This is a genomic window from Gilliamella sp. wkB18, from assembly GCF_001690875.1.
GTDB lineage: Bacteria > Pseudomonadota > Gammaproteobacteria > Enterobacterales > Orbaceae > Gilliamella > Gilliamella apicola_A.
The window spans coordinates 1-57,671 of the sequence record NZ_LZHM01000049.1 but is presented as its reverse complement, the minus strand read 5'-3'; the positions used below and the strand labels follow the sequence as shown (position 1 = coordinate 57,671).

Sequence of the window (57,671 nt, the reverse complement as noted above, 5' to 3'; positions counted from 1 at the left end):
TTAAATAGCGAACAAATAAATGACAGAGAAAAAAATCCAATCTATAAGGGGAATGAATGATTTACTCCCTACAAATAGCGCAAGTTGGCAACAGATTGAAAAAATTGTCAAAGGTGTGCTTAATAGCTATGGCTATAATGAAATCAGAACCCCAATTGTTGAAGACACTGCGTTATTTAAACGAGCTGTTGGCGAAGTCACCGATATTGTTGAAAAAGAGATGTATACTTTCGATGACCGTAATGATGAAAGCATCACTTTACGCCCTGAAATCACTGCTGGTTGCGTTCGTGCGGGTATTGAACATGGCCTTTTTTATAATCAAGAACAACGTCTTTGGTATTTAGGTCCTGCTTTTCGTTACGAAAAGCCGCAAAAAGGACGTTACCGTCAATTCCATCAATTTGGTGTCGAAATATTTGGGCTTGAAGGACCAAATATTGATGCTGAACTTATTTTATTAACAGCTCGTTTTTGGAAAGCGCTTGGTATTGAAGCGCATACTTCTCTTGAAATCAATTCAATTGGTTCGCTTGAAGCTAGAGCAAATTATCGAAATGCTTTAGTTACCTTTCTTGAACAACATAAAAATAAATTAGATGAAGATTGTTTACGTAGAATGTATACTAATCCATTACGTGTTCTTGATTCTAAAAATTCTACTGTTCAAGAGCTGTTAAACCAAGCTCCTAAATTGTTTGACTATTTAGATGAAGAATCTAAATTTCATTTTGAAGGCTTATGTCGTTTATTGGATAATGCAGGAATTAAATATAAAATTAATCAACGATTAGTTCGAGGATTAGATTATTATAATCGTACGGTTTTTGAGTGGGTAACAAGCAGTTTAGGTGCTCAAGGAACAGTTTGCGGTGGTGGTCGTTATGATGGTCTGGTTAGTCAGCTTGGTGGGCAGGCAACACCTGCAGTTGGTTTTGCTATGGGTGTTGAACGTTTGGTATTGTTAGTACAAGCAGTCAATCCAGCGTTCAATTGTGATAATTCAATTGATATTTACATGATTTCATCGGGTGATGAAAAAACCATATCTGTGACGCAATATATTGCAGAACAACTACGAGATGGTTTACCTGATAAGCGAATTGTAACAAATTATGGCACGAGTAACTTCAAGAAACAATTTGCTAAAGCAGATAAATTAGGTGCAAAAATAGCTGTTATTATTGGTGAAAACGAAATTATTAATCAATCAGTAACAATAAAAAATTTGCAAATTGGCGAACAAATAGAAGTTTCACAAAAAGAGATTGTTAAAGCTTGTTTAGCAATGATAAAGAGCTAATGGAAGTAGGAGAGAAAAGTGAATCAATATTTATCGAGTAAAGAACAATTTTGGACATTAAATCAGTTTTTTGCTAAAACATGGAAAATAATTGTTGCGATTATAGTAATAGGTTTGATGGTCTTTTATGGTTGGAATTACTGGCAAACAAACCAAGTTGAGAAATCTAGAAAATTATCAGAATATTATGAACAATTAATTGCTAAGTTGGATAAAGAAAAACCTGATTCTGTGAATGAATTAGTTAACTTTGCTAAAAGCAATAACACTATTTATAGTGTATTTTCTGATTTGTATGCAGCAAAATTCTATGTTGAGGTACTAAATGATTATGCCGGAGCACAGATCCTATTAACAGATGCTTTAACAAAAACTGATGTTGAGTCTATTCAAGCAATTATTAATATTCGAATTGCACGCTTGCAGTATCAGCAAGAGAAATACGAAGAAAGCTTAACCACATTAAATCATGTAACAGATGAAGCTTGGGGACCTGTTGTCAATGAAGTTCGTGGTGATGTTTATGTCAAAATGGCTCGTTATGCTGATGCTGTTGACGCTTATAATGTTGCTCTAAATTCACCAATAATGATAGGATTGGAAGCAAATATCAAAATGAAGCTGAATCAGGCAGAATATTTAAAAGCAAAACAGTTTGACGAACAAGGCGTAAACGATACAGCAGTTAAAGAAAAAGCAGAACAAGAGGTTCGGTTAAAGAATTCAGAGACAGAAGACAAAACAAATTAATTTATCCTGCTATAAGGGTCTATACAATGAAGTTATCAAAATATCTTTTTACTGGTGTTTTCATGTTTTCACTCGCTGGGTGCTCTTTATTCGGTGGAGAAGAAGAAGTGGTTCAGATTTCACCTTCACCAACAGTAAACAACCAATTTTATATTCAACAATTATGGCGTAATAGTACTTTAGGTAATACCCATATTTATTCGTTATTAGGACCTATTAATTATAATAATATTATTTATGTAGCTAGCCGTAGTGGGCAAGTTAAGGCTATTGATTCAACTACTGGCAATACTATATGGGATGTTGATATATCTGAAAGTACACTTTTTAGTAGTAAAACTGCATTATTATCTGGCGGTGTAAATGCGGATGATAAATATGTCTATGTGGGTAGTGAACGTGCCAGAGTTTATGCATTAGATCGTAGCAATGGTAAAGTTGTTTGGGAAAAAAACGTAAAGGGTGAAGTGCTTGCACGGCCCGTATCTTCTGAAAATAAATTGATTGTTTATACAGCAAATGGGACTGTGCAGGGTTTAAATCGCGATACTGGTGAAGAAATATGGGATATAAATCTTGAAGTGCCTGCTTTATCATTAAGAGGAAATTCAACGCCGACAATCGCACATGGTGCAGCAATTTTTGGTGATGATAATGGGCGAGTAAATGCTAACTTTATTAAGAATGGTCAATTGATTTGGCAGCAACGTATTTCTCAACCATCAGGTTCAACAGAAATTGCAAAAATAAATGATGTTGATGCTACCCCTGTAGTTGAAGGTAATTTGGTTTATTGTGTTGGTTATAATGGCTATGTTGTTGCTTTGGACTTAAGTAATGGACACATAGTATGGCGTAAACAATTAGGATCTACACATACGTTAGCGATAGATTCCGAAAGATTATTTTTAGTAGATCAAGATGATAACGTCCAAGCACTTTCGAAAAAAGATGGCACCATACTATGGACGCAATCGGGATTTTTACATCGCCAATTAACTGATCCTGTTATTTATGATAATTATATAGTTGTTGGTGATTTTCAGGGGTATCTTTACTTGTTAAATATCGAAAATGGTGAGTTAGCTGCTAAAACACACGTAAGTAGTAGTGGATTATTATCAACACCATTAGTTGTGGACAATAAAATAATTGTTCAAGTCAAAAATGGCGATATTTATACTTTCATAAAGAATTAAATTAATTAGAGAATAAGCATGGTACCTGTTGTAGCATTAGTTGGTCGTCCAAATGTTGGTAAATCAACTTTATTTAATCGGTTAACAAGAACACGCGATGCGTTAGTTGCAGATTTTCCTGGATTAACGAGGGATCGTAAATATGGAAGAGCTGAAATAAAGGGCCATGAATATATTGTAATTGATACTGGCGGTATTGATGGAAGTGAAGATGGGATTGAAAGCTTTATGGCAGAACAATCCTTACAAGCTATTGAGGAAGCTGATATTGTCCTTTTTTTAGTCGATGCCAGAGCTGGTGCAATGCCTGCTGATCAAGCTATTGCTAAACATTTACGTTGCCGCCAAAAAGCTACTTTTTTAGTGGCTAATAAAATTGATGGAATTGATGCAGATACGGCAATTTCTGATTTCTACGGTTTAGGTTTAGGTGAAATTCATCCCATAGCTGCAAGTCATGGTCGAGGTGTCAGTTCGTTAATTGAAACTGTATTAGATCCTATTTTCCAATTTGGTAATCATGAAGAAAATAGTAATTTTGATAATAATCAACAAGTAAATGATTTAACTGAATTATGTGATGATTTTGTTGATGAAACAGAATCATTAATCAATCAACCTATCAAAGTTGCTATTGTTGGTCGTCCAAATGTTGGTAAGTCAACACTAACTAATCGAATTTTAGGTGAAGATCGAGTCGTTGTATATGATATGCCAGGGACTACTCGAGACAGTATCTATATACCAATGAATCGAGATGATCGTGAGTATATCTTGATTGATACAGCTGGTGTACGTAAACGTGGTAAAGTTACTGAAGCAGTTGAAAAATTTTCAGTTATTAAAACATTACAAGCAATTGAAGATGCTAATGTAGTTATTTTAGTTATTGATGCCAGAGAGGGTATATCCGATCAAGACTTATCATTGCTTGGTTTTATTATTAATAGTGGGCGCTCACTTGTAATAGCCGTTAACAAATGGGATGGTTTATCACAAGATATCAAAGAGCAAGTTAAAACGACATTAGATGATAGATTAGATTTTATTGATTTTGCCCGTGTGCATTTTATTTCTGCATTACATGGAAGTGGGGTGGGTAATTTATTTGATTCAATTCAAGAGGCTTATGATTGTGCCACTCGTCGAGTGAATACCGCACTGTTAACTAAAATTATGCAAATGGCACAAGAAGATCACCAACCTCCTTTGGTTCGTGGTCGGCGAGTAAAACTAAAATATGCACATGCTGGTGGCTATAATCCACCAATTGTAGTTATTCATGGTAATCAGGTGGAAGATTTACCCGATTCATATAAACGTTATTTAATGAATTATTTTAGACGTTCATTAAAAATCATGGGATCACCAATTCGAATTCAGTTTAAAGAAGGGTCTAACCCATTTGAAGGTAGAAAAAATACTTTAACTGCATCACAGCAACGTAAACGTCGTCGATTAATGAAGCATGTAAGAGGGCGAAATTAATTTATGTCAGGAAAATTAATGAATGATTCTGGGAAAGAAGGCCTTTGTCCAAAGTGTCATCATAAAATGAGTGTTGTTTCGCCACAGAATTTTAATTGTCCTTATTGCAAGCAACATTATCTTGAACAGTATATTTGCCCGACTTGTTTGCAAAAAGCTCAAATGATCAAAGGCTGTGGAGCGGTTAATTATATTTGTCCAACTGATGGTTTAATATCCAGCAGTAATGTGATATTTCATTATTTACCAGAATAGAAGCTTTATTTATATTAAAGCCATAAGAGGTTATTTTATGCGAATTATTTTATTAGGAGCACCAGGAGCAGGAAAGGGAACACAAGCACAATTTATTATGCAAAAATATGGTATTCCTCAAATTTCAACTGGTGATATGCTGCGAGCAGCAGTAAAAGTAGGTAGTCCACTTGGTTTACAAGCTAAGGAGTTAATGGATGCCGGTAAACTAGTTACCGATGAACTCGTTATTGCGTTAGTTAAAGAACGTATTACACAAAGCGATTGCGCTAATGGCTTTTTGCTAGATGGGTTTCCTCGCACGGTTCCACAAGCTGATGCAATGAAAACAGCTGGCATAAATGTTGACTATGTGCTTGAATTTGATGTACCAGACGCAGTGATTATTGATCGCATGAGTGGGCGCCGAATTCATGCTCCTTCAGGTCGTGTCTATCACATTCGCCATAATCCACCAAAGGTTGAAAATGTTGATGATGTGACAGGTGAACCACTTACTATTCGCAAAGATGATAACGAAGAAATAGTTCGTAAACGTCTTGTTGAATATCACGATCTAACTAAACCACTTATTAGTTATTATCAGCATGAAGCCAAAGAAAAGCATACAAAATATTTCCGTATTGATGGGACCATGCCTGTGGCTGACGTAACAAAAGAATTAGTTAAAATTTTAGGATAGTTTATTTTATTAAAAGAGCAAGGTCGTATTAGGTGCCTTGCTCTTTTTTATTTTAAATAGATTATTGTGTGACGATTTTAACTATCTGATGTACATTGAAAATAATATGATCAATATTAATGGGTAAATGTATTATTTTTTGTTGCACCAAATTTTTACTTCCTTTATCGTTAAATTACAGCTAAGTGGTTGAGATTAGATGGCTATCTAATAAACAAGCATACCTAATATTGAGTAAACCATTATCTATCTGTTTTACGACTAGATAGATATTAAAAGAATAAGCACCCCTTATATATTCTTTGCTAGTTTCAAATTAAAAAAGAACGGCACAGTATTATGTGCGATTAAAAGTGTGGGAAGTAGTTTGGTAGGTAAGTATGGAAATAGGATGAGTTGTTTGCACTGAATGTATAGTCTGTATGAATAACAATATTTTCTGGGTTCATTTTAGAGCCTTAAATGCCAAAATAAAGCTCTATTTTTCAAGAAAATTTTAACAAAATAAATTTTTATAAGACCATTCTTACAATATCAATCTCTCCTAATTCTTTATAGAGATTTTCAACTTGACCAATATGCGTTGCATTAATCGTAATTGATACAGAATGATAGTTGCCTTTGCTACTTGGTTTTACTGAAGGTGTATAATCACCAGGAGCATGACGTTGAATAACGGTGACCACTTTATCAACCAATTCTGGTTTTGCCTCTCCCATTACCTTATAAGTAAAAGAACAAGGAAAATCTAATAATTCATTTAATTTTGTCTTCTGTTGCATAATATTAATTTTCTCGTTTAATCGATATATTATATTGCTATGATTGAGTAGTTGATATATAGGCTCTTTGTTATTATTCAAGAGTAATTATGTATAAACTTTACTTCTTAAAGTAGATAATTTGAGCTATGAGGAGTAAAATTTATCAGAGTGGGATAAACACTATACTATTATTTTAAAAAGGGCAATATATCATGTTAGAACAGTCCAATAAAAAAGAACCTTTTGGTACATTGCTTGGTTATGCGCCAGGAGGTGTTGCAATTTATTCCTCTGATTATGAAAAATTAGATTCCATACAATATCCTGATGATGCTGCTTTTCGCAGTTATTCTGGTCATGAATATATGGGGTATAAATGGCAATGTGTTGAATTTGCACGACGATTTTTATTCTTAAATTATGGTATTGTTTTTACTGATGTTGGTATGGCTCATGAGATTTTTTCACTTCGCTTTTTAAGACAAGTGCTAAATGAAGCCATTTTGCCTTTACAGGCATTTGCAAATGGAAGCAAAAAAAAGCCGGAAGCAGGTGCTTTACTTATATGGGATGATGGCGGTGTTTTTGATCGGACTGGGCATGTTGCTATTATCACAGATGTATTTGAGGATAAAATTCGAATTGCCGAACAGAATGTTATACATACTCGTTTACCTATAGGCCAGTATTGGACGCGAGAACTAGTAATGATAGCCACAGATACTGGCTATGAGTTGCAAGATACATTTGATGATACTATCATTCTTGGTTGGATGATCCAAACCGAAAATACTGAATATAGTTTACCTCAACCCAATGTTTCTAAATCATTATTTGCTATTCATAGCGCTCATATTGAAAATCAAGGTCAATTTGATAGTGATTGGCTTGATGCAAAAGATTCATTAGAAAATGCTTATATACAAGCAGCAGGACATGCGATTAGTCACGATGATCATTATCGTTATTTCACTATTTCAGAAAGTGCTGAACAAGAACTAATTCGTGCAACCAACGAATTACATTTAATGTATCTGCATGCAACAGATAAAGTATTAAAAGATGATAACTTATTGCTTAACTTTAATATTCCTGAAATCTTATGGCCAAGGTTGCGTCTTTCATGGCAACAACGCCGATATCAAATGATATCAGGGAGATTGGATTTTTGTATGGACAAGCGTGGTTTAAAGGTTTATGAATATAATGCTGATTCCGCTTCTTGCCACACTGAGGCTGGTCCCATTTTACAGAAATGGGCGATTCAAGCAGGTCTAACAAAGGGGACAAACCCAAGTAGTGGCTTGTTAAATTCGTTGGCTAACAGTTGGAAGCATAGTGATGCGCAAGCTTTTATTCATATTATGCAGGATAATGATAGTGAAGAGAATTATCATGCTTTATTTATGCAAAAAGCATTAATCCAAGCTGGCTTTAATAGCAAAATTTTACGTGGACTTAATGGACTAAAATGGGATAGACAAGGTCGATTAGTTGATGATGAAGGTAGACAAGTGACCTGCGTTTGGAAAACTTGGGCATGGGAAACTGTATTAGAGCAACTTCGTCAAGAAAGTGAAGCTCAAATAGCTGGATTACCTATTCGAACATGGCATCCTGAAAATTCAGTCAGATTGATTGATGTACTTTTACGACCAGAAGTAACAGTTTTCGAACCGTTATGGACAGTTATTCCAAGTAATAAGGCTATTTTACCGGTATTATGGTCTTTATTTCCTAATCATCGTTATTTATTAGAATCTACATTTGAACTCAATGAAAACTTAATAAAAAAAGGCTATGCGATAAAACCTATTGCTGGACGTCGTGGTAGTGATATTCAATTGGTAAGTAGTAAAGAACAGATTCTTGATAAAACAGTTGGAAGATTTGCAAAACAAGAAAATATCTATCAAGAATTATGGTGTTTGCCAAAAGTTGATGACTGCTATCTTCAGATATGCACATTTACTGTCGGTGGGCATTATGGTGGGTCTTGTTTGCGTTCTGATCATTCTTTGGTCATCAAAGGTGAAAGTGATATGCAGCCATTGCGAGTTCTAACTGATGAAGAGTTTTTAAAAGAATAAATATAGTTGTAGTTATTTTATCAATAATAGCTAAAATCTAATAATAGAAAGGATTATATGGACTAATAGGTTAGTGTGTTTTTTTACAATTCAAAGGATATCATGTGGGTAAAAAATACAATTCTTAGTTTAAACAAGAAGCTATGAATTTATCCTCACTAGTAGACAAAGTTATCGATAAATGGTTGATTAATAATTTAGATATAAATAACAAAAATATTTGTAATTAAATGTGTCAGAAGATAAATAATTAAACGCAACTAAAATATAATCTCTGTCTTGATGAATAGTATGGTAGATAAACCAATTAAGGCATTTTGGGGTAGCTACATATTAAAAATTATCTTTAATTTACGTAATAAAAACCCAGACATTATGTCTGGGTTTTTATTTTTTGTTAAATTGATAGTTAGAAATCTAAATTAGCAGCTTTAAGCGCATTTTCTTCAATGAATAATCGTCGAGGTTCAACTTCATCCCCCATTAGTGTTGTAAATAGCTGATCTGCTTCTATAGCATCTTTGATAGTCACCTGTAACATACGTCTGCTGGTTGGATCCATGGTAGTTTCCCACAATTGTTCAGGGTTCATTTCGCCTAGACCTTTATAACGTTGAATAGTCAATCCTCGACGTGATTCCTTAATTAACCAATCTACTGCTTCTTCAAAAGATTGAACTAATTGTTTACGTTCGCCACGCTGGATAAATGCACTTTCTTCTAGTAAGTCTTTGAGCTGTGCACCAAGGTGGCATATTTTGCGGTATTCATTGCTGTGAATAAATGCTTGATCCAATGTATAATTAGTGTCAACACCATGCGTTTTGATTTTTATTACAGGTTGGTGCAACTGGGTATGTTCGTTGTAGCTAGTTGCATAGTTGTAACTGCTGCCATGTTGTTCTTTGTTTGTCAGCTTTTCGATAAGTGTTTTTGCCCAATTTTCGGCTAGTTGTTGATTTTGTAAAATACTTTCGTTTAATACATCATGATAAACCAATTCACAAAGCAATGCTTTAGGGTAGCGACGCTCCATTTTGGTGATAAGCTTTTCAACTTTTTGATATTCTGCAATCAATTGTTCTAATGCTTTACCAGCAAGTGCAGGGGCATGGTCGTTAACATGTAACGAGGCATCTTCAAGCGCTAAGGCAATTTGGAATTGCGTCATTGCATCATCATCTTTAATATATTGTTCCTGTTTGCCTTTTTTAACTTTATATAAAGGCGGTTGTGCAATATAAACATAGCCACGTTCGATGATTTCAGGCATTTGGCGATAAAAAAATGTTAATAATAAGGTGCGAATGTGCGAACCATCGACATCGGCATCGGTCATGATGATGATGCTGTGGTAACGCATTTTGTCTGGATTGTATTCATCACGACCAATTCCACAGCCAAGAGCGGTAATTAATGTTCCGACTTCTTGCGATGAGAGCATTTTGTCAAAACGAGCTTTTTCGACATTTAAAATTTTACCTTTAAGCGGTAAGATTGCTTGATTTTTGCGGTTGCGCCCTTGTTTTGCTGAGCCCCCTGCTGAGTCCCCTTCCACTAAGTACAGTTCAGAAAGCGCTGGATCTTTTTCTTGGCAATCAGCAAGTTTACCCGGCAAGCCACCTAAGTCTAATGCACCTTTGCGTCGTGTCATTTCACGTGCTTTGCGCGCAGCTTCACGCGCTCTTGCTGCGTCGATAATTTTGCCGACCACAATTTTTGCATCGGATGGATTCTCAAGCAGGTATTCGGCTAATTTTTCGCCCATAACCGATTCAACAGCTGATTTGACTTCTGATGAGACTAATTTGTCTTTGGTTTGTGACGAGAATTTAGGATCAGGCACTTTGACTGATACAACTGCAATTAAACCTTCTCGGGCATCGTCGCCAGTGGCGCTAATTTTAGCCTTTTTGCTGTATCCTTCCGCTTCCATGTAATTGTTTAATGTACGAGTCATGGCTCCACGAAAACCAGCTAGATGTGTTCCACCATCACGCTGAGGAATGTTATTAGTAAAGCAGTAGATATTTTCTTGATAACCATCATTCCACTGTAATGCTACTTCGACACCAATATCGTCTTTTTCGGTGCTAAAATAAAAAATTTTAGGATGAATCGGGTTTTTATTTTTATTAAGATATTCAACAAAAGCCTGAATTCCACCTTCGTAATGATAATGCTCGCTTTTTCCTGTGCGTTCGTCAAGTAATTTTATTGATACCCCTGAGTTTAGGAAAGAGAGTTCACGAAGTCGTTTAGCAAGTATTTCGTAAGTAAATTCAATATTAGTAAATGTTTCAGGACTTGGCCAGAAGCGAACGTATGTACCTGATTCTGTGGTTTCACCAATGATGTTAAGAGGTGCTTGTGGTACACCTAAGTTATAAACTTGTTGATGAATTTTACCATCGCGATAAATAATAAGTTCTAATTTATCGGATAAGGCATTAACAACTGAAACCCCAACGCCATGCAATCCTCCAGAAACTTTATATGAGTTGTCATCGAATTTACCCCCTGCATGTAATACGGTCATGATAACTTCAGCCGCTGAAATACCTTCTTCTTCATGAATACCGGTTGGAATTCCGCGACCATCGTCACGTACAGAAACCGAGTTATCAGGGTGAATGGTTACTTCAATATGCTGGCAATAACCCGCTAATGCTTCATCAATGGCATTATCGACCACTTCGAAAACCATATGATGAAGTCCTGTTCCATCATCAGTATCACCAATATACATACCTGGACGTTTACGGACAGCATCAAGCCCTTTGAGTACTTTTATGCTAGAAGAATCATAAGAATTAGACATGGATTTCTCGACTTAATTGATTGTTTATATCATTCTGTATATTTGCGAAATTATACCAGATTTTATGTGAAAAATCTTATCATTTTCATCGATCATATGGGTAATTTGATCTTGGCTAACTGCGGTAATAAACACTTGTGAATTTGCTAATTTTAATCGCTTTGCTAGCAAATCACGTTTATTGTGGTCTAGCTCTGAAGCAAAATCATCAATCAAGTAAATACAAGATTGTGAATTTTGTTTTGAATAATATTCACCTTGAGACAAACGTAAAGCACACATCATTAGCTTTAGTTGCCCCCTGGATAAGAGATCTTCAACAGGTATATTATCAATACGTAATTTTATATCTGCTTTATGTGGTCCTAGGGTGGTGTAATTAAGGAGCTTATCGCGATCGTATTGTTTTTGTAGTTGTTCGGAGTAATTAATTCCATGCTCCCAACCTTGATAATATTGGCAATTAAGTTGATATTCGGGCAAAAAATCACGGCAAGTTTGAATAATTTCAGGAAAAATATGTTGTAAATAATCGGCTCGAATTTGGCTGATTTTTTCGGCAAGTGGGACAATTTCTTTGTCCCAATGTAATAATTGTTTATAATTATGAGATTGTTTTAAAAGTGCATTACGTTGTTTAAATAGGCGTTTTAAATTGTTCCATAAATGAACAAACTCAGGATAATGATGAAAACATCCCCAATCGATAAATGTACGGCGATATTTGGGGCCACCACTCAATAAATCAAATCCCTCAGGTGTCACTAATTGTATTGGTAATAATTTGGCTAAATCGGCTAATCGAAAGCCTTTGTCTCCATCTATTTTTATTTTATTTTCATTATTTCGTGATTTTGAAAGGCCTATTGAATGGACTTGCTGATTAGTATTTTTGATCTCACTAAATAATACAAGCTCAGGTTGTTCATGCTGAATAATTCGATTTGATTGGGTGTGCCTAAATGCTCGTCCATGACCAAGCATATAGATGGCTTCAAGTAGGCTGGTTTTGCCACTGCCATTATCACCAACAATGAAGTTGAAATGCGGCGATAAAACAAGTTGCGCATAATCAATATTGCGAAAGTTGTGAACGTTAATGGTTGATAGAGTCATATACTGTCAATTATTCCGGCCGAAGCCGGAAAAGTTGAGTTAAATTTGATTATAAGCGCATAGGCATAACAACATAAGTTGCAGATTGGTCATTGATATCTTCAATTTGGACACTGGATGTTGCATCAGTTAATAATAGTTGTACGATATCGCATTTTAATGTATTTAATATGTCTAGTAGATAGGTCACATTAAAGCCAATTTCAAGTTCTGCAGATTCATATTTTACATCAATAACTTCTTCTGCCTCTTCTTGTTCTGGGTTATTGGCAGTAATTTTTATTTGGTTGTTATGTAGATGAAGTCTGATGCCACGAAATTTCTCATTGGATAAAATAGCCACGCGTAATAGCGCATTACGTAGCTCATCACAGGATACTTCAAGCGGCTTATCAGGATTGCGTGGTAATACTCTTTTGTAATCTGGAAATCTTCCGTCAATCAGTTTGGATGTAAAGGTAAAATCACCAAGGTTAACTCTAAAATTATTATTTCCAATTTGAATATTAACTGGATTCTCATTATCACCAACTAGTTTTGCAAGCTCAATTACTCCTTTTCTAGGTAAAATAACAGCACAAGAAGCAGTGATATTTTGACCAATTGGTTGAGCACAAACAGCCAATCGATGTCCATCTGTTGCCACAGATTTCAATAAACCATCCTCAATCTCAAATAACATACCATTTAAGTAATATCTAACATCTTGGTTAGCCATAGAAAATTGGACTGCATCGATAAGACGTTTGATCGTTTTTTGTGGAACAGAAAGATCGATGTCACTTTGCCAGTTTTCTAAGTTGGGGAAATCATTTGCGGGCAGTGTTGATAAAGAGAATTTGCTGCGCCCTGATTGAATCATTAATCGATTATCATCAAAAGTTATTGATATTTGGGCATTATTTGGAAGGTTTCGACAAATATCGAGAAACTTTCGTGCGGGCACTGTAGTTGCACCTGGTTCATTGGCCTCGGTTAAAGGCAAATGGGAAATCATTTCTATCTCGAGGTCAGTTCCTGTCATCGATAACGTGTTATCACTCACTTGTAGTAATAAATTTCCTAAAATAGGTAATGTTGGGCGGCTACTTAAAGGTGCACTAACAAGTTGCAGTGGTTTGATAAGTTTTTCGCGATCAATAATAAATTTCATAATGTTGATTCTTATTCAGGTTGATAATGTTCGAATTAAATTGGAATAATCCTCTTTAATATCATTGCTTTCTTCTTTCAATTCTGCGATCTTTCTACATGCATGTAATACAGTAGTATGATCTCTTCCACCAAAGCCATCACCTATTTCGGGAAGACTTTTATTGGTTAATTCTTTAGCTAATGCCATTGCGACTTGTCGTGGTCTTGCCACAGAACGGGAACGCCGTTTAGATAGCAAATCAGATATTTTGATTTTATAATACTCGGCAACAGTTTTTTGAATATTTTCAATCGTAATTAATTTTTCTTGTAAGGCAAGCAAATCTTTTAAAGCATCTTTAACAAAATCAATAGTAATTGATTTACCTGTAAAATTGGCATTAGCAATAACCCGATTAAGTGCACCTTCTAGTTCACGAACGTTGGAACGTAGACGTTTAGCAATAAAAAAAGCAACTTCTTCAGGTAATCTAATATTATTTTCTTCTGCTTTTTTCATTAAAATTGCGACCCGTGTTTCAAGTTCTGGTGGCTCAATAGCAATAGTTAGTCCCCAGCCGAAACGAGATTTTAGGCGATCTTCAACACCATCGATTTCTTTAGGGTAGCGATCGGATGTTAAAATGATTTGTTGGTTTCCTTCTAATAATGAATTAAATGTGTGAAAAAATTCTTCTTGAGATCGTTCTTTATTTGCAAAAAATTGAATATCATCAATAAGTAATGCATCTACAGAGCGGTAGTAAATTTTGAATTCTTCGATAGCATTATTCTGTAAAGCTTTTACCATGTCCTGAACAAAACGTTCTGAATGCATGTAAACAACTTTGGCATTAGTTTTTATTTCCATTATTTGATTGCCGACTGCATGTAATAGATGTGTTTTACCTAAGCCAGTGGAGCCGTATAAAAATAATGGGTTATAAGCTTTACCAGGATTTTCTGCTACTTGTTTGGCAGCAGCAACAGCTAGTTGGTTAGATTTACCTTCAACAAAACTATTAAAAGTATGTTTATTATTAATACCAGAATGATAGGTGTGATTATTATTGCTTTCTTTAGTTATTTTCCATGCAGGCATAATGTCTGCTTTAGCGTGATTATGTTTTGCCTTTTTGTTAGTAGACAAAGTTGATCCAACTTCAAGATATAATTTAAGTGAATCATCATTAAAAAGTTTATTTAATAATTGAGATATAGTAGTTAAATATTTATTTTTAACCCAATCTAAAACAAACCTGTTGGGAGCATAAATATAGAGTTTATTATCAACCAGTTCCGCTTGTAAAGGGCGAATCCACAAGTTAAATTCCGTTGTAGGAAGTTCTTCTTGTAATTGGGAAATACATTCTTGCCATATAGCGGTAGGCACAAGCAACTCCTTTAGTTTTTATTATTAACAGCGAGCTAGTTATTATATCCCTTTTTGTGGGTAATTTATAGAACCATAATATATAATTTATTTTCTAAAAGATTTAGCCAATAAAAAACCCGGATTACCCGGGCTTTTTATGTTTACAAGTAAACAAAATTAGTGAGTTGTTTCTCTAATTTCTTGAACTTGTTGAAGATTACGTGCTTTAACTTCAATTTGTACACGACGATCTGGTGCTAAACATGCTTTTAAGTCAGCACCACGAAGGGTATTACATTTTTCACCAGTAACAGGTTGAGATTTACCAACACCACGAGCACTGATAATATCAGATGGAACACCCTTAGATACTAAGTAACTCATCACAGAATGAGCTCGTTTTTCTGAAAGTTTTTGGTTATAGTTGTCTGAACCGATACGGTCAGTATGACCAATTACAACGATAGCCGTTTGAGTAGGATTTAGTTTAACAAGATCTGATAATAATTCGTCTAATGCTTGGCGACCTTTTTCTTTTAGGTCAGCTTTTGCATAAGCAAATAAAACGTCAGCATTTAAATCATACACTCTTTCTTGAGTTTGAATTACAACTGGTGCAGGAGCAGCAACTGGTGAACCTAAACGGTAAGTAATACCTAAGCTTAAAATACCTGCGTCTGGGGAGACATCAGTTTTAGTATGAATATGATTAACATATTGATATTCTAAACGAGTAGATAAATCATCATTTAAGCGGTAATCCATACCTAAAGCAAATACTGGTGAAACATCAGTTTTTGTTCCGCCACGACCAAAGTCTTCTTTAACATATCCGCCATTTTTCCATTTAGCAATAGTTACCATAGCACCTAATCGGCCATAAACATCTAAATCATCATTAATAAATGATAATGGGTAACTTAATTTACCAGTTAAAGACACGCCTTGAGCTGAAACTTTGCTATTACCCATGTCATGGTCTCTAGTATAACCAAAGCCATAATGATGAGCACTTCTTTTATATTTAGCTGAACCTAACCAGTCATAGCCTAATTCAAATGCTAAGTAAGGGTTAGCTTGGAAACCGATGAAACCACCACCAGCGATATTGCTATGATCAGATGTTTTTATAGAAGCAGATTCGTAAGCACGAACTTTATTTGCATCTAAATTATAAAAATCTGACCAACCTAATTTACCACCGACGTAAAAAGTATTTTCTTCATACGCTGCATTTGCTGCATTTGCCGTTAAGCTTGCAACTGCTACAGCTAGAGCTAATGTTGTTTTTTTCATTTTATTGCCTCAACTTAAATGTTGTTATAGACGTTGTTTATTTTCCTTTTTTTAAATTTCACTTTAAATTAAAGGAATGATTACTTATTGTTTTTGATTATGATACACATAATTTAGTGTGGATTATAGCATATATAATACGCAAATCTAGAACTAATGGCATTTAATGTAAAAAAAATTTACATAATATTTCCAATGATTTTATTAATAGCGATGTGAAAATCATTGATTGTATTAGATAAAGTGCTTGCCATAATAAAGAAATCGGCCTCAAGTCGCTTATCTGACTCATCCGTACTGATGTCTTCATTTTCATCTAAAATAATAGAATCAAATTTGATTCTTTTAAATGTTAGATCTGTATTGACGATAAAGCTAATACCTCTTTCATCAATAATTTTAATTTTAGTTATCCATTTCCCTGAATTAAAATGAACTAATATTTCATCGCTTGTAATTTCTTGATTTTTACAACTGATAATACCGTTCCCTTCAAGAGGATCTTTTAGCTCTGCCTGATCGCCTAAAATAAATGGAGGAAAACTTAATTTTTCTTTAACCCATGAGGTCATGACTTGTTCAAGTGGTTTGTCGATTGATAAGGGCGTTAATGCTAGCGAACCTAGTTCTTTACGTAAAATTGCTAGAATATCTTCAGATTGTTTAAAGCTGCTGCAATCAATAATAATGCGTTTATTGTGCGTATCAATCCATAACCAATAATAATTATATTTACTAAATGCTCTAGGCATTAAATCTATCATTACTTCATCTTTTAGTATCGTTTTTTCATTCTTTGATAATTTTCTATTTAACAACTGCTCTTGTTTTTCAATTTTTTCTAATAATGCCTGTTTGATTACTGGTGACGGTAATATTTTTGTCTCTTTTTTGATGCGTAATAATAGATGCCCTTGCATATCGATAATAAAATCATCGTAATTTTTATCATGATAAGGTGATACCCAACCTATTTTTGTTGTATCTAAATTACCGCATGGAGTAAATAGATGTGATTTTAGTGCTTTTTCAATTGAATCTTTATCCAGTAGTGTATCGTTATTAAGTTGGTAAATAATGGCGTTTCTAAACCAAAGCATACTATTTTTCCTAAAGTTTTAATCTATGAAGTCGTTTTTAATTATTAGTAATATTACACATAATAAGTTATGTTGTTTTATCTCAATTTTATTTATCTCACTCAAAATTTATAAGAAATCCCCATATAAATTGATGTAACAGTACTATTATCAACCATGGGGCTTTTTGAGACATCACCAGTTAATTTATCGACATGGATTCCACCAAAAGTAGCAAAATGATTGTTTAACATATATTGCACTGCTATTTCGACATAAGGAGTAAATGTATTATCTGGATTAAAGTACTTTAATCCTGAACTATAAGATTCTTTATGCGATATGCCATAGTAGTAATTATTATGTTTTTTATTTGCCCAATTTATGCCAATAGTTGGAACAATAATTAAACTCTCTTGTATAATTGGTAAACTGTAATCAGCATTGATTAAAATACTATTGCTTTCACCTAACATATCTTTGCCAACATTGCTAGAAAAACTTCCCCATTTTGTGTCAATTGAATATTCGATTTGAGCTAATAAGGTTGTATGACGTGACTTTAACTGTTTCAGTTGGTGGTTATTTGATTCATGGGGGGTAAATTCGTTAGATAGATAGCGAGTACCAATAGAAAAACTTTGATTGCCTTGTTTATAAGCATAGACGCCAGCAGACAGGTCATCGATAAAAAATAGACCATTATCATAATCAATATGAGGGATGGGGTAATAATTTGTACTGTAGCTTTTGTAGGGTGAATTCGATCTGCCGACACCAAAACCAATGGATGTGGGATTAGCTATTGCAATTTGGATAGATCCTAAAGCTAGGATTGATAAAATAAAAAGTTTATAAGCTGTTTTTTTCATTTTTTATGCCTATTTTATAAAAAGTGCTCTCCCGTTGCTAGTTATACAAATTTATTAGTGTGTATTTAACTGTTTTTATTGCCGTCACACAATTTATACATTAACTGTACATTGTAACAAACCAATTTCTTGAATAATAATGCCACATTTTATCATGTTTGAATATGGATTAGTGAGATAAATTATGAGTAAACCAACTTTAGAAATGATTAATAGTCGCCCTGATGATGCTACGCTATTGGCCGATGAAGCTAAATATTGTTCTTTTGGTGATACTGTGCATTATGTTGAGCCACCAAAAATCTTTGACGGTTGTGAAGGTAGCTATATGTATGACAAAGAAGGCAAAGCTTTCCTTGATTTACAAATGTGGTATTCCGCATGTAACTTTGGTTACGCTAATGAACGTTTAAACAATGTTCTCAAAAAGCAAATCGACACGTTACCACAATGTGCTAGCCAATATTTACATCCTACAAAAATTGAATTAGCCAAAACCATTGCTCAAGGTATGGAAAAGCGATTTGGTTACGAAGGTCGTGTACATTTCAATGTTGGTGGTTCTCAATGTATTGAAGACTCATTAAAATTAGTTCGTAATGCATCAGGTGGTAAATCATTAATGTTTGCTTTTCAAGGTGGATATCATGGACGAACTTTAGGGGCTTCATCAATCACATCAAGTTACCGTTATCGCCGTCGCTATGGTCATTTTGGTGATCGTGCGATGTTTGTTCCATTTCCATACCCATTCCGTCGTCCAAAAGGAATGACAGCAGAAGAGTATGGTGAGCATTTGGTTGCAGAATTTGCGCGCTTATTTGAAACCGAATATCATGGCGTTTGGGATCCAAAAGTTGGGCAAGCAGAATACGCTGCATTTTATGCTGAACCTTTACAAGCAACAGGTGGTTATATTGTTCCTCCTCGTAATTACTTTAAAGGTCTTAAGAAGGTTTTGGATCAGTATGGTATTTTATTAGTCGTCGACGAAATCCAAATGGGCTTTTATCGTACTGGTAAACTTTGGTCAATTGAACATTTTGATGTTAAGCCAGATGTTGTGGTTTTTGCTAAAGCATTAACTAATGGTCTTAACCCACTTGGTGGTTTATGGGCGCGTGAAGAATTAATTAACCCTGAAGTGTTCCCAGTTGGTTCAACACATTCAACATTTGCATCAAACCCACTAGGTACGGCAGTTGGTCTTGAAGTGTTGAAAATGACTTCTGAAACCGATTATGAAAAAATGGTTATGGATAGTGGTGCTTACTTCCTTGAAGGTTTAAAAACACTTGAGAAGAAACATAAAGAAATTGGTGAAGTTGATGGTTTAGGTTTGGCACTTCGTGCGGAAATTTGTACAGAAGATGGTTTTACAGCTAATAAAGCCTTAGTTGATAAAATGGTTGATATTGGCATGTCAGGTGATCTTGATTGGAAAGGCACCAAAATGGGCTTAGTACTTGACATCGGTGGTTACTATAAAAATGTGATTACTTTTGCACCATCATTACATATTTCTCGTCAAGAAATTGATCAGGGCATTGAACTTTTAGATCAATTAATTACGCGAGCGAAAAGAGAGCTTTAATTGCTTAATTCTCATCTTCCCGTCAATGTTTATTGGCGGGACTGCGTGTTACAGCCAATCATAGATTTAACGTTATGAAATACATCAACCAGTTAGAACCAAATGAATTAATAGAAAATTTTTTAAATCATCCTCCACAAGATTTTTCTGTATGGCTTAGTGAAGATGGTGTACCTATTTTTTCTGCTAAGTTTAATCTACTTACTACTGCGGATGATGATTTCAGGTATAAAGTTCAGAAACTTCCGTTTTATCATAAATGGCGGTGTTATTTACAGCCCAATACTTGTTTCGTCGGTGCTACTGTTTCGGAATATGCGTTATTAAATGATAATGTTGAAGCAAATCAATTAGCTGAAAATCTAAAAACGGCTTATGCTAAACGATATCCTTTTTTAATTGTTAAAGATATACCTATTGCATCACCTTTACTGTGTGAAAAAGATAATGACTATTCATTACGCCTTATTTCATCATTAAAAGCACAAGGCTTTATTGAAGTTGAAGGGCAAGCATTGGCTTGGGTACCGATTGATTTTAGTGATATAAGTGAAGTCTTTTCTCGTTTTTCTTATAGCCGGCGTAAAAATTTTAGACGAAAACTAAAATCACGTGAAAAATTAAATATTAATGTTTTGCATAGTGGTGATGATTGTTTTTTTAATGATACTGTTATAGATGAGTATTATCAATTGTACCTTAATGTTTATCAGCAAAGTGAAATACATTTTGACTTATTGACCAAACCGTTTTTCACCCAACTATTACAATGTAAAACCCAAAATGCGCATATAGTGACTTATTATCATGATGATAAATTGGTTGGGTATAATATTTGTTTTGTAGTTAATAATATGTTAGTTGATAAATATATTGGCATGGTTTATCCACAGGCAAGAGAACTTAATCTCTATTTTGTAAGTTGGTTTGTTAATCTTGAATATGCTTTGCAGCAAGGCTTTAGTCACTATATTGCAGGCTGGACTGATCCCGAAGTAAAAGCTTCGTTAGGTGCAAAATTTACCTTTACTAAACATCTTGTCTATATTCGCAATCCATTATTAAGGGGTGTATTGCGTAGATTCATTGGTTATTTTGAAAATGATAAGGAGAAAGTAGCATGACATGCCCTATTATTCTCGATTTTGATAGAAGTGTTGGTCAGATTTGTCATGCTAAAACGATTGATTTTACCCAGTGGCAAGACGCAATACGCTTTGGTTGTACTAAAAAGACGTTTAACCGATTTAACCATGTGTTACAGCAATTTTTACCAGAAAGCCATGGTACGGTACTCATGGGTAGTGGTGATTTTCATCATATTTCATTATTGCTTATTGAACGTTTAGCACAGCAATATTCTGCCGATAACCCGATTCAAGTCGTGATTTTTGATAATCACCCTGACAATATGCGCTATTTGTTCGGTATCCATTGTGGATCATGGGTAAGTTACGTGGCAAGTTTGCCTTTTGTGAGCCATGTACATGTACTTGGTATTACTTCTCATGATATTGGGATTACACATTGTTGGGAGAATCGATGGGCACCACTGCTTCATAAAAAGCTGACCTATTGGAGTTTAGATGTTAATGTTGCATGGGCTAAAAAAATGGGCTTAGGGCATGCTTTTAGGCATTTTATTACACCAGATGATCTTATTGCTAACTTCCTATCAGAACAATATCATAGCGCACAGCCTGTTTATATGTCGATTGATAAAGATGTATTGAGTGAAGAGGTAATTCACACCAACTGGGATCAAGGTAAATTACAAACTTATCATCTACTGGATACTATTTCTTCAATTAAATCTAGAATTATTGGCAGTGATATTACAGGTGAACTATCAATATGGCAGCCATCAAATTGGTTTAAGCGTTTTCTTAGCTCGCTTGATAAACAACCTACCATATCACCAAATGACCTTCACAATTGGCAGCAAGAGCAATATCAGCTTAATTTGACATTATTAAAGGCATTATCTGTATGAATTTTTGTAAAAAAGCTTCAGGAAAGTACGTGGTTAAGTATAAAAATCACCTACTTTCCTTGCTATATTGGAACTTAACGTTGAAGATCGTTTGGCTTTTGTTTAGATAATTTACTTTCTGCTAACGCTAAAAAGAAAATACCTGAAACAATTAATATTGCACCAATTAACTTGAATAATGTAATCGGTTCGTGAAATAGCCAGATTGAAACCACCATAACAGTTACAACTTCAAAGTGAGATGCCGCAAAAGCAGGGCCTACAGGAGCTTTTTTTAGTAAAGTCATCCAAGTAAAAAAAGTTAAAATATACCCCGCTATTGAGATATAAATCCATGGATTAGTAAATACACGAACTAGCCAATCAACGTTCATAGCCAATGGTGCTGCATGTATTGCAGTTAATTTAAAACTACACTGAGCAATGGTGTCAAAAAGCAGCAATACGGTAAATCCAATTATATAAAATCTGGCCATATTAAGACATCCCTACAAAAATAACGCCTGCGGTGATTAATAACATACCAATTAAGCGATAAATAGTGAGCAATTCTTTAAAAATCACTCGACCTACTAGCATGATAGTAATGATATTAAATGAAGCAAGTAATACGCCCTGCGAAAGGGGTACTAACGTTAAAAAGGCTAACCATAATAAAAATTCAGCTACATAAGCGATAATACCAACCCAAATCCACTTATTCTTAGCTAAATCCAACCAATAGTACCAACCATCGCGGTTATTGGGAGCAATGGCGGCAAATTTAAAAGCGACTTGCCCTAGTGTATCAAAACAGATATTACTAATCCAAAGTATAATAACTAATGGTGACATTATGCTTTTATTCCTTCTGCGATATTATCAAAGAATGATGCACACTCTTTGATTACTTCACGTCGTTGACTATCAATCGTAATTAAATGATAACTATCATTTAATACCACTAATTTTGTTGATCCTGATACCGATTTTTCAACTAATTTGGCATTGGTTTCTATATTTGCGATATCATCGTTGCCTGAATGCATAATTAAACAAGGTGAAGTAACTTTAGGTAATTGCTTACGCATGGCTTTTGCCAGTAACTGCATTTCGGCAAGTGCAGGAAATGGATTGCCTGCAAGCCCAGCAGAGGCTGCATCACCACTTAACATGCTTTCAGAAACGACAGCTCGAATACGTTCGTCTTTAAGTCCATAAGGTGGTTGTTCGATAAAAACTTTTTTTTGAAAAATACCTAATTTTTTAAAGTAAACGAGTAAGAAAAAAAGTTTTTTTGCCCAAAAAGGCATACTCCAACCATCGTAACAAAATGTGGGAGCTAAAACGCCAACACCTTTAATTTGTTCAGGTCTATCGGCAGCAAGTTTTAATGCAAGTAGTGCCCCCATTGATAATCCGGCAACAAAAATATTATCTACATGTTGTGCTAAATAATTTGCACCATCTTGTACGCTTTTATACCAATCTTGCCATGTTGTTTTGCACAGATCTTCTTCAGTACCACAATGCCCAGCTAATTGGATTGCATAAACAGTAAATCCAACTTTATTTAAACCATTAGCTAAAATCCGCATTTCATTAGGTGTACCAGTTAAACCATGAATCAATAGCACGCCGTTTTTATTACCTGGAAGAAAGTAAGATAAATCTTCAATTTTACTCATTAAAATTCCTTATTCTTTTACCATCATGACAGGAATAACCGCTTGTTGATCCTGTTTTAATGCCGTAGTTACATCTGCAAAATTAGTAATCTTACAATGTTCAATTCTATTTTTTTCACAATAGTTAACAAGTTTATCTTTAGCAAAAACAAAATCAACATTATGTGAAACACAATAATCTGACGTGCCATCACCCACATAAAGTATTTGTGGAAAATATTGCTGTTTTTTAACATGGTTACATTTGCAGTTACCACTCTGTTTTATACAATTTTTATTAGAATAAGGAAATTCAAGCCGCCAACTACGTTCATTGTCATGGAGTAATTTATTAGCAAAAATAGGTAAATGTTCAATGCCGTGACGTTTTAAAATGAACTGAATCGCATAATCTAATCCGTCACTTACCACATGAACAGGAATATTATTTTGTTCAGTATAATTGATAAATGACTTAAATGATGGGTCAATTTCAATCTTTGATAAAACTTGGTTAAGCTCTTCTAAACTCGCGTCCATTAGGGAAATTTGCTTGCTCATACATTCTTGAGAGCCAATTTTGCCATTAATCCATAATTCTTCAAGCTCATCACAACCATCTTGGCCGAAATGGTCGAGTAACGTATCAGTAACATCTTTTATACTAATTGTGCCATCAAAATCACATAAGACAATTGGCGTGTGGTACTGTGTATAAGACGGATTAAAAAGCGACCCTGTTATTGATGAAAAAGTATTCATGTTGGATATAAAAATAGTCTATATAAAGATATTGGTGCAAATTTTCTCATACAGTGCCAATAAACTTTGTTGGCTCTTTGTATATATTTTGTAACGGGGAATAAATTGTCTGTATAATGAGACACTCTAAGTACAAGCCGTGGTAATTAAGAACAGATAATGAGTGAACGTATATTAATCATCGAAGATGATCAGCGGTTAGCCAATTTAATTCAAGTCTATCTTATTCGACAAGGATACCTAGTTGAATGGCATAATAGTGGTGCTGGTGCTGAAGAAAAGATTCAACAACTTAATCCTGATTTGGTGATATTAGATGTCATGTTACCTGAAAAAACAGGCTTTGACATCTGTCGAGATATCCGTGCATGGTTTACCAACTATATCCTAATTATGACCGCGAGCGAAGATAATATTGATGAAATCGTCGGCCTTGAATTAGGAGCAGATGACTACTTAGCAAAGCCTGTTGAACCAAGACTACTGCTTGCGCGCATCAGAGCCTTATTACGGCGAAAGCAGATAGAAAGCGATAAAGACAACATAAAAGAACTTGTCATACCTCAAAATAATAAAACACTAATATTTGGTCAATTAGCCATAGATGGCGAAAATCGCAAAGTACTATTGCAAGAACACGAGATTGATTTAACCACTGCCGAATTTGATCTGCTTTGGATACTAGCCATTAATGCAGGAAGCATTTTGTCTCGAGATGATATTTTTTCACAAGTTCGTGGTATTGATTTTGATGGTAGTGATCGTTCCATTGATGCGCGAGTTTCAAGACTTCGCCGAAAATTACTTGATGATCCAGATAATCCATCACGAATCAAAACCGTTCGAGGTAAGGGCTATTTATTTATGCGAGAGGGAGAAAACCATTGAGACAGTTACTTGCTAAGCCGTTATTTTTTAATCGCCGAATTGTCTTTTACCTCGTTATTTTACTATCATTGCAATGCATTATTGCTTATGGCGCATTGCTAGTATTTGATTCGTTACCTTCGTCATTAACTGATATGCCCGATGATCATATTGTCTTTCGTGAATCACAACGGGGTACAGTCAACTTGATTCGTATGCGTATTGATGAAAACAAAGATCGTCCTTTACAAAATGTTGTCGACGAATTACAGCCCTATTTTGGCTATCCTATTACTATTCTACCGACTGGCACTCCACTACAAAATACGGTGAACAACGAGTTAAAAAAGTTAGGATTTTCATATGATAGCGATGAAGAGGTCATTTATATTGATCTAAAGGATGGTCATTTGCTACAACTGGGGCCAATGGTGATGCGAGATATTTTAAAATCCAATACGATGTCCTTGTCTGTTTTTTTAATTATCTGGGCTTTATTTAGTGCCATTATCTTTTTTATTTTAATTTATATGGCTTTTAGTGCTGTCTGGAAAGATTTAGTCAATATCAGACAAACGGCTGAACAGCTAGGTCAAGGTAATTTAAAAGCACGTACTGAAAACGTAAAAGGTTGGTTATTTAAGCCTCTTGCCAATGTACTAAATAACATGGGTATGCATATTGAACACTTAGTTAGCACCAACCAGACCATATCCCATGCAATGGCACATGAACTTCGTACACCATTAGCGCGAATGCGATTTGAACTCAGTATGCTTGAAGAGTCCAATGATGAGCAAGAAAAATTGCTTCTCCAAAAGGGCATGAATGATGATATCAATGAACTTGAAACTTTAATTAACGCCAGTTTAAATTACTTCAAAATGCAGCAAAGTAACATAGAGCTGAACTTTACTCATGTCTCACTAAAAGATTGGAGTGAAAAAGTTTGCCAATCCATAACATTATTTAAACCTAAAGGATTTGAGCTTGTTTGTAATAGTCAAGATGCACAGGCTTTTATTGATACCAATTTGGTTGAAACGATTGTTAAAAATTTATTACTTAATGCATTTAAATATGCGACGCATAAAGCAATCTTAAACATTACTAAACAAGATAATCGTGTTATTTTAGAGATTGATGATGATGGAGCTGGCATTCCTTTTAATGCGCGAGAAAAAATATTTATGCCATTTGCAAGACTTGATACCAGCCGAACTCGGTCAACCGGAGGTTATGGTTTAGGTCTAGCATATGTAAAACTTATGGCAGAATTTCATGATGGTAAAGCTTTTGTGGTTACAAGTCCATTAGGTGGAGCAAGATTTGTGGTTTCATTAAAATCGGGAGATGAATAACGACAGTATTGATTGGTAAATACGGTCAAAGAATTATTGGTAACAAATTTATTTTATTGATGTTTTTATTGATATTTTTTTATTAACACCCTAGTTATATTGTGAAAAAATAATATCGTTTAACTAAACGCCAATTTTGTTGATACAAATAGCCTGCTTCCCATTTCAGAAATAACAAAAATTTGTTATATTCATCAACCAACACAAAAGTAATGGCAAGCAAATATTCATAATTTGTTATTAATAAACATATCATCAGAGGTTTTTTATGAGCGGTTCACTACCGACAGAGACTGAAACTCGTCCAACTAACTTTATCCGTCAAATTATTGATACGGATCTTGCAGCTGGCAAATATAAAACAACGCATACCCGTTTTCCACCTGAACCAAACGGCTATTTACATATTGGTCATGCTAAATCAATTTGTTTAAACTTTGGCATTGCACAAGACTATCAGGGTAAATGTAATCTACGTTTTGATGATACCAACCCAGCTAAAGAAGAAGTTGAATATGTTGAATCGATCAAACAAGATGTTCGTTGGTTAGGATTTAAATGGGATGGTGACATTTGCTATTCATCTAATTATTTTGACCGATTATATGAATATGCCATTGAGCTTATCAAAAAAGGACTAGCTTATGTTGACGAGCTATCTGCTGATGAAATTCGCGAATATCGGGGCACATTAACTCAACCAGGTAAAAACAGTCCTTATCGTGATCGTCCTATTGACGAGAACTTAGCCATGTTTGAGCAAATGAAAGCAGGTAAATTTGCTGAAGGAAAAGCCTGCCTAAGAGCTAAAATTGACATGGCATCACCATTTATTGTTATGCGTGATCCTGTGATATACCGTATTAAGTTTGCCGAGCATCACCAAACAGGTAATAAATGGTGCATTTACCCAATGTATGACTTTACGCATTGTATTTCTGATGCGATAGAAAACATCACACATTCACTCTGTACGCTTGAATTCCAAGACAATCGTCGTTTATACGACTGGGTATTAGATAATATCACAATCGATGCTCGCCCACATCAGTATGAATTTTCAAGATTAAATTTAGAGTATGCCATTACCTCTAAACGTAAGTTAAACCTATTAGTATCAGAAAAAATTGTCGATGGTTGGGACGATCCACGCATGCCAACAATATCGGGACTGCGTCGCCGTGGCTACACTCCAGCTTCGATTCGAGAATTTTGTCGCCGAATTGGTGTCACCAAGCAAGAAAACACCGTTGAAATGAGCACGCTTGAGTTTTGCATTCGTGAAGACTTGAACGAAAATGCACCTCGTGCAATGGCGGTGCTTGATCCTGTTAAGATCGTGATTGAAAACTTTTCAGATAATATTGACGAAATAATTAGTATGCCAAACCATCCTAATCGTCCTGAATTAGGCACGCGTGAAGCGACCTTCACTCGTGAAATTTATATCGACCGAGCCGATTTTAGAGAAGAAGCCAACAAAAACTACAAGCGCCTAGTGCTTGGTAAAGAAGTGCGGTTGCGTAATGCCTATGTAATTCGTGCTGATCGCGTTGAAAAAGATACAGAAGGCAATATCAAAATAATTTATTGTAGCTATGATCCTACTACATTAAATAAAAATCCTGAAGATGGCCGTAAAGTCAAAGGTGTGATTCATTGGGTTTCGGCTAAGTTTGCAAAATCAGCTGAAATTCGCCTTTATGATCGTTTATTTAATACGCCAAATCCAGGTGCTGCTGAGGACTTTTTATCAACAATTAATCCTAATTCATTAATTATTAAACAAGGTTTTGTTGAGCCAAGTTTACAAAAAGCTCAAGCGGGGCAAACCTACCAATTTGAACGAGAAGGTTATTTTTGTTTAGATAGCAAATTTGCAACTGAAGGTAGGTTAGTGTTTAACCGAACTGTTGGTTTAAGGGATAGTTGGAGTGAATCTAAAACTTAATTAAAATAATTCGCCGAATAACAGTCGGCGAATTATTTTAAAACTTATTTTCACATAATGCGGTTGGTAGCTGTTTTAGCTGAACCCAAAAATAAAATAATAAAGGATTTATTTCGCACTATTAAAAATTATTCTTATGCAATTACAATCAAATTAAGCAGAAATCCACACACATTGTGTCAAAATACATTATGTGTTTTTATCTGCAATTTTTTTATTTGTCATATTATATAATTTCATATAAAAGCTTTTATTTATAGTTTGATGCTTAAATGTAAAGTTAGTAAAGCTTTTTAATATATTCAATAACTGTTTTTATGTAGGCACATGGTTTACTTTCTTTTATAATATTGTCTTATTTCTTCTCTATTTTTAGCTTAAAAAGAGTAATTTTCATGAAAATTTTAGCTGGCTGTTCTGCATTATCTCCATTTCGTATTAGTAAAATCTTATCTGCTTGTTGTAAAAAATCTATCCCTGTTATCAATATTGAAGCCCAATACCTGCATTTTGTTGATTTGGCAGGCGAATTGACGGCTGAACAACAGTTAACGTTAGATAAATTATTACAATACGGTCCAAAAACTGCACAAATCAATGTTAACCAAATAGCTAGCAAGCAACTCTTTTTAGTGACGCCAAGAGCGGGAACGATTTCGCCTTGGTCATCAAAAGCAACTGATATTGTGCATAATTGTGGTTTATCACAGATTCGCCGTATTGAGAGGGGGATTGCTTATTATGTGCAAGTAAGTTCAGAATTAACCGATTGGCAAAAAAACGATTTTATAGCATTAATTCATGATCGCATGATGGAAGCGGTCTTTAGCCATGTTGAGCAAGCCGAGCAGTTATTTCATGTTGAATCACCTGCGCCAGTGACAATCATTGATTTATTAGGTCAAGGTCCTAAGGCATTAGACGAGGCTAACCTTAAATTAGGTTTGGCGTTAGCATCTGATGAGATTGATTATTTAGTTGAGAACTTTAAAAAACTAAATCGTAATCCTACTGATATTGAACTTTATATGTTTGCACAAGCCAATTCTGAGCATTGTCGTCACAAGATTTTTAATGCCGATTGGGTTATTGATGGGGTAAAGCAGCCTAAATCACTGTTTAAGATGATCAAAAATACTTTTGAACACACTCCTGATTATGTTTCGTCCGCTTATAAAGATAATGCCGCAGTGATGGACGGTTCAATCGTTGGGCGCTTTTTTGCGGATAATGAGAATAAAACATACTGCTATCATCAAGAATATGCAGATATTTTAATGAAAGTTGAAACACATAATCATCCAACAGCTATATCACCTTGGCCGGGTGCGGCAACGGGGAGTGGTGGTGAAATTCGTGATGAAGGGGCAACTGGACGCGGTGCTAAACCTAAAGCGGGCTTAGTTGGGTTTTCAGTTTCTAATTTGCGTATTCCTAATTTTGAACAACCTTGGGAGCAAAATTTTGGTAAGCCAGATCGCATTGTGAGCGCTTTTGATATTATGATGGATGGTCCTTTAGGTGGTGCGGCGTTTAATAATGAATTTGGTCGTCCGGCTTTGTTAGGGTATTTCCGTACTTATGAAGAAAAGGTTAATAGCCATAATGGCGAGGAGCTTCGAGGTTATCATAAACCGATTATGTTAGCTGGTGGTATGGGTAATATTCGCCGTGAACATATCCAAAAAGGTGAGTTTCCAGCTGGCTCTAAACTGATTGTTTTAGGTGGCCCAGCGATGAATATTGGTTTAGGCGGTGGAGCGGCTTCGTCTATGGCGTCGGGTCAGTCTGATGCTGATTTGGATTTTGCTTCTGTTCAGCGTGATAATCCTGAAATGGAGCGCCGTTGTCAGGAAGTTATCGATCGCTGTTGGCAACTTGGTGAAGATAATCCTATCTTATTTATTCATGATGTTGGTGCTGGAGGTTTGTCTAATGCAATGCCTGAACTTGTTAGCGATGGTGGGTGTGGCGGTAAGTTTGAGCTTCGTAAAATACTTAGCGATGAACCAGGTATGTCACCACTAGAAGTTTGGTGTAATGAATCACAAGAACGATATGTGCTTGCGATTCATCCCGATAAATTGGCATTATTTGCTGAACTTTGTCAGCGTGAGCGTGCACCTTATGCGGTGATTGGTCAGGCAACCGCCAATAAGGCGGTTACCTTGCATGATGAGCATTTTAATAATCATCCCATCGATTTGCCATTAGATGTGCTACTTGGTAAAACGCCTAAAATGCAACGTGATGTTAAAACTCACCAAGCACATGGTGATAGTTTTTCAACTTCTGAAATTAATTTATATGATGCGGTCAAACGTATTCTACATTTGCCAACCGTTGCCGAAAAGACCTTTTTAATTACTATTGGCGATCGTTCAGTGACGGGTATGGTTGCTCGTGATCAAATGGTTGGGCCTTGGCAAGTACCTGTTGCTGATTGTGCTTTGACTACTGCAAGTTTGGATAGTTATTATGGTGAAGCTATGTCAATCGGTGAACGTGCGCCAGTTGCGTTACTTAATTTTGCCGCATCAGCAAGGCTTGCAGTTGGTGAGGCAATTACTAATATTGCCGCAACCAATATTGGTGATATCAAACGCATTAAGCTTTCAGCTAACTGGATGGCAGCGGCCGGGCATCCGGGCGAAGATGCTGGGCTTTATGAGGCCGTTAAAGCTATTGGTGAAGAGTTATGCCCAACTTTAGGGCTTGCTATTCCTGTTGGTAAAGATTCGATGTCCATGAAAACGACATGGCAACAAGATGGTGAGCAAAAAACCATGACTTCACCATTATCATTGGTAATTTCGGCATTTGCGCGTGTTGAAGATGTGCGTAAAACAGTGACACCACAATTGCGTACTGATCAGGATAATACATTATTGTTGGTTGATTTATCGAAAGGTCATCAAGCACTAGGAGCCACCGCACTTGCCCAAGTGTATCGTCATTTAGGCCAAAAAACAGCGGATGTTCATGATCCTAAAGAACTACTTGCTTTTTATAATGCGATTCAGGCTTTAGTAAACCAGAATGCTTTGCTTGCTTATCATGATCGTTCTGATGGTGGGCTGTTTGTGACATTGGCCGAAATGGCTTTTGCTGGATATTGTAGTGTTGATGTAGACATTACCTCGTTAGGTCATGATGTGATTGCTTCGTTATTTAATGAAGAATTAGGCGCGGTTATTCAAGTAGCTAGTAACCGTTTAGATGATGTGATGGCTTGCTTTAAGCAGTTTGGCTTATCCCATACGGTTCATGTGCTTGGTAATGCTAAAACTGGTCAACAAATTATTGTGCGTGATAACTCAGCTACGGTATACCGTGAATCACGCTTAACCTTGAGAACATGGTGGGCGCAAACGACATGGCAAATGCAACGCTTACGTGATAATCCTGAATGTGCAGATCAAGAACATCAAGCTAAACAAAATGAAGATGATCCAGGATTAAATGTGCACTTAACTTTTGATCTGCAAGCCGATATTGCAGCACCTTATATTGCTAAAGGAATAAGACCAAAAGTCGCTGTTTTACGTGAGCAAGGCGTTAATTCACACGTTGAAATGGCGGCAGCATTTGATAGAGCTGGCTTTGAAGCAATCGATGTACATATGACTGATTTACTTTCTGGTCGAATTACGCTTAGTCAATTTAGTACACTGGTTGCTTGTGGTGGCTTCTCTTATGGCGATGTTTTAGGAGCAGGTGAAGGTTGGGCCAAATCTATTTTATTTAATAAAAAAGTGCGTGATGAATTTGAACAATTCTTCCATCGCAAAGATACTTTATCGTTAGGGGTTTGTAACGGTTGTCAGATGATGTCGAACCTTAAAGATTTAATTCCGGGAGCGGATTTGTGGCCTCGTTTTGTTCGCAATTTGTCAGAACGTTTTGAAGCTCGCTTTAGTTTAGTGCAAATTCAATCAAGTCCTTCGTTACTATTTACTGATATGGCTGGTTCGCATATGCCAATTGCTGTTTCACACGGGGAAGGACGTGTTGAAGTGGGTGATGATGTTCATCTAAGCCGTTTAGAAGCATCAGGATTAATTGCCGTACGTTATATTGACCATTTTGGCAAAGTAACACAGCAATACCCTGCTAATCCAAATGGTTCGCCAAACGGTATTACTGCAGTGACATCTCAAGATGGGCGGGCAACTATTATGATGCCACATCCAGAACGGGTATTTAGAACAGTAACTAATTCATGGCATCCTGATAACTGGGGTGAAGATAGCCCTTGGATGAGAATATTTCGTAATGCTCGTAAGCAATTAGGTTAAATAAAACAAAGATCGCCGACAATGGTGTCGGCGAATATGTTTATTTGTTGAGTAGTTTAAGCAGTAACTGAGTGCTTTTGTCTTTCGATAAGTGGCTGCGCTAAAACGTGCTCCATTTTTCGTAATAGCTCGTCTGTTTCTTCCCAGTTAATACATGCGTCAGTCACAGATACGCCATATTTAAAGTTTTCTGGTGGTTGCTCGGAAGGCTGATTTCCTTCAAATAAGTTACTTTCAATCATTACACCAATAATCGAATTATTGCCTTTTTCTATTTGCTCGATAATGGAATTAGCAACAATAGGTTGATTTCGATAATCTTTATTTGAATTCGCATGGCTACAGTCAACCATTAAGTTAGGTAACAATCCTGCCTTTTTCATTTGTGTTTCGCACAATGCGACATCTTCAGCATCATAATTTGGTGTTTTACCGCCACGCAAAATAACATGGCCGTGAGGATTGCCTGTTGTTTGTAAAACCGTTACTTGTCCTTGTTGGTTAATTCCTACAAAACGATGAGGCATAGAGGCTGATTTCATGGCATTAATTGCAACATCTAAACTGCCATCTGTTCCATTTTTAAAACCAACAGGCATTGAAAGTCCCGAGGCCATTTCTCGATGCGTTTGTGATTCAGTAGTTCTTGCCCCAATTGCAGACCAACTAATTAAATCGCCAATGTATTGTGGTGTGTTGGGATCTAGCGCTTCGGTTGCAATAGGTAAACCAATTTTAGCAATATCAAGCAGTAATTTACGTGCTTTTTTTAGACCATGCTCAATATCAAATGAACTATCCATATGGGGGTCGTTTATCATACCTTTCCAACCAACTGTGGTTCTTGGTTTTTCAAAATAAACACGCATGACGATAAATAAGTGATCCTTAACTTCGTCTGATAGTTTTTTTAATTTATGCGCATATTCTATTGCCGCAACAGGATCATGAATAGAGCAAGGACCACAAACAATTAGTAAACGGTGATCTTGGCGTTCTAAAATATCTACAATGGCTTGTCTTGATGAGGCAATTTGTTTTTCAAGATCATGGGATAGCGGATAAAGCTTTTTTATCTCTTCAGGGGTAATTAGCATGTGTTCATCTCTAATTCGAATATTATTTAGTGTATCTTTTAACATTTCTGCTGTCCTTGTTAAAATCATTTAATTATTTTATATGTAAATTATGAATTACGTAGTTCTTTATTATGTAAACACAAAATTACATAATAGTAAATAAAATTTATACGATATCGTTATGATATCTTAAAATATTTATGAAATATAATTCAATATTATACAAATAAAGCTGTTTTATTTTATCAATATCTGTAAAATTGTATGTAAATATTTTTTTACACTAAAGTAATGGTTAACAGCAACGTTTGTCAAAAAATTTTAGGTATTTATGCGTTTAAGTATAAAAATAACAATTTTAAAACCAATATTAAGTGTTCACTATTGAATTTAATACGATACTTTTATCAATACCATCTATCACATCAACATGCCCAATTTTCGTTGGTACAACCAGTCGTAATTGTCCAGATAGTACTTTTTTGTCTCGTAACATGTGTGGAAGGTAAGATTCAACCGGCATTTGTGTTGGTCTGCTAACAGGTAGTTTAGCGCGTATTAGCAAGTTTTTAATTCGATCAAGATCTGATTGTGTTAATTTACCAAGTGATTTGGCAGTTTGAGCAGCCATTAACATTCCCACGCTGACAGCTTCACCATGTAGCCAGCTTCCATAACCTAGCTCTGCTTCTATAGCATGGCCATACGTGTGGCCAAGGTTTAAAATTGCACGCATGTCTTGTTCTGTTTCGTCGGCTGCAACCACTTTTGCTTTCAGTTCGCAACAGCGATAAATACAGTAACTAAGTGCATTACTGTCTAGGTTGAGTAAATCTTCAATATGCTGTTCTAACCAATTAAAAAATTCAGCATCTAAAATAATGCCATATTTTATAACTTCGGCAAGCCCTGCTGATAGCTCTCTTTGCGGTAAGGTTTTTAAGCAGTTGAGGTCAATAACCACCGCTTGTGGTTGGTAAAAGGCACCAATCATATTTTTACCTAGCGGGTGGTTAATGGCTGTTTTACCACCAACGGATGAATCAACTTGGGAAAGTAGCGTGGTTGGTACTTGAATAAATTTAATTCCACGTTGATAAGCCGATGCTGCAAACCCAACAACATCCCCAATGACACCCCCGCCAAGAGCAATAAGGGTTGAGCTACGAGTATGGTTATTAGTAAGTAGAGCCGTAAGAATTGTGTTCCATGTTTCCATGGTTTTATACTGTTCACCATCTGGAACAACGACAGAATCAGTCTTTACACCGTGCTTTTCAAGCATATTAATCACTGTCTGCAAATAAAGTGGGGCGATTGTTTCATTTGTTGCAATGAGTACACGTTGACCTGCTTGAAGTTTAAAATGTTCGAATTCGGTAAGGATATTTTCACCAATTGCGATTGGATAACTGCGTTTTGCTAACGCCACGTTTAATATTTTTTGCATATTAATTTCCAAACAGGTCCAAGTTGATTTATTGTTGCATGTTAGCGATAAAAGAGTAGCAGTGCAACTTAGAATCATTTAAACTTATCAACAATTTTGATTTATGATATTAAATTTTATATGTCTTTATCTATTGTTTTAGCACAAAAAAATTGGCGTGTGGGCGATATTGAAGGGAATGTTCAACAGATTATTGAATTGATAAATAGCCACTCATCCGATGATCTTATTATTTTTTCTGAACTTGCTTTGTGCGGTTATCCCCCTGAGGATTTAGTATTTCGATCTGATTTTAAAGATCGTTGTCAAAAGGCACTTGCTTTAATTGAGCAAGCCAGTAAACATTGTGCGGTTATTGTTGGGCATCCACATTGGCAAGATACGCAACTTTATAATGCATTGTCATTTTTTTGTGATGGAAAATTACTAGCTTGCTATCATAAACAGTTACTACCTAATTATAATGTATTTGATGAGAAGCGTTATTTTACTGCAGGTAGTCAAACGTGTGTTGTCAACTTTAAAGGTCAAAAGATTGGCTTGTTAATTTGTGAAGATCTTTGGCAAAATCAGCCAATTGATGATATTAAACATGCTCAAGTTGATTTTGTAGTTGCAATTAATGCTTCACCTTATGATTATGAAAAACAGCAACAGCGATATGATTTGGTTAAACATCATGCTAAACGCACAAGTTTACCAATTATTTATGTCAACCAAATTGGGGGACAAGATGAGCTGGTATTTGATGGTGGTTCTTTCATTTGTAATGAACACGGTGAAATTGTTTGTCAGCTAAAATCATTTGAAGAACAAGTTTCTTCTTTTGAATATGGTGTTAATCATCAGGCGATAATTGATAATAATGAAAATGATCAATTAGCTTCAGTTTATGATGCATTGGTACTTGCAACTCGCGATTATGTGACTAAAAATGGCTTTGAAGGTGCGGTTTTAGGTCTTTCTGGCGGGATTGATTCTGCACTAACACTGGCAATTGCTGTAGATGCTTTAGGTAAAGATAAAGTGCAAGCTGTGATGATGCCATTTCGTTATACAGCTGATATTAGTATTGCTGATGCTAAAGAAGAAGCAGAAATACTAGGGATTGAATTTGATATTGTTTCTATTGAACCGATGTTTGATGCGTTTATGTCATCGTTAAGTTCAATGTTTATTGGCTTGCCCAAAGATACTACTGAAGAAAATCTGCAAGCACGTTGTCGTGGTGTTATTTTAATGGCGATATCAAATAAGCGCCGAAGGTTGGTTCTTACAACCGGTAATAAGAGTGAGATGTCGGTCGGTTATGCAACACTTTATGGCGATATGGCAGGTGGTTTTGATGTGCTTAAAGATGTTCCTAAAACTATGGTATTTGCATTATCAAAATATCGAAATATGCGTTCTTATGTGATTCCTGAACGAGTAATAGCTCGCCCTCCTTCAGCAGAGCTAGCGCCGGATCAGAAAGATGAAGACAGCTTACCACCTTATGATATTTTAGATGGAATTTTGAAAGGTTATATTGAACTAGATCTCTCCATTGAACAACTTGTTGCTCAAGGTTATGATGAAGTGACAATAAGGCGGGTTATTAAATTGGTTGATATCAATGAGTATAAACGTCGTCAATCTGCTGTCGGTCCGAAAATAACAACTCGTAATTTTGGCAAAGGTAGGCGTTATCCTATTACTTCTGCTTTTGGATTTAAAAATTGGTGATCTCGAATTAATTAAGGTGAATTGATATGAAAAAAATTGAAGCAATTATTAAACCATTTAAACTTGATGATATTCGAGAGGCACTTGCCGAGCAAGGTATTAGCGGAATGACAGTTACTGAGGTTAAAGGATTTGGTCGTCAAAAAGGGCATACTGAACTTTATCGTGGTGCGGAATATATGGTTGATTTTTTGCCGAAGGTCAAAATTGAGCTTATTGTCTCGGATGATATTTTAGAAACGTGTATTGAGGCCATTATGAAAACGGCACAAACCGGTAAAATCGGTGATGGTAAGATTTTTGTTTATAATGTTGAGCAAGTGATCCGTATTCGTACTGGCGAAATGGATGAATCGGCGATTTAATTCAATTTGTTATTGAATATCTGGTCTTTCTCTTTTTAATAATTCGGAACTTACAACACCTTGAATTGAACATATGAGAAGGGTCATATTTGCCCCCTTTTCAAGTAGTAATAATTTTTCAGTTGTATTTGGTGCTGGGACTGTTTTTACACCAATAACAGTCCCATTGTTATCATGCCAAACTTGAACATCCTCATTGATATTGCGAATTTTGGGATTCGCAATATAAAGTTGGTTATCTTCCATATTTTTCCATTTTAAGAAATTTAATGTATTTTTAATTTGTTTTATATCGTTATCAATAATAAATCCCCAAAAATAATACTTTCCGATCCTACCTAAATCCATAGCACTATCATAGTACCCTTTTATTGTTAAATCTTTATATTTAAAAGGGGTAGAAAAGTATAAGAAATTTTTAGAGGCATCAACACGGTTTGTTACTTGTATATAAGCCAAATTCTCATCGACAGTTTGGATATTGGTAAATTGTTGTAGTTCATCTTTATTATTATAAATAGTACTAAAAAAATTAGGATTACAAAGAACAAACGTTTCTATTAATGGTTGTTTATCGGCTAATGCCGTAAACGGGAAAAATAGGAAAAATACGCTCATAAAATTCTTTATCATAATAATGGTATAAAACGCAATGAATATTATTTAATTAACTAATACAGATTGTATAATTATTAAGTCAGAATAACAATAATTAAGCTGTTTTTCTTTTTTTGTTTACTGATAAAACATAAATTTAAGCTATGTTTTTACATTAATCTGTATTAATAATAAAAAATATATTTTTCAACTATTAATGATGTTGGTTTGTTTATTTATTATGGAATATAGATCCCATAATCATTAATTGATTGTAAAAATAGTTGGAGTATTGAAAAAAATAATATAGTTTAAATTTAACAGTAAGTTAATTAATAATTTAATATCAATGGAAATAAAATATGCAAGAGTCATTTGCACATCAAATATTAACAAAATTTACTACTTTTAATGATATTTCTACTAAAACTTTTTTTGGTGGCTTCAGTATAAGTAGTGGTACAATAATGTTCGGCTGGATTGGTAAAAATGGTTTTTATTTAAGAGGCCATTCATCTTATCGTTCTCTTTTTATTGAAGCAGGAATGCAACCATTAAGTGTATCATCAGGTGTTTCAACTAAACTACTTGATTATTATAAAGTTAATGATGATTGGTTGAATGATGAGGAAAAATTGCATTCCATAGCCAAAATGGTAATTGAGCATACTAAACAAGAACTATACGAAAAAAATGAAATTAAAAAAAAGCGAATAAAAGAATTGCCAAACATGACATTATCATTAGAGCGATTATTATGTAGTGTTGGAATTAAAGATGTTGAAACATTGGAGAAAAAAGGATATTTAGAATCTTATTATATGATTAAAAGTAAAAAAGAGGAAATTTCAATTAATGTATTATTTAGCTTATATGGTTCATTACATAGACGTCATGTTGCTTCTTTATCAAAAACAATTAAAAATGAAATTAAGTTTGAATATCAACATTTTTTAGAGCAGATCGCTAATAGCTCCTAAGAGGAGCTATTAAGATTAGATGGAGTCATTATGTTAAATAATGGTTCCATTAACAATTATATCGTAACAGTCATTTCGAAATGATCTATTTTTAGATAACTATCTTCTGGTTAAGTGCACTATTGAGCTATTTTTTAATTAGAAGCTCGCCTACGAGGAGTGCGTCTAAAAGCTTTCGGTGCAGGTAAATCAACTAATAATGCCGACGGATCATATTGGCTAACTGGTATTGCATGATCAATTGCTTTTTCAATAGCAGGCAAATTTTGTGAGTAACGTTCGCAAGCTAGTGAAATAGAATAACCTTCTGCACCAGCTCGCCCAGTTCGTCCGATTCGATGCCGATAGTCATCGCAATCATCAGGAAGATCGTAATTAAAAACATGAGTAACATTAGGTATATGTAACCCTCGAGCTGCAACATCGGTGGCAACTAAAATATCAAGATCACCTTGAGTAAATTGTTCTAAAATGAATAAACGTTTTTTCTGAGCGATATCACCGGTTAATAACCCAACTCGATGACCATCAGCGACAAGGTGTCGCCAAATTTTTTCACAAGCTATTTTTGTGTTAGCAAAAACGATGCAGCGATCAGGCCATTCTTCTTCTATAAGTGTTTGTAATAAAGCTAATTTATCTTCATTGGATGGGAAGAATAATTCTTCTTTAATACGGTGGCCGATTTTTTGCTCAGGTTCAACCTCTACATACTGTGGATTATTCATATGTTCAAATGCAAGTTCACGCACATTATGTGTCAGCGTTGCAGAAAATAGCATGGTTAACCGTTTTTGTGGTATAGTCATATGTTTGAAAATCCAGCGAACATCACGAATAAATCCTAAATCAAACATACGGTCTGCTTCGTCTAATACTACAACTTGAATTGCTTTTAAGTTAATGTAATTTTGTTTCGTATAGTCAATTAACCGCCCTGTCGTTGCAATCAAAATATCCACACCTGCTGATAACATTTTTAATTGTTTGTCATAACCATCACCACCGAAAGCTAATCCTAATTTTAGCCCAGTTTCTTCAGATAATAGTTCTGCGTCATTGTAGATCTGTACAACGAGTTCACGTGTTGGGGCAATAATTATTGCTCTTGGTTGATTGGTTTTATGATCCGGTAAAGGTTCATGATTCAATAAGTAATTAAATGTTGATGCTAAAAAAGCTAGAGTTTTGCCTGTTCCTGTTTGTCCTTGCCCCGCAATATCAATGCCCTTTGAGGTTAAGGGCAAAGTTTTTTCTTGAATTGGCGTACAATATACAAAACCCTTTTTTTCAAGTGCTTTTATCACCAAAGGATCAAGAGAAAATTGATTAAAAGTTGTTTTGGTAAGGTATGATTGGATCATTGTTATCAAAAATAATTATCAGAATTGTCAAATTATAACATATTAAATGGAGTCATATCACCAATAATTATGCCCTATTATAATAATTACTAGCAGAGTACCCTAAAATAACCTAACATTAGCCAATAAAATATATTTGGAGATAATAAGCATGTGTAATAATATTGTTTCACTTTCTGAAACTAATTTTGATAGTGTTATCAATGATACAACAAGACCTGTACTAGTTGATTTTTGGGCTGAATGGTGTGGTCCTTGTAAAATGGTTGCGCCTATTTTAGAAGAAGTAGCGCAGGAATATTGCGATAAAATTGTCATCGCTAAATTAAATGTTCAAGAGAATCCAAATATAGCCCCCAAATTTGGTATTAGGGGAATTCCTACTTTATTAATTTTTAAAAATGGTAAGGTTGTTGCAACTCAAGTTGGTGCACTTTCTAAAACTCAACTTATAAGTTTTATTGACGCACAATTATAATAGGTTATTTTATTTAATCATTGTTATTAAGAAAAAGAGTAATTGAAAGAAATTACTCTTTCCCCATTTTATGTGATTTGTCCTTTATATTTAGCTTAATATTTACAAATTTTAAAAAAACAAACTTAATTTATTATAGACATATTATTGTTTTTAGTGTAAATTGCTAACCTCTTACGAAGACCCCTTTCAACAATTCATTGTTTTTCTTGATAAAGTGGTGAAAATTCTATACTCAGATATTTAGTTATCATTAAAAGCTTCATAATTAAGTGAATTCGTGTGTTGTAAGAAAGAGAATTTTCAATGAGTAAATGAAACAAATAGACAAAAATAATATTAATTGCAAACATATCTAATTTATCCTCAAGAATTTTTAAAATTATGAATTTAACTGAATTAAAAAACACATCTGTTTCCGAGCTTGTAATGCTTGGTGAAAAAACAATGGGACTAGAAAATCTAGCACGCCTTAGAAAACAAGACATTATTTTTGCAATCTTGAAGCAACATGCCAAAAGTGGTGAAGATATTTTCGGTGATGGTGTTCTTGAAATTTTGCAAGATGGATTTGGTTTTTTGCGTTCAGCTGATAGCTCGTATTTAGCTGGCCCAGATGATATTTATGTCTCACCTAGCCAAATTCGCCGGTTTAATTTAAGGACTGGAGATACTATAGCAGGTAAAATTCGCCCTCCGAAAGAAGGGGAACGTTATTTTGCTTTGTTAAAAGTGAATGAAGTTAATCACGATAAACCAGAAGACGCCCGTAATAAAATTCTTTTCGAAAACTTAACTCCACTTCATCCAAATTCTCGTTTACGAATGGAACGAGGTAACGGTTCTACCGAAGATATCACCGCAAGAGTTCTTGATTTAGCATCACCAATTGGTAAAGGTCAACGTGGTTTAATAGTTGCTCCACCTAAAGCGGGTAAAACGATGCTTTTGCAAAATATTGCACAAAGTTTAGCGGTCAATCATCCGGAATGTGAATTGGTTGTATTAATGATTGATGAGCGCCCAGAAGAAGTGACTGAAATGCAGCGTTTAGTTAAAGGTGAAGTTGTCGCTTCGACATTCGATGAGCCAGCAGCAAGACACGTTCAAGTTGCTGAAATGGTCATTGAACGGGCAAAACGTTTGGTTGAACATAAAAAAGATGTGATTATTTTATTGGATTCGATTACACGTTTGGCGCGTGCATACAATACGGTTGTTCCTTCATCTGGTAAAGTGTTGACCGGTGGTGTAGATGCGAATGCATTGCATCGTCCGAAACGTTTTTTTGGTGCGGCGCGTAATGTAGAAGAAGGCGGGAGTTTAACTATTATAGCGACTGCGTTGATTGATACTGGTTCTAAAATGGATGAAGTTATTTATGAAGAGTTTAAAGGTACTGGAAATATGGAAGTTCATTTATCTCGTAAAATTGCTGAACGTCGTGTGTTCCCTGCCATTGACTTTAACCGCTCAGGTACGCGAAAAGAAGATCTAATGACTTCACCTGATGAACTCCAAAAAATGTGGATTTTACGTAAGATTCTTAATCCAATGGGTGAGATTGATGCGATGGAATTTTTGATCGATAAACTTGCCATGACTAAAACTAATGATGATTTTTTTGAAATGATGAAACGTTCATGATTTATTCAGTTGATGGTAAATATCATTAAAGTCATGAAAAAGAGCCGTATTGTATTCTGATACGGCTTTTTTTATGGCAAAATATAGCGTAATTTATAAAACTTAATTAAGTTTTAGGTGTTGTTAAAACCTTATGGTTAAGGTTATAGAGGTTTAATAAAGGAGCCAAATCATGTCAAAACAACAAATCGGTGTTATTGGAATGGCAGTTATGGGGCGAAATCTTGCGCTCAATATTGAAAGTCGTGGATTTTCTGTTGCTATTTATAATCGCTCTAAAGATAAAACAGAACAAGTCATGACTGAACATTCTGATAAGAAATTGGTTCCTTATTATACAATTGAAGATTTTGTCAATTCTTTAGAAAAACCACGCCGTATCCTGATTATGGTGCAAGCAGGTAAAGGTACTGATGCAGTAATTGATGAGTTGCGCCCACTTTTAGATAAAGGTGATATTATTATCGATGGTGGGAATGCCTATTTTGAAGATACAATTCGTCGTAACAAAACATTGTTAGCAGAAGGATTTAACTTTATTGGTACTGGTGTTTCAGGTGGCGAAGAGGGAGCGCTAAAAGGTCCATCAATTATGCCTGGTGGGCAAAAAGAGGCTTATGAATTAGTTGCCCCAATATTAGAGAAGATTGCAGCTAAGGCTAATGGCGAGCCTTGTGTTGCTTATATAGGTCCAAATGGCGCTGGTCATTATGTAAAAATGGCTCATAACGGCATTGAGTATGGCGATATGCAACTGATAGCTGAAAGCTATTCGGTATTAAAACATGCTGTTGGTTTAACTAATGATGAACTTGCTGAGGTGTTTACAGATTGGAATAAAGGCGAGTTAGACAGTTATTTAATCGAAATTACCGCTGATATCTTTAAGCATAAAGACGAAAACGGTAATTATTTAATTGATGTGATTTTAGATGCGGCAGGCAATAAAGGTACAGGTAAATGGACCAGCCAAAGTGCTTTAGATTTGGGTGAGCCTTTATCTTTAATCACTGAGTCTGTATTTGCTCGTTATCTATCAGCAATTAAAGATCAACGAGTTGCGGCGGCAAAAGTGTTAAAAGGTCCTCAAAAAGCGCCTTATAGTGGTGATAAGCAGGAGCTTATAGAAAAAGTCCGTAAAGCACTTTATATGGGTAAAATTATCTCTTATGCACAAGGTTTTGCACAGCTAAAAGCCGCTTCTCATAAATATCAATGGAATTTAAATTATGGAGAAATAGCTAAAATATTTAGAGCAGGTTGTATTATTCGTGCACAGTTTCTTCAAAAAATTACCGACGCTTATGCTGATAATAATGAGATTGATAATCTGCTATTAGCACCATATTTTAATCAAACGGTCGAAGCCTACCAACAATCATTGCGTGATGTGGTATCTTTAGCGGTACAACAAGGTATTGCTGTTCCAACACTTTCAGCAGCGATTGCTTATTATGATAGTTATCGATCAGCGGTATTACCAGCTAATTTGATTCAAGCACAACGAGATTATTTTGGTGCTCATACCTATGAGCGTATTGATAAAGAAGGTGTGTTCCATACGGATTGGCTAAATATTGAATCATAATTTAGTTGATTAATAATCTTATTTAGATATACAAAAGCGCAAGTAAGCTTTGTGCTTTTGTTTATTTGTTTTTTTAGTGAATTTATTTCTTCTTTTCCTGTCTTATACATCATTATTTCATAAATGCTTGTCATTATTGACTTTGAATTTGTCAAGCCATTTTATTTATTAAAAAATCTAGAAAAACACTATATATGGTGTATAATCTAAAAATAGATACTATATATAGTGCTATCTGGGCGGTGTGAAAACTTGGTTTTATATCATAAAAGAGTAATAAGCACATGTATATTTTTATTGATATAAAGCCTATGCCAATTGCTAATTATTAATGAATATTGAGGAAATGTATGCCTGTAGTAATAAAACGAGATGGTTGTCAAACTGCATTTAATGAGGCTCGAATAAAAGATGCAATTGTCAAAGCAGCTGTGGCTGCGAATGTTCATGATCCAGATTATTGTGCAGCGGTTGCTCGTGTTATTACTAATCAAATGAGTGATCGTGAAAGTGTTGATATCAACGAAATTCAAAATGCAGTTGAAAATCAGTTAATGTCAGGTCCTTATAAAAAATTAGCAAGAATTTATATTGAGTATCGTCATGATCGTGATCGTGCTCGTGAAGAACGTAGCCGACTAAATCAAGATATTCGCGGACTAATTGAGCAAAGCAATGTTGCTATTTTAAATGAAAATGCTAATAAAGATAGTAAGGTGATCCCAACTCAGCGTGATTTACTAGCGGGTATTGTAGCAAGGCATTATGCTAAACAATATTTATTGCCTAAAGATATTTCACGCGCTCACGATTGCGGTGAGATCCATTATCATGACTTAGATTATGCACCGTTTTTTCCAATGTTTAACTGTATGTTGATTGATTTAGACGGAATGCTAACTAATGGTTTTAAAATGGGTAATGCTGAAATTGAGCCTCCAAAATCAATTGCAACAGCAACTGCGGTAACTGCACAAATTATTGCACAAGTGGCTAGTCATATTTATGGTGGCACGACCATTAATCGTATCGATGAGGTTTTAGCAAAGTTTGTTACTATTAGTTATAACAAACACAAACAAGTGGCTGAAGAGTGGAATATTCCGAATCCAGAAGCTTATGCGAAAAGTCGTACTCAAAAAGAGTGTTATGATGCATTTCAATCTCTTGAATATGAAGTAAACACTTTGCACACAGCTAATGGGCAAACCCCGTTCGTTACATTTGGTTTTGGTTTAGGGATTAGTTGGGAATCACGCTTAATTCAAGAGTCTATTTTAAAAGTTCGTATCAAAGGATTAGGTAAAAATCATAAAACAGCAGTTTTTCCAAAACTGGTTTTTGCTATTAAAGATGGTATTAACCATAAACAGGGTGATGATAATTATGATATTAAGAAACTTGCACTTGAGTGTGCAAGTAAACGTATGTACCCAGATATTTTAAATTACGATAAAGTTGTTGAGGTGACAGGTTCATTTAAAACGCCAATGGGTTGCCGGAGTTTTTTAGGAGTGTATGAAGAAGATGGTCAATTACTTCATGATGGGCGTAATAATTTAGGTGTCATTAGTCTAAACCTGCCTCGTATAGCTATTGAAGCTAAAGGTGATGAAGTACGGTTTTGGAAAATTTTAGATAAACGTCTAGAACTCTGTAAAAAAGCATTAATGACGCGTATTGCTAGACTTGATGGCGTAAAAGCACGAGTGGCACCTATTTTATATATGGAGGGTGCTTGTGGAGTTAGACTTAACGAAGATGATAGTGTTTCTGAAATTTTCAAAAATGGTCGAGCTTCAATTTCTTTAGGTTATATTGGTCTTCATGAAACATTAAATGCACTTTACGGAAATCAAATACACCCATTTGATAGTAATGAATTACGTGAAAAAGGGCTAGCTATTGTTAATCGTTTACGTAAAGCGGTAGATCAATGGAAAGAAGAGACAGGTTACGGTTTTAGCCTATATAGTACACCAAGTGAAAACTTATGTGATCGTTTCTGTCGACTTGATACGGCAGAGTTTGGCGTGATTTCTGGTGTTACAGACAAAGGATATTATACAAACAGTTTCCATCTTGATGTTGAGAAAAAGGTTAATCCGTACGAAAAAATCGAATTTGAAAAACCTTATCCTCAAGTTGCCAATGGTGGTTTCATTTGTTATGGGGAATATCCAAATATGATTAATAATATTAAAGCATTAGAGGATGTTTGGGATTATAGTTATAGTCGCGTGCCTTATTATGGTACTAACACACCAATTGATGAATGCTATGAATGTGGCTATACCGGTGAATTTTCTTGTACCAGTAAAGGCTTTGTTTGTCCAAGTTGCGGTAATCATGATTCATCAAAAGTCTCAGTTACCCGTCGTGTTTGCGGATATTTAGGTAGCCCTGATGCTCGCCCATTCAATGCAGGCAAACAAGAAGAAGTTAAACGTCGGGTTAAACATTTAGATAACGGTCAAATTGGCTAATAATTAATTAGTTATGAATTATCATCGTTATTATTCAGTTGATGTTGTAAATGGGGAAGGAACTCGATGTACACTCTTTGTTGCTGGCTGCGTTCATCAATGTCGCGGTTGCTATAATAAAAGTACTTGGGCTTTAGATTCTGGTTTTGTTTTTACACAAGCACTTGAAAATCAAATCATTAAAGATCTACAAGATACCGAAATAAAACGTCAAGGATTATCGCTTTCTGGTGGTGATCCTTTACATCCTCAAAACGTTGCAACTATATTAAAACTGGTTCAACGTGTTAAATCTGAGTGCGATAATAAAGATATCTGGCTTTGGACTGGGTATAAGCTTGATGAGTTAACATCTGAACAACAAGCGGTTATTCCTTATATTGATGTGTTAATTGATGGAAAATTTGTACAAGAACTTGCTGATCCTCGTCTATTATGGCGGGGAAGCAGCAATCAAATTATCCATCGTTTTAAGTAAAAATTATGAACTAATTACTGGGATTTATGTAAATTTAGAAGATAAGAAATAGCTTCTCGGTAGTTAATTTCAAGGTTTTCGCTACTTGATGAAGTGATATGTAAATCAGTAATTTTGCCATTATGAATCCCATACACCCAACCATGTAAATTAACTTTTTGACCTCGTTGCCATGCAGATTGAATAATTGTAGAATGTCCAAGATTGTATACTTGTTCAATTACATTAAGTTCACATAAAACATCCAAACGGATATCGGGAGGAAATTCTCCTAGAAGTGAGCTATTTCGAAACCAAAGATCACGAATATGCAGTAACCAGTTATTAATTAGCCCTAAATCAGGATTTTCAACCGCATCACGAATTCCCCCACAACCTAAATGACCACAAACAATGATATCTTCAATTTTAAGTACATCTACAGCATATTGAACAACAGATAGGCAGTTTAAATCAGTATGTATTACAAGATTACCAACATTACGATGTACAAATAATTCGCCAGGTTTTAGCTTAATGAGTTTTTCTGCTGAAACACGGCTATCTGAACAACCTATCCACAAAAATTTCGGATTTTGTTCAACGGCAAGTTGTTTGAAAAATTCGGGATCTTCTTGTGCTATTTTTTCTGACCACTCGTGGTTAAAACGAATTAAATCGTTTACATCAAACATAATTTATATTTCCTTTTATATTTCATTATTCTTATTGAAGTGAGTTTGCCATTTTGAAAATCATTATAATTTCACTCAATTCTTTTAATATGTTGCACTTTACTTTTCATAAGTAATTTTCGACATAATGGTGTAGTCAATATTTTTGCTTTAATAATTTTACTATAAAGTTTTAAACGTAGCTGAATGGTTTTTTGATAGTAACGTTTATTAGGATTTGGAGCACCATTATTTAAGATTTTACTTAAAATCTCAGCACTATCTAGAGCGTAGCTTATCCCTTCTAAGGAACTTGCACTAATAAAGCCAGCTGCTTCTCCAATCAAAAAAATATTTTCGCTGCCAGTATAGAAATCACGGAATCGATTTGGATAAATCACTAAACATTTTTCCGTTTTAAATGGCTCTCCAAAAATAAACCCTTGTTTTATTAATTTTTGTTTAAGATGCTCAAAATTTTGGGCTGCTTCTTTTTTAGGGAATGCACCTCCTAAAATAAAATAACCATCTTTAGAGATGCTCCAAGCATAGCAATTTGTTGATTCATTATCGAAAATACACGAATAAAATGGTTTTTTATGCTGATCAGTGAACCATTGTTGGATTGCGACATACTGTCTAATGGTATGATGGGGATAGCGCATTCTTCTAACAAGAGAATTGGCACCGTCAGCACCGACTACATATTGGGCTGTGGTGTTTTGTTCATTTTTATTTTCATCAAGATAAGTGATCTGATAACCATCAATAATACGCCTTACTTCTTTACAGAGTGTATTATGAAGAACGGTTACATTTGATGGTATTAGTGACTTTAGCCACAGATCAAATTTGTGCCGATCAAAACTTACATAACTCCGCTGATAATTGCGAACAAGTTTGGTTTGTAAGTCATAAGTTCTGACACTAAAAATTTGAGGATCAGTTAAAATATCAGCCGGTAAGTTTATATTTTGCCTAGCAAAGGCCTTTTGAGCATCATCTGCTAATAGCCCCCCACAAGGTTTATGAAATCCTTCATTACCTACTTTGTGTTTTGTATCTAATGCAATGACTTTGAAAGAAGAGCTAAGTAAACGAGCTAGTGTACTGCCAGCAGGGCCAAGACCAATGATTGCGATATCGTAATCCATGTTATTATATTGCTTATTTGATCGCTTTTAAAAATGAGCTATGTTATCAAATTATATTAAGTGTGGCTATTAGATATGTGAGCTTATTTTATTATGCCATTTATCAAATGGTAATGTGCGACTAATTAACACCAATCGAGATATTCTTTACGGTGCATTTTCCCAAGTGGAACCATAGTCAAATTCTACATACTTTATGTGTATCTTGAACAATCAAGCCTTGGTTGTTACCCTTAATAGCCAAAATACTTTTGTAGCGTAGCTATCGTTGCCATATTGTTTGACTAATTAAATCATCAATAAAATATATTATGGTATAATAGAGATAGGATTATTAAGTTAGTTGTTTCTATAATAAGGTGATCAATTTGCATTCACCCGCTATTCGTTTTGCATGTAACTTATGTAACACATTTGTCAGTTTGGTTTCGAATATTGTAGCAAATGCAGTCATTAGTTATCTCAACTATTTGGATTTCATTACTGATGTTTAATAAATTATTATCAATATTTATTTGTTCATATTCATTTTCAATAATGATTATTTTTTCATTATGGTCATTTTTCAACAAATAATTAATCATGGCGGTTTTTTTCGGACCAAGAAAACCTGTTAATATTGTAATAAGAATTAATAGTATATTAATTTTTTCTGTTATCTAATAATCTTAATTTTAGCAACATTTAAAACCACTCTTACCTGAATAACGAGCATCTTGGCGTTCTTTAAAAAACTCTTCATAAGTCATAGGGATTTGATCAGGATGCGTTAGCTTCATATGTTGGACATAATTGTCATAATCAGGAATACCGATCATTAATTTAGTTGCTTGACCAAAGTATTTTCTTGCTTTAGTGAGTGAATCAAACATATATTTCTCTTAATTAAGTAATATTAATTTTAGCTATATAAATGATTGTTTTTACATTATATAACTCAATTAATTATTAAAATTATTTCTGTTCCACTATAAGATGCTAATCTTTAATAGTCAATCATTGATTGAGTATAATTATCACATTATAAAATAAAAGTTTATATAGTCGCTGATTTTATTTACCTAATTAGCCATTAAACAATAGGATATATTCTAATATTTTCATAAAATTCATTTATCTATTAGTAAATAACTTCTATAATGTTCGCCAATTTATAATGTATAAGAGTTAATAATGGAAAAGTTTCACGTAACAGGACCAACATCGCTAAATGGCGAAGTGGTTATTTCTGGCGCAAAAAATGCTGCGCTACCCATTTTATTTTCTGCAATTTTGGCAGAAAAACCAGTAGAACTTCGAAATGTTCCTAAGTTAAAAGATATCGATACAACTTTGGAATTGCTAGGCCAGCTAGGTGTAAAATATGAACGAAATGATTCCATTCACCTTGATGCAGGTCATCTGAATAACTACTGTGCACCTTATGAGCTAGTAAAAACTATGCGTGCTTCAATTTGGGCTTTAGGTCCTCTTGTCGCTCGCTTTGGACAAGGACAAGTTTCATTACCGGGTGGTTGTGCTATTGGGGCAAGGCCTGTTGATCTTCATATTAGTGGTCTTGAACAACTTGGTGCGACAATCACACTTGATGAAGGCTATGTTAAAGCGTCGGTCAATGGAAAACTAAAAGGTACTCATATTGTCATGGATAAAGTGAGTGTTGGCGCTACTGTTACGATTATGTCAGCCGCAACTTTAGCTGAAGGCAAAACTATCATCGAAAATGCAGCATGTGAACCTGAAATTGTTGATACCGCTAAGTTCCTAAATATGTTAGGCGCTAAAATTACTGGTGCAGGTACAATGCGTATTGAGATAGAAGGGGTTGAACGTTTAGGTGGTGGTATACATGAAATAGTTCCTGATCGTATTGAAACAGGGACTTTTTTAGTTGCGGCAGCTATATCTAGAAGTAAAATCACTTGCCGTAAAACTGATCCAACCCTACTTGATGCGGTGCTTTCTAAATTGAAGGAAGCTGGTGCTAAGATTGAGGTAGGTGAAGATTGGATTTGTTTAGATATGCAAGGAAAAAGGGCAAAAGCTGTTAACATTCATACTGCTCCGCATCCAGGTTTTCCTACTGATATGCAAGCACAATTCTCATTGCTAAATATGGTTGCTGAAGGTACAGGAATCATTAAAGAAACCATTTTTGAAAATCGATTTATGCATGTTCCTGAGCTAATTCGCATGGGTGCAAAGGCAGAAATTGAAGGTAATACCTTAATTACCCATGGTGTTGAAACATTGAGCGGTGCTCAAGTAATGGCGACAGATTTACGGGCGTCAGCGAGTTTAGTTTTAGCTGGTTGTATTGCTGAAGGTTTAACTACTGTTGATCGTATTTACCATATTGATCGAGGCTATGACAATATTGAAGCAAAATTAAGAAAATTAGGCGCCAATATTGAAAGAGTGAAATAATTCATTTTCGCTAAAGAAATTAATAAGTTGTTTATTCAAAAGGAGCGTAATGATGACAAAGCAAGCATTGGTGTTTTTATCGAATGGTTGTGAAGAAACAGAAGCGGTAACCACTATTGATTTATTAACCCGAGCTGATATTAAAGTTACTACTGCAAGTATTTCAAGTTCTCGTGAGGTTGAATGTTCTCGAGGAGTAACCATTTTGGCAAAAAAAATCCTTTCGGATGTTCAATACATTGATTTTGATGTTGTTGTTTTACCTGGAGGTGTTAAAGGTGCTGAAAATTTTCGAGATTGTCCACTGTTAATCGAAAAATTGAAACAAACGCACCAAAGTGGCGGCATTGTTGCAGCAATCTGCGCCTCTCCAGCTATGGTTTTACAACATCATAACTTATTTTCACACGCATATATGACTGGTTATCCAACTACTAAAGAGGCGTTTAAAAATTGGAAGTCCGATAGAGTTTATTTTGATGAGTTGTATAAAGTTATTACTAGCCAAGGTCCCGCAACGTCTATTGATTTTGCTTTGAAAATTATAGATGCGTTGTTAGGCCGAATAAAAGCAGCTGAGATTGCTCGGCAATTAGTTCTTCCTTCGGGGATTGAATCCTATCAATAAATAGGTACTAAATGTCAAATTCACATTTGTATGAAAAATTAGTTAAAAGAGCGATGCTAGGCGCTGTTTCAATTTCTATTTCCTTAATTTTAATTAAATTTATTACTTGTTGGTTTACCGGTTCAATAAGTTTATTTGCTTCATTATTAGATTCAAGTATCGATTTAATTGCTTCAGGTGTTAACTTTTTTTTAGTTCGTTATGCACTTAAGCCCGCAGATGCTGATCATACTTTTGGTCATGGCAAGGCAGAATCTTTGGCCGCATTATTACAAAGTGCGTTTATTATTGGTTCTGCAATAATTTTATTACTTTCTAGTATTCGCTCTTTTATTCATCCGAGTGAACTGCAAGAACCTTTATTAGGGATTATTGTATCAACTGTTTCTGCTGTAGTTACATGTATTCTTGTTTTATATCAAAGATATGTTGTAAAAATCACCAAAAGTAATGCTATTCAAGCTGATATGTTGCATTATTCTTCCGACATGTTGTTGAATATTGCTGTTATAATTGCACTTTGTTTAAGTTGGTATGGCATTACTTATGCTGATGCGGCCTTTGCATTTTTTATTGCTTTGTATATTTGTTATAATGCTTACAAAATTGCTTATAACGCAATTCAAGATCTACTCGATAGAGCATTGCCAGATAGTGACAATAAAAAAATTGCTGAAATTGTGGCTTTATTTGATGATGTTTATGGTTTTCATGATTTAAAAACTAGACAAGCAGGTCCTATAAAATTCATTCAATTGCATATTGAACTTGATGATAATATGCCTTTAATTAAAGCACATGCTATTGCTGATTCTATTGAGAAACATATTTCTCAAGAATTTCCACAAGCAACAGTTATTATACACCAAGATCCAATTTCAGTTGTTCCTTTTGAAATGATGTATAACAAAAATTAACCAAAAATGGCTTTTATATTCTATTGTTAGTTAACTGTTAAGACCCTATAATAGAAAAAAGTTAATTATTGGGAGTGATTTTTGTATGATCAAGAAAATAGGTATTTTAACGAGTGGTGGTGATGCGCCAGGAATGAATGCTGCTATTCGAGGTGTTGTAAGAACTGCATTGACAGAAAGGTTGGATGTCTTTGGTATTTATGATGGCTATCTTGGGCTTTGCGAAGATCGAATTTACCGATTAGATCGTTATAGTGTATCAGATATTATTACTCGAGGCGGTACGTTTCTAGGTTCAGCCAGATTCCCAGAATTCAAAGATAAAGAAGTAAGGCAAAAAGCGATAGAAAATTTAAGAAAGCATCAAATTGACGCGTTAGTTGTCATAGGGGGTGATGGTTCTTATATGGGAGCAATGCGATTAACGGAAGAAGGTTTCCCATGTATAGGGTTACCTGGTACTATTGATAACGATATTAAAGGCACTGATTATACTATTGGCTATTTTACTGCTCTTAGTACGGCGGTTGAAGCAATTGATAGATTGCGTGATACCTGTTCTTCACATCATCGAATTTCAGTTATTGAAATTATGGGACGAGATTGTGGTGATTTAACCTTAAATGCAGCTGTTGCTGGTGGCTGTGAGTTTATGATTATTCCTGAAGTTTCATATACTAAAGAAGATTTGATTGAAGAAATAAAACAGGGTTTTGCAAAAGGTAAAAAGCATGCAATTGTGACCGTAACTGAACATATGTGTGATGTGAACCAACTTGCAGCAGATATTGAAGCGGCTGTTCATCATGAAACTCGTGCAACGGTATTAGGGCATGTACAGCGTGGTGGATCGCCAGTTCCTTATGATCGTATTTTAGGGTCTCGTATGGGCGCTTTTGCTGTTGAATTATTATTACAAGGCCATGCTGGAAGAAGTGTAGGTGTTCAAAATGGTAAATTAGTTCATCACGATATTGTAGATGCTATCAACAATATGAAGCGGCCATTTGATATGGAACTATATAATACAGCTAAACGCTTATTCTAAGTAGGGTATTGTCGATAAAATCAGCTTAATTTAAAAATATAGGCCTATTAAAGGTGAGCTATTGATTGCAAAGATTATATCTCATTTGTTGACCTAACGTTCACCTTATAAGCTTTAACAATTCATTATTAATATGCATTTCAAGCAAATATAAATTTCTTTAAATTTTTCTCTATAAAAACCCATTAAAAAATTTTGACAATTAAATAAAAGTTACTCTAATTGTCATAGATTAATTATAAATATAATACGATGAATATTATATTTATAATTAAACTTGGGTAAAATTTAAAAAATGAAGGGGATTATGTCGCTAATATATCGAGAAGACCTAGAGCGTATTTATGTGGTAGATAATAACCAAGAAATAGCAGAAATGACATTTTCTAGAATAGGCCAAGATAAGGCAGCCATTAATCATACCTATGTTGATCCTCGATATCGAGGGCAAGGCATAGCTAATAAATTATTAAGTCTTGTTTTGAAAAAGTTAAAACAAGAGCAACGAGAAATCATATCTTTATGTTCATTTGTAGATAAAAAATTAATTTAATAATAAGTTTCAAATATTTTTTAAACTGCTTCAGCGAAGTAATATCATATTTTAATAATTTTCTGTATTTATCTATAAATAACTTACTAGTGACATCTAAATATATGATACATTATCATTAATAATTATATTTTAATTTCTAATATTCAAAATGGCATCATTACAAGCTCAGAAAATTCATTCTATACATGTATTACGTGGTGTTGCAATTATTATGATTGTTTTTAGTCACTGCTTGGGTGTGTTTAAAAATACTCATTTAATTGCTAATAGTTATTTATTTTCTTTTTTAAATTTATTTGCATTTAACTTCACGACATTTTTTGTATTAATTGCTGGTTTTTTATTTCAACATCTAACATATAAATTTGATACTAAAACATATTATTTATCAAAGTTTAAGACTGTCGTGTGTCCTTATATTTCGGTATCTATTTTTTGTTTTATTTTTTTTCATTATCAAAATTTATCTAATTTACCTTCGCTATCATTCACTGAACCCAGCATAATAAGCAAAGTTGTTATAATGATGCTAACTGGAACGCAGCTTTTGCCTTTATGGTTTATCCCAATGATTATTATTGTTTATGCAATGGGTCCTATTTTTTTATATTGGTCAAAAAAAAGTTTAATTATTGCTGGCATGATTTCTATGTTTTGGGTGGTGATATTTACTAAACCTGATTTTACTAAGCCTCTTCTGAATTTATTGCATTATGGACCTGTTTATTTAACAGGAATGATGATAAGGCAAAATTATGAAACAATTATAAGGGCAGTAAAAAATAATTTGTTTTTAATTATCTTATTTTTTAACTTATGTTTTTTCGTACCATTTATTGGTCGTTATGTTGATAATCTTGGCGTTGAAAAACTTTATCTTGATACTTTACAAAAAATTATTCTATTTATATTAGCTCTTTACTTTTTAGATGGACTTAATGGTAAAACTAATGATGGGAAGGCTTATAAATTTTTATCTTATATGGCAAATATTAGTTTCCCAATTTATTTTATTCATGAAATTATTGTTTTTCAGTTGGAAAAATTATTATTTGATACCCCAATGGGAAATATAACTTTAACAACAAATGGTTTATTAGCATCATTAGGCGCAATTATTTTATTAATATTAACTCTAATAATAAGTGTAATTATAGCTAATATAATAAAATCAATCTTCAAAGATAAAGCAAAATATCTTATTGGTAGTATTCGCTAAAATAAAGTTGTAATGTTGTCGTAATTAAGTTTGGTATTTACTAAATACCGCCTCAATATTAGTATTACGCAATTTACAAGTAAATTTTAATTAATGTTTTGTTTTTAAAAAACATATTTACACCATTTTGTTTTATATCAACAATTTTAATGAAATAGATTGAGTAAATAAAAAACAAACGATAAAAAAAATATAATTAACACTTGCATGATTTTTTAAAGTCCCTATAATGCGCACCCACTGACACGACGTCATCGAAATTGGACGGGAATAGAGTTGGTGAACAAGGTCAAAAATTTTGAAAAAAGATCTTGACGAATAAAAAGGTGTAGCGTAACATACGCAGCCCTTGAGACAGCAAAGATGATTAACAAAAAGTTGATTGAGAATTGGAAGCTGTTAGCTCTTTAAAAAGAAGAAACAGACAATCTGTGTGGGCACTTGCGAGACGAAAGATTAAAAGTCTACGGACTAAAAAGATTAAGAAGTCTTGATAAGTGACACTGAAGATTCATTTGAATATGTCAGAGACAGTTATTGAGCATCAAACTTTAAATTGAAGAGTTTGATCATGGCTCAGATTGAACGCTGGCGGCAGGCTTAACACATGCAAGTCGAACGGTAACATGAGTGCTTGCACTTGATGACGAGTGGCGGACGGGTGAGTAATGTATGGGGATCTGCCAGATGGAGGGGGACAACAGTTGGAAACGACTGCTAATACCGCATAAAGTTGAGAGACCAAAGTACGGTTCCGCGAGGACGTGCGCCATTTGATGAACCCATATGGGATTAGCTAGTTGGTGGGGTAAAGGCTTACCAAGGCGACGATCTCTAGCTGGTCTGAGAGGATGACCAGCCACACTGGAACTGAGACACGGTCCAGACTCCTACGGGAGGCAGCAGTGGGGAATATTGCACAATGGGGGGAACCCTGATGCAGCCATGCCGCGTGTATGAAGAAGGCCTTCGGGTTGTAAAGTACTTTCGGTAGTGAGGAAGTTTTGGGTATGAAAAGTGCCTAGAATTGACGTTAGTTACAGAAGAAGCACCGGCTAACTCCGTGCCAGCAGCCGCGGTAATACGGAGGGTGCGAGCGTTAATCGGAATGACTGGGCGTAAAGGGCATGTAGGCGGATAATTAAGTTAGGTGTGAAATCCCTGGGCTCAACCTAGGAATTGCATTTAAAACTGGTTATCTGGAGTATTGTAGAGGAAGGTAGAATTCCACGTGTAGCGGTGAAATGCGTAGAGATGTGGAGGAATACCGGTGGCGAAGGCGGCCTTCTGGACAGATACTGACGCTGAGATGCGAAAGCGTGGGGAGCAAACAGGATTAGATACCCTGGTAGTCCACGCTGTAAACGATGTCGATTTGGAGTTTGTTGCCTAGAGTGATGGGCTCCGAAGCTAACGCGATAAATCGACCGCCTGGGGAGTACGGCCGCAAGGTTAAAACTCAAATGAATTGACGGGGGCCCGCACAAGCGGTGGAGCATGTGGTTTAATTCGATGCAACGCGAAGAACCTTACCTGGTCTTGACATCCACAGAATCTTGTAGAGATATGAGAGTGCCTTCGGGAACTGTGAGACAGGTGCTGCATGGCTGTCGTCAGCTCGTGTTGTGAAATGTTGGGTTAAGTCCCGCAACGAGCGCAACCCTTATCCTTTGTTGCCATCGATTAGGTCGGGAACTCAAAGGAGACTGCCGTTGATAAAGCGGAGGAAGGTGGGGACGACGTCAAGTCATCATGGCCCTTACGACCAGGGCTACACACGTGCTACAATGGCGTATACAAAGGGAGGCGACCTCGCGAGAGCAAGCGGACCTCATAAAGTACGTCTAAGTCCGGATTGGAGTCTGCAACTCGACTCCATGAAGTCGGAATCGCTAGTAATCGTGAATCAGAATGTCACGGTGAATACGTTCCCGGGCCTTGTACACACCGCCCGTCACACCATGGGAGTGGGTTGCACCAGAAGTAGATAGCTTAACCTTAGGGAGGGCGTTTACCACGGTGTGATTCATGACTGGGGTGAAGTCGTAACAAGGTAACCGTAGGGGAACCTGCGGTTGGATCACCTCCTTACGAAGAGCTCGTAAGTGTTCACACAGATTGTTTGTTTAGAAAGAG

The 57,671-nt window shown here is 35.1% G+C and carries 48 protein-coding genes and 1 rRNA gene; 29 read left to right on the top strand and 20 right to left on the bottom strand.

Features of this window, described 5'->3' with window-relative positions:
- The first annotated feature begins 19 nt into the window (after positions 1–19).
- The 6 genes from hisS to adk are packed head-to-tail and all read left to right on the top strand — an operon-like array spanning position 20 to position 5,677.
- Positions 20–1,303, top strand: a complete 1,284-nt coding sequence (gene hisS, locus A9G48_RS05425; protein ID WP_034948551.1) for a histidine--tRNA ligase — start codon at positions 20–22, stop codon at positions 1,301–1,303.
- An 18-nt stretch (positions 1,304–1,321) separates the two neighbouring features.
- Positions 1,322–2,053 carry a YfgM family protein gene (locus tag A9G48_RS05420; protein WP_034948548.1) on the top strand — a complete coding sequence of 244 codons (732 nt, stop codon included), beginning with the start codon at positions 1,322–1,324 and terminating at the stop codon, positions 2,051–2,053.
- 26 nt (positions 2,054–2,079) lie between these two features.
- A complete protein-coding gene (bamB, locus tag A9G48_RS05415; protein WP_034948545.1) occupies positions 2,080–3,252 on the top strand; it encodes an outer membrane protein assembly factor BamB in 1,173 nt (390 codons plus the stop codon).
- Between the two features lie 18 nt (positions 3,253–3,270).
- Positions 3,271–4,740 carry a ribosome biogenesis GTPase Der gene (der, locus tag A9G48_RS05410; protein ID WP_034948542.1) on the top strand — a complete coding sequence of 490 codons (1,470 nt, stop codon included), beginning with the start codon at positions 3,271–3,273 and terminating at the stop codon, positions 4,738–4,740.
- Between the two features lie 3 nt (positions 4,741–4,743).
- Positions 4,744–4,995 carry a YfgJ family double zinc ribbon protein gene (locus A9G48_RS05405; protein ID WP_080715946.1) on the top strand — a complete coding sequence of 84 codons (252 nt, stop codon included), beginning with the start codon at positions 4,744–4,746 and terminating at the stop codon, positions 4,993–4,995.
- 37 nt (positions 4,996–5,032) lie between these two features.
- A complete protein-coding gene (adk, locus tag A9G48_RS05400) occupies positions 5,033–5,677 on the top strand; it encodes an adenylate kinase (RefSeq protein WP_034948540.1) in 645 nt (214 codons plus the stop codon).
- 512 nt (positions 5,678–6,189) lie between these two features.
- Here adk and ybeD read toward each other — a convergent pair.
- Entirely contained in the window at positions 6,190–6,459 is a 270-nt protein-coding gene (gene ybeD, locus A9G48_RS05395; protein WP_034948538.1) for a DUF493 family protein YbeD, read from the bottom strand.
- A 194-nt stretch (positions 6,460–6,653) separates the two neighbouring features.
- On the opposite strand from ybeD, the gene gss reads away from it, so the two are divergent.
- Positions 6,654–8,531: a bifunctional glutathionylspermidine amidase/synthase gene (gene gss, locus A9G48_RS05390; RefSeq protein ID WP_034948535.1), complete on the top strand. Its 1,878-nt coding sequence runs from the start codon at positions 6,654–6,656 to the stop codon at positions 8,529–8,531.
- A 409-nt stretch (positions 8,532–8,940) separates the two neighbouring features.
- Here the strand turns inward: gss and gyrB are convergent, their stop codons facing one another.
- The 7 genes from gyrB to A9G48_RS05355 form a co-directional block, all read right to left on the bottom strand.
- Positions 8,941–11,352: a DNA topoisomerase (ATP-hydrolyzing) subunit B gene (gyrB, locus tag A9G48_RS05385; protein WP_034948532.1), complete on the bottom strand. Its 2,412-nt coding sequence runs from the start codon at positions 11,350–11,352 to the stop codon at positions 8,941–8,943.
- A 24-nt stretch (positions 11,353–11,376) separates the two neighbouring features.
- A complete protein-coding gene (gene recF, locus A9G48_RS05380; protein WP_034948529.1) occupies positions 11,377–12,468 on the bottom strand; it encodes a DNA replication/repair protein RecF in 1,092 nt (363 codons plus the stop codon).
- A 49-nt stretch (positions 12,469–12,517) separates the two neighbouring features.
- Positions 12,518–13,621, bottom strand: a complete 1,104-nt coding sequence (dnaN, locus tag A9G48_RS05375; RefSeq protein ID WP_034948526.1) for a DNA polymerase III subunit beta — start codon at positions 13,619–13,621, stop codon at positions 12,518–12,520.
- 15 nt (positions 13,622–13,636) lie between these two features.
- On the bottom strand, positions 13,637–14,995 hold the full coding sequence (gene dnaA, locus A9G48_RS05370; protein WP_034948523.1) for a chromosomal replication initiator protein DnaA: 1,359 nt from the start codon (positions 14,993–14,995) through the stop codon (positions 13,637–13,639).
- 159 nt (positions 14,996–15,154) lie between these two features.
- Positions 15,155–16,273 carry a porin OmpA gene (ompA, locus tag A9G48_RS05365; RefSeq protein WP_065575901.1) on the bottom strand — a complete coding sequence of 373 codons (1,119 nt, stop codon included), beginning with the start codon at positions 16,271–16,273 and terminating at the stop codon, positions 15,155–15,157.
- Positions 16,274–16,452: 179 nt separating this feature from the next.
- Complete coding sequence (locus tag A9G48_RS05360) at positions 16,453–17,373, bottom strand: recombination-associated protein RdgC (protein WP_034948520.1); 921 nt, start codon at positions 17,371–17,373, stop codon at positions 16,453–16,455.
- A gap of 101 nt (positions 17,374–17,474) precedes the next feature.
- Entirely contained in the window at positions 17,475–18,224 is a 750-nt protein-coding gene (locus A9G48_RS05355) for a MipA/OmpV family protein (protein ID WP_034948517.1), read from the bottom strand.
- A gap of 184 nt (positions 18,225–18,408) precedes the next feature.
- Here A9G48_RS05355 and A9G48_RS05350 point away from each other — a divergent pair, with 184 nt between their 5' ends.
- The 3 genes from A9G48_RS05350 to A9G48_RS05340 all read left to right on the top strand — a co-directional run bounded on the left by A9G48_RS05350 (position 18,409) and on the right by A9G48_RS05340 (position 21,811).
- Positions 18,409–19,818 carry an aspartate aminotransferase family protein gene (locus A9G48_RS05350; protein WP_141670393.1) on the top strand — a complete coding sequence of 470 codons (1,410 nt, stop codon included), beginning with the start codon at positions 18,409–18,411 and terminating at the stop codon, positions 19,816–19,818.
- Positions 19,819–19,892: 74 nt separating this feature from the next.
- Positions 19,893–20,942, top strand: coding sequence for a GNAT family N-acetyltransferase (locus tag A9G48_RS05345; protein WP_034948514.1), 1,050 nt, complete (start codon positions 19,893–19,895; stop codon positions 20,940–20,942).
- Positions 20,939–21,811, top strand: a complete 873-nt coding sequence (locus A9G48_RS05340; RefSeq protein WP_034948511.1) for an arginase family protein — start codon at positions 20,939–20,941, stop codon at positions 21,809–21,811. The genes A9G48_RS05345 and A9G48_RS05340 overlap by 4 nt, the downstream gene beginning before the upstream one ends.
- A gap of 74 nt (positions 21,812–21,885) precedes the next feature.
- Here the strand turns inward: A9G48_RS05340 and A9G48_RS05335 are convergent, their stop codons facing one another.
- Genes A9G48_RS05335 through A9G48_RS05320 form a run of 4 tightly spaced genes read right to left on the bottom strand, consistent with a single transcriptional unit; the run spans position 21,886 to position 24,219 of the window.
- Positions 21,886–22,287: a DMT family transporter gene (locus A9G48_RS05335; protein WP_034948508.1), complete on the bottom strand. Its 402-nt coding sequence runs from the start codon at positions 22,285–22,287 to the stop codon at positions 21,886–21,888.
- 1 nt (position 22,288) lies between these two features.
- Entirely contained in the window at positions 22,289–22,645 is a 357-nt protein-coding gene (locus A9G48_RS05330; protein ID WP_034948505.1) for an EamA family transporter, read from the bottom strand.
- Complete coding sequence (locus A9G48_RS05325; protein ID WP_034948502.1) at positions 22,645–23,478, bottom strand: alpha/beta hydrolase; 834 nt, start codon at positions 23,476–23,478, stop codon at positions 22,645–22,647. Before A9G48_RS05325 ends, A9G48_RS05330 begins: the two co-directional genes overlap by 1 nt.
- A gap of 9 nt (positions 23,479–23,487) precedes the next feature.
- Positions 23,488–24,219: an MtnX-like HAD-IB family phosphatase gene (locus A9G48_RS05320; RefSeq protein WP_080715945.1), complete on the bottom strand. Its 732-nt coding sequence runs from the start codon at positions 24,217–24,219 to the stop codon at positions 23,488–23,490.
- A gap of 159 nt (positions 24,220–24,378) precedes the next feature.
- Between A9G48_RS05320 and A9G48_RS05315 the strand changes: the two genes are divergently transcribed.
- The 4 genes from A9G48_RS05315 to purL all read left to right on the top strand — a co-directional run bounded on the left by A9G48_RS05315 (position 24,379) and on the right by purL (position 32,696).
- Positions 24,379–25,107, top strand: a complete 729-nt coding sequence (locus tag A9G48_RS05315) for a winged helix-turn-helix domain-containing protein (protein ID WP_034948499.1) — start codon at positions 24,379–24,381, stop codon at positions 25,105–25,107.
- Positions 25,104–26,447: an ATP-binding protein gene (locus A9G48_RS05310; protein WP_051825471.1), complete on the top strand. Its 1,344-nt coding sequence runs from the start codon at positions 25,104–25,106 to the stop codon at positions 26,445–26,447. Before A9G48_RS05315 ends, A9G48_RS05310 begins: the two co-directional genes overlap by 4 nt.
- 268 nt (positions 26,448–26,715) lie before the next feature.
- The gene (glnS, locus tag A9G48_RS05305) at positions 26,716–28,398 is read left to right on the top strand and encodes a glutamine--tRNA ligase (RefSeq protein ID WP_034948496.1); all 1,683 of its coding nucleotides are present in this window, start codon (positions 26,716–26,718) and stop codon (positions 28,396–28,398) included.
- 395 nt (positions 28,399–28,793) lie between these two features.
- Positions 28,794–32,696, top strand: a complete 3,903-nt coding sequence (purL, locus tag A9G48_RS05300; RefSeq protein WP_065575900.1) for a phosphoribosylformylglycinamidine synthase — start codon at positions 28,794–28,796, stop codon at positions 32,694–32,696.
- A 56-nt stretch (positions 32,697–32,752) separates the two neighbouring features.
- On the opposite strand, the gene A9G48_RS05295 is transcribed toward purL, so the two are convergent.
- Both A9G48_RS05295 and aroB read right to left on the bottom strand, forming a co-directional pair.
- Positions 32,753–33,838 carry a 3-deoxy-7-phosphoheptulonate synthase gene (locus A9G48_RS05295; protein ID WP_051825467.1) on the bottom strand — a complete coding sequence of 362 codons (1,086 nt, stop codon included), beginning with the start codon at positions 33,836–33,838 and terminating at the stop codon, positions 32,753–32,755.
- Between the two features lie 307 nt (positions 33,839–34,145).
- Positions 34,146–35,225: a 3-dehydroquinate synthase gene (aroB, locus tag A9G48_RS05290; RefSeq protein ID WP_034948490.1), complete on the bottom strand. Its 1,080-nt coding sequence runs from the start codon at positions 35,223–35,225 to the stop codon at positions 34,146–34,148.
- A gap of 120 nt (positions 35,226–35,345) precedes the next feature.
- Here aroB and A9G48_RS05285 point away from each other — a divergent pair, with 120 nt between their 5' ends.
- Together A9G48_RS05285 and glnB are read left to right on the top strand one after the other, a co-directional pair.
- Positions 35,346–36,950, top strand: coding sequence for an NAD+ synthase (locus A9G48_RS05285; RefSeq protein ID WP_034948609.1), 1,605 nt, complete (start codon positions 35,346–35,348; stop codon positions 36,948–36,950).
- 26 nt (positions 36,951–36,976) lie between these two features.
- Complete coding sequence (gene glnB, locus A9G48_RS05280; RefSeq protein ID WP_034948487.1) at positions 36,977–37,315, top strand: nitrogen regulatory protein P-II; 339 nt, start codon at positions 36,977–36,979, stop codon at positions 37,313–37,315.
- 9 nt (positions 37,316–37,324) lie between these two features.
- Here the strand turns inward: glnB and A9G48_RS05275 are convergent, their stop codons facing one another.
- Positions 37,325–37,933, bottom strand: coding sequence for a hypothetical protein (locus tag A9G48_RS05275; protein ID WP_034948484.1), 609 nt, complete (start codon positions 37,931–37,933; stop codon positions 37,325–37,327).
- A gap of 341 nt (positions 37,934–38,274) precedes the next feature.
- Here A9G48_RS05275 and A9G48_RS05270 point away from each other — a divergent pair, with 341 nt between their 5' ends.
- Positions 38,275–38,892 (top strand): TfoX/Sxy family protein, encoded by a 618-nt coding sequence (locus tag A9G48_RS05270; protein ID WP_034948481.1) that lies wholly within the window; start codon positions 38,275–38,277, stop codon positions 38,890–38,892.
- Positions 38,893–39,026: 134 nt separating this feature from the next.
- On the opposite strand, the gene rhlB is transcribed toward A9G48_RS05270, so the two are convergent.
- Positions 39,027–40,256 (bottom strand): ATP-dependent RNA helicase RhlB, encoded by a 1,230-nt coding sequence (gene rhlB, locus A9G48_RS05265; protein WP_051825464.1) that lies wholly within the window; start codon positions 40,254–40,256, stop codon positions 39,027–39,029.
- Between the two features lie 151 nt (positions 40,257–40,407).
- Between rhlB and trxA the strand changes: the two genes are divergently transcribed.
- From trxA to nrdG, 5 genes are all read left to right on the top strand, one after another.
- Positions 40,408–40,734, top strand: coding sequence for a thioredoxin TrxA (trxA, locus tag A9G48_RS05260; RefSeq protein ID WP_034948480.1), 327 nt, complete (start codon positions 40,408–40,410; stop codon positions 40,732–40,734).
- A gap of 384 nt (positions 40,735–41,118) precedes the next feature.
- Positions 41,119–42,381, top strand: a complete 1,263-nt coding sequence (gene rho, locus A9G48_RS05255) for a transcription termination factor Rho (RefSeq protein ID WP_034948478.1) — start codon at positions 41,119–41,121, stop codon at positions 42,379–42,381.
- 172 nt (positions 42,382–42,553) lie between these two features.
- Positions 42,554–43,969: an NADP-dependent phosphogluconate dehydrogenase gene (gndA, locus tag A9G48_RS05250; RefSeq protein ID WP_034948475.1), complete on the top strand. Its 1,416-nt coding sequence runs from the start codon at positions 42,554–42,556 to the stop codon at positions 43,967–43,969.
- Between the two features lie 350 nt (positions 43,970–44,319).
- Positions 44,320–46,455, top strand: a complete 2,136-nt coding sequence (gene nrdD, locus A9G48_RS05245) for an anaerobic ribonucleoside-triphosphate reductase (protein WP_034948472.1) — start codon at positions 44,320–44,322, stop codon at positions 46,453–46,455.
- Positions 46,456–46,468: 13 nt separating this feature from the next.
- Positions 46,469–46,933, top strand: coding sequence for an anaerobic ribonucleoside-triphosphate reductase-activating protein (gene nrdG, locus A9G48_RS05240; protein WP_034948469.1), 465 nt, complete (start codon positions 46,469–46,471; stop codon positions 46,931–46,933).
- Between the two features lie 14 nt (positions 46,934–46,947).
- Here nrdG and can read toward each other — a convergent pair whose 3' ends face one another.
- The 4 genes from can to A9G48_RS05225 all read right to left on the bottom strand — a co-directional run bounded on the left by can (position 46,948) and on the right by A9G48_RS05225 (position 49,612).
- Positions 46,948–47,607, bottom strand: coding sequence for a carbonate dehydratase (gene can / locus A9G48_RS05235; protein WP_034948467.1), 660 nt, complete (start codon positions 47,605–47,607; stop codon positions 46,948–46,950).
- 71 nt (positions 47,608–47,678) lie between these two features.
- Positions 47,679–48,740, bottom strand: coding sequence for an FAD-binding protein (locus tag A9G48_RS05230; protein WP_034948464.1), 1,062 nt, complete (start codon positions 48,738–48,740; stop codon positions 47,679–47,681).
- Between the two features lie 401 nt (positions 48,741–49,141).
- On the bottom strand, positions 49,142–49,360 hold the full coding sequence (locus A9G48_RS12165; RefSeq protein WP_442903338.1) for a GTP-binding protein: 219 nt from the start codon (positions 49,358–49,360) through the stop codon (positions 49,142–49,144).
- Between the two features lie 54 nt (positions 49,361–49,414).
- The gene (locus tag A9G48_RS05225) at positions 49,415–49,612 is read right to left on the bottom strand and encodes a YbdD/YjiX family protein (RefSeq protein ID WP_034948461.1); all 198 of its coding nucleotides are present in this window, start codon (positions 49,610–49,612) and stop codon (positions 49,415–49,417) included.
- Positions 49,613–49,913: 301 nt separating this feature from the next.
- Here A9G48_RS05225 and murA point away from each other — a divergent pair, with 301 nt between their 5' ends.
- The 7 genes from murA to A9G48_RS05190 all read left to right on the top strand — a co-directional run bounded on the left by murA (position 49,914) and on the right by A9G48_RS05190 (position 57,626).
- The gene (murA, locus tag A9G48_RS05220; protein WP_034948458.1) at positions 49,914–51,167 is read left to right on the top strand and encodes a UDP-N-acetylglucosamine 1-carboxyvinyltransferase; all 1,254 of its coding nucleotides are present in this window, start codon (positions 49,914–49,916) and stop codon (positions 51,165–51,167) included.
- Between the two features lie 52 nt (positions 51,168–51,219).
- Positions 51,220–51,795 (top strand): DJ-1 family glyoxalase III, encoded by a 576-nt coding sequence (locus tag A9G48_RS05215; RefSeq protein WP_034948455.1) that lies wholly within the window; start codon positions 51,220–51,222, stop codon positions 51,793–51,795.
- A gap of 11 nt (positions 51,796–51,806) precedes the next feature.
- A complete protein-coding gene (locus tag A9G48_RS05210; protein ID WP_034948452.1) occupies positions 51,807–52,712 on the top strand; it encodes a cation diffusion facilitator family transporter in 906 nt (301 codons plus the stop codon).
- Between the two features lie 85 nt (positions 52,713–52,797).
- Positions 52,798–53,760 (top strand): 6-phosphofructokinase, encoded by a 963-nt coding sequence (gene pfkA / locus A9G48_RS05205; RefSeq protein ID WP_034948448.1) that lies wholly within the window; start codon positions 52,798–52,800, stop codon positions 53,758–53,760.
- Positions 53,761–54,067: 307 nt separating this feature from the next.
- Positions 54,068–54,313 (top strand): GNAT family N-acetyltransferase, encoded by a 246-nt coding sequence (locus A9G48_RS05200; protein WP_034948445.1) that lies wholly within the window; start codon positions 54,068–54,070, stop codon positions 54,311–54,313.
- Between the two features lie 151 nt (positions 54,314–54,464).
- A complete protein-coding gene (locus tag A9G48_RS05195) occupies positions 54,465–55,535 on the top strand; it encodes an acyltransferase family protein (protein WP_034948442.1) in 1,071 nt (356 codons plus the stop codon).
- Positions 55,536–56,088: 553 nt separating this feature from the next.
- Positions 56,089–57,626, top strand: a 16S ribosomal RNA gene (locus tag A9G48_RS05190).
- The last annotated feature ends 45 nt before the right edge of the window (positions 57,627–57,671 follow it).

Excerpts from the sequence above, each read along its gene's own strand:
- hisS (WP_034948551.1), top strand. The coding sequence starts at position 20 with ATGACAGAGAAAAAAATCCAATCTATAAGGGGAATGAATGATTTACTC.
- bamB (WP_034948545.1), top strand. The coding sequence starts at position 2,080 with ATGAAGTTATCAAAATATCTTTTTACTGGTGTTTTCATGTTTTCACTC.
- der (WP_034948542.1), top strand. The coding sequence starts at position 3,271 with ATGGTACCTGTTGTAGCATTAGTTGGTCGTCCAAATGTTGGTAAATCA.
- A9G48_RS05405 (WP_080715946.1), top strand. The coding sequence starts at position 4,744 with ATGTCAGGAAAATTAATGAATGATTCTGGGAAAGAAGGCCTTTGTCCA.
- adk (WP_034948540.1), top strand. The coding sequence starts at position 5,033 with ATGCGAATTATTTTATTAGGAGCACCAGGAGCAGGAAAGGGAACACAA.
- ybeD (WP_034948538.1), bottom strand. The coding sequence starts at position 6,459 with ATGCAACAGAAGACAAAATTAAATGAATTATTAGATTTTCCTTGTTCT.
- gss (WP_034948535.1), top strand. The coding sequence starts at position 6,654 with ATGTTAGAACAGTCCAATAAAAAAGAACCTTTTGGTACATTGCTTGGT.
- gyrB (WP_034948532.1), bottom strand. The coding sequence starts at position 11,352 with ATGTCTAATTCTTATGATTCTTCTAGCATAAAAGTACTCAAAGGGCTT.
- recF (WP_034948529.1), bottom strand. The coding sequence starts at position 12,468 with ATGACTCTATCAACCATTAACGTTCACAACTTTCGCAATATTGATTAT.
- dnaN (WP_034948526.1), bottom strand. The coding sequence starts at position 13,621 with ATGAAATTTATTATTGATCGCGAAAAACTTATCAAACCACTGCAACTT.
- ompA (WP_065575901.1), bottom strand. The coding sequence starts at position 16,273 with ATGAAAAAAACAACATTAGCTCTAGCTGTAGCAGTTGCAAGCTTAACG.
- A9G48_RS05360 (WP_034948520.1), bottom strand. The coding sequence starts at position 17,373 with ATGCTTTGGTTTAGAAACGCCATTATTTACCAACTTAATAACGATACA.
- A9G48_RS05355 (WP_034948517.1), bottom strand. The coding sequence starts at position 18,224 with ATGAAAAAAACAGCTTATAAACTTTTTATTTTATCAATCCTAGCTTTA.
- A9G48_RS05350 (WP_141670393.1), top strand. The coding sequence starts at position 18,409 with ATGAGTAAACCAACTTTAGAAATGATTAATAGTCGCCCTGATGATGCT.
- A9G48_RS05345 (WP_034948514.1), top strand. The coding sequence starts at position 19,893 with ATGAAATACATCAACCAGTTAGAACCAAATGAATTAATAGAAAATTTT.
- A9G48_RS05340 (WP_034948511.1), top strand. The coding sequence starts at position 20,939 with ATGACATGCCCTATTATTCTCGATTTTGATAGAAGTGTTGGTCAGATT.
- A9G48_RS05335 (WP_034948508.1), bottom strand. The coding sequence starts at position 22,287 with ATGGCCAGATTTTATATAATTGGATTTACCGTATTGCTGCTTTTTGAC.
- A9G48_RS05330 (WP_034948505.1), bottom strand. The coding sequence starts at position 22,645 with ATGTCACCATTAGTTATTATACTTTGGATTAGTAATATCTGTTTTGAT.
- A9G48_RS05325 (WP_034948502.1), bottom strand. The coding sequence starts at position 23,478 with ATGAGTAAAATTGAAGATTTATCTTACTTTCTTCCAGGTAATAAAAAC.
- A9G48_RS05320 (WP_080715945.1), bottom strand. The coding sequence starts at position 24,219 with ATGAATACTTTTTCATCAATAACAGGGTCGCTTTTTAATCCGTCTTAT.
- A9G48_RS05315 (WP_034948499.1), top strand. The coding sequence starts at position 24,379 with ATGAGTGAACGTATATTAATCATCGAAGATGATCAGCGGTTAGCCAAT.
- glnS (WP_034948496.1), top strand. The coding sequence starts at position 26,716 with ATGAGCGGTTCACTACCGACAGAGACTGAAACTCGTCCAACTAACTTT.
- purL (WP_065575900.1), top strand. The coding sequence starts at position 28,794 with ATGAAAATTTTAGCTGGCTGTTCTGCATTATCTCCATTTCGTATTAGT.
- A9G48_RS05295 (WP_051825467.1), bottom strand. The coding sequence starts at position 33,838 with ATGTTAAAAGATACACTAAATAATATTCGAATTAGAGATGAACACATG.
- aroB (WP_034948490.1), bottom strand. The coding sequence starts at position 35,225 with ATGCAAAAAATATTAAACGTGGCGTTAGCAAAACGCAGTTATCCAATC.
- A9G48_RS05285 (WP_034948609.1), top strand. The coding sequence starts at position 35,346 with ATGTCTTTATCTATTGTTTTAGCACAAAAAAATTGGCGTGTGGGCGAT.
- glnB (WP_034948487.1), top strand. The coding sequence starts at position 36,977 with ATGAAAAAAATTGAAGCAATTATTAAACCATTTAAACTTGATGATATT.
- A9G48_RS05275 (WP_034948484.1), bottom strand. The coding sequence starts at position 37,933 with ATGAGCGTATTTTTCCTATTTTTCCCGTTTACGGCATTAGCCGATAAA.
- A9G48_RS05270 (WP_034948481.1), top strand. The coding sequence starts at position 38,275 with ATGCAAGAGTCATTTGCACATCAAATATTAACAAAATTTACTACTTTT.
- rhlB (WP_051825464.1), bottom strand. The coding sequence starts at position 40,256 with ATGATCCAATCATACCTTACCAAAACAACTTTTAATCAATTTTCTCTT.
- trxA (WP_034948480.1), top strand. The coding sequence starts at position 40,408 with ATGTGTAATAATATTGTTTCACTTTCTGAAACTAATTTTGATAGTGTT.
- rho (WP_034948478.1), top strand. The coding sequence starts at position 41,119 with ATGAATTTAACTGAATTAAAAAACACATCTGTTTCCGAGCTTGTAATG.
- gndA (WP_034948475.1), top strand. The coding sequence starts at position 42,554 with ATGTCAAAACAACAAATCGGTGTTATTGGAATGGCAGTTATGGGGCGA.
- nrdD (WP_034948472.1), top strand. The coding sequence starts at position 44,320 with ATGCCTGTAGTAATAAAACGAGATGGTTGTCAAACTGCATTTAATGAG.
- nrdG (WP_034948469.1), top strand. The coding sequence starts at position 46,469 with ATGAATTATCATCGTTATTATTCAGTTGATGTTGTAAATGGGGAAGGA.
- can (WP_034948467.1), bottom strand. The coding sequence starts at position 47,607 with ATGTTTGATGTAAACGATTTAATTCGTTTTAACCACGAGTGGTCAGAA.
- A9G48_RS05230 (WP_034948464.1), bottom strand. The coding sequence starts at position 48,740 with ATGGATTACGATATCGCAATCATTGGTCTTGGCCCTGCTGGCAGTACA.
- A9G48_RS05225 (WP_034948461.1), bottom strand. The coding sequence starts at position 49,612 with ATGTTTGATTCACTCACTAAAGCAAGAAAATACTTTGGTCAAGCAACT.
- murA (WP_034948458.1), top strand. The coding sequence starts at position 49,914 with ATGGAAAAGTTTCACGTAACAGGACCAACATCGCTAAATGGCGAAGTG.
- A9G48_RS05215 (WP_034948455.1), top strand. The coding sequence starts at position 51,220 with ATGACAAAGCAAGCATTGGTGTTTTTATCGAATGGTTGTGAAGAAACA.
- A9G48_RS05210 (WP_034948452.1), top strand. The coding sequence starts at position 51,807 with ATGTCAAATTCACATTTGTATGAAAAATTAGTTAAAAGAGCGATGCTA.
- pfkA (WP_034948448.1), top strand. The coding sequence starts at position 52,798 with ATGATCAAGAAAATAGGTATTTTAACGAGTGGTGGTGATGCGCCAGGA.
- A9G48_RS05200 (WP_034948445.1), top strand. The coding sequence starts at position 54,068 with ATGTCGCTAATATATCGAGAAGACCTAGAGCGTATTTATGTGGTAGAT.
- A9G48_RS05195 (WP_034948442.1), top strand. The coding sequence starts at position 54,465 with ATGGCATCATTACAAGCTCAGAAAATTCATTCTATACATGTATTACGT.